72 protein-coding genes and 2 other annotated features (1 of these 74 only partly in view) are annotated in these 57399 nt (G+C 40.5%); of the genes, 70 read left to right on the top strand and 2 right to left on the bottom strand.

Annotation, left to right across the window (positions count from 1 at the left end):
- From DES38_RS10550 to DES38_RS10400, 31 genes are all read left to right on the top strand, one after another.
- A protein-coding gene (locus tag DES38_RS10550) for a DegV family protein (RefSeq protein WP_110252075.1) crosses the window boundary here: on the top strand, positions 1 to 356 show its 3' end. It extends 490 nt beyond the left edge of the window; the window shows 356 of its 846 coding nt (coding positions 491–846); its start codon lies beyond the left edge, outside the window; its stop codon occupies positions 354 to 356.
- A 156-nt stretch (positions 357 to 512) separates the two neighbouring features.
- Positions 513 to 1166 (top strand): MgtC/SapB family protein, encoded by a 654-nt coding sequence (locus tag DES38_RS10545; protein ID WP_245882006.1) that lies wholly within the window; start codon positions 513 to 515, stop codon positions 1164 to 1166.
- A gap of 335 nt (positions 1167 to 1501) precedes the next feature.
- Positions 1502 to 1969 (top strand): CtsR family transcriptional regulator, encoded by a 468-nt coding sequence (locus DES38_RS10540; protein WP_110252073.1) that lies wholly within the window; start codon positions 1502 to 1504, stop codon positions 1967 to 1969.
- A 17-nt stretch (positions 1970 to 1986) separates the two neighbouring features.
- On the top strand, positions 1987 to 2520 hold the full coding sequence (gene mcsA, locus DES38_RS10535) for a protein-arginine kinase activator protein McsA (RefSeq protein WP_110252072.1): 534 nt from the start codon (positions 1987 to 1989) through the stop codon (positions 2518 to 2520).
- 1 nt (position 2521) lies between these two features.
- Positions 2522 to 3580: a protein-arginine kinase McsB gene (mcsB, locus tag DES38_RS10530; protein ID WP_110252071.1), complete on the top strand. Its 1059-nt coding sequence runs from the start codon at positions 2522 to 2524 to the stop codon at positions 3578 to 3580.
- A gap of 22 nt (positions 3581 to 3602) precedes the next feature.
- Positions 3603 to 6032 (top strand): ATP-dependent Clp protease ATP-binding subunit, encoded by a 2430-nt coding sequence (locus tag DES38_RS10525; RefSeq protein WP_110252070.1) that lies wholly within the window; start codon positions 3603 to 3605, stop codon positions 6030 to 6032.
- Positions 6033 to 6275: 243 nt separating this feature from the next.
- Complete coding sequence (gene radA, locus DES38_RS10520; RefSeq protein ID WP_110252069.1) at positions 6276 to 7646, top strand: DNA repair protein RadA; 1371 nt, start codon at positions 6276 to 6278, stop codon at positions 7644 to 7646.
- 81 nt (positions 7647 to 7727) lie between these two features.
- Positions 7728 to 8831, top strand: coding sequence for a PIN/TRAM domain-containing protein (locus tag DES38_RS10515; RefSeq protein WP_110252077.1), 1104 nt, complete (start codon positions 7728 to 7730; stop codon positions 8829 to 8831).
- 272 nt (positions 8832 to 9103) lie between these two features.
- Entirely contained in the window at positions 9104 to 10570 is a 1467-nt protein-coding gene (gene gltX / locus DES38_RS10510) for a glutamate--tRNA ligase (protein ID WP_110252068.1), read from the top strand.
- Between the two features lie 4 nt (positions 10571 to 10574).
- Positions 10575 to 10792: a binding site (T-box leader), on the top strand.
- Between the two features lie 55 nt (positions 10793 to 10847).
- Positions 10848 to 11507, top strand: coding sequence for a serine O-acetyltransferase (cysE, locus tag DES38_RS10505; protein WP_110252067.1), 660 nt, complete (start codon positions 10848 to 10850; stop codon positions 11505 to 11507).
- Entirely contained in the window at positions 11497 to 12891 is a 1395-nt protein-coding gene (gene cysS / locus DES38_RS10500; protein ID WP_110252066.1) for a cysteine--tRNA ligase, read from the top strand. Before cysE ends, cysS begins: the two co-directional genes overlap by 11 nt.
- A 4-nt stretch (positions 12892 to 12895) precedes the next feature.
- Positions 12896 to 13306, top strand: a complete 411-nt coding sequence (locus DES38_RS10495) for a Mini-ribonuclease 3 (RefSeq protein WP_110252065.1) — start codon at positions 12896 to 12898, stop codon at positions 13304 to 13306.
- On the top strand, positions 13299 to 14066 hold the full coding sequence (rlmB, locus tag DES38_RS10490) for a 23S rRNA (guanosine(2251)-2'-O)-methyltransferase RlmB (RefSeq protein ID WP_110252064.1): 768 nt from the start codon (positions 13299 to 13301) through the stop codon (positions 14064 to 14066). The genes DES38_RS10495 and rlmB overlap by 8 nt, the downstream gene beginning before the upstream one ends.
- A gap of 2 nt (positions 14067 to 14068) precedes the next feature.
- Positions 14069 to 14575 (top strand): NYN domain-containing protein, encoded by a 507-nt coding sequence (locus DES38_RS10485; protein ID WP_110252063.1) that lies wholly within the window; start codon positions 14069 to 14071, stop codon positions 14573 to 14575.
- A gap of 157 nt (positions 14576 to 14732) precedes the next feature.
- Positions 14733 to 15371: an RNA polymerase sporulation sigma factor SigH gene (gene sigH / locus DES38_RS10480; RefSeq protein ID WP_211305862.1), complete on the top strand. Its 639-nt coding sequence runs from the start codon at positions 14733 to 14735 to the stop codon at positions 15369 to 15371.
- A gap of 91 nt (positions 15372 to 15462) precedes the next feature.
- The gene (rpmG, locus tag DES38_RS10475; protein ID WP_110252061.1) at positions 15463 to 15609 is read left to right on the top strand and encodes a 50S ribosomal protein L33; all 147 of its coding nucleotides are present in this window, start codon (positions 15463 to 15465) and stop codon (positions 15607 to 15609) included.
- Between the two features lie 41 nt (positions 15610 to 15650).
- On the top strand, positions 15651 to 15830 hold the full coding sequence (gene secE / locus DES38_RS10470) for a preprotein translocase subunit SecE (protein WP_211305861.1): 180 nt from the start codon (positions 15651 to 15653) through the stop codon (positions 15828 to 15830).
- A gap of 146 nt (positions 15831 to 15976) precedes the next feature.
- Positions 15977 to 16513 (top strand): transcription termination/antitermination protein NusG, encoded by a 537-nt coding sequence (gene nusG / locus DES38_RS10465; protein WP_110252060.1) that lies wholly within the window; start codon positions 15977 to 15979, stop codon positions 16511 to 16513.
- A 165-nt stretch (positions 16514 to 16678) separates the two neighbouring features.
- Positions 16679 to 17104: a 50S ribosomal protein L11 gene (gene rplK / locus DES38_RS10460; protein ID WP_146206377.1), complete on the top strand. Its 426-nt coding sequence runs from the start codon at positions 16679 to 16681 to the stop codon at positions 17102 to 17104.
- A 176-nt stretch (positions 17105 to 17280) separates the two neighbouring features.
- On the top strand, positions 17281 to 17976 hold the full coding sequence (rplA, locus tag DES38_RS10455; protein ID WP_110252058.1) for a 50S ribosomal protein L1: 696 nt from the start codon (positions 17281 to 17283) through the stop codon (positions 17974 to 17976).
- A gap of 40 nt (positions 17977 to 18016) precedes the next feature.
- Positions 18017 to 18167 (top strand) — a sequence feature (ribosomal protein L10 leader region).
- A 57-nt stretch (positions 18168 to 18224) separates the two neighbouring features.
- Positions 18225 to 18725 (top strand): 50S ribosomal protein L10, encoded by a 501-nt coding sequence (rplJ, locus tag DES38_RS10450; RefSeq protein WP_110252057.1) that lies wholly within the window; start codon positions 18225 to 18227, stop codon positions 18723 to 18725.
- Positions 18726 to 18785: 60 nt separating this feature from the next.
- Complete coding sequence (rplL, locus tag DES38_RS10445; RefSeq protein ID WP_110252056.1) at positions 18786 to 19148, top strand: 50S ribosomal protein L7/L12; 363 nt, start codon at positions 18786 to 18788, stop codon at positions 19146 to 19148.
- Positions 19149 to 19273: 125 nt separating this feature from the next.
- Positions 19274 to 19873 (top strand): class I SAM-dependent methyltransferase, encoded by a 600-nt coding sequence (locus tag DES38_RS10440; protein ID WP_110252055.1) that lies wholly within the window; start codon positions 19274 to 19276, stop codon positions 19871 to 19873.
- A gap of 449 nt (positions 19874 to 20322) precedes the next feature.
- Positions 20323 to 23865 carry a DNA-directed RNA polymerase subunit beta gene (rpoB, locus tag DES38_RS10435; protein WP_211305860.1) on the top strand — a complete coding sequence of 1181 codons (3543 nt, stop codon included), beginning with the start codon at positions 20323 to 20325 and terminating at the stop codon, positions 23863 to 23865.
- Positions 23866 to 23945: 80 nt separating this feature from the next.
- Positions 23946 to 27563: a DNA-directed RNA polymerase subunit beta' gene (gene rpoC / locus DES38_RS10430; RefSeq protein ID WP_110252053.1), complete on the top strand. Its 3618-nt coding sequence runs from the start codon at positions 23946 to 23948 to the stop codon at positions 27561 to 27563.
- Positions 27564 to 27698: 135 nt separating this feature from the next.
- On the top strand, positions 27699 to 27950 hold the full coding sequence (locus DES38_RS10425; protein WP_110252052.1) for a ribosomal L7Ae/L30e/S12e/Gadd45 family protein: 252 nt from the start codon (positions 27699 to 27701) through the stop codon (positions 27948 to 27950).
- A 108-nt stretch (positions 27951 to 28058) separates the two neighbouring features.
- Positions 28059 to 28478: a 30S ribosomal protein S12 gene (rpsL, locus tag DES38_RS10420; protein WP_110252051.1), complete on the top strand. Its 420-nt coding sequence runs from the start codon at positions 28059 to 28061 to the stop codon at positions 28476 to 28478.
- A gap of 45 nt (positions 28479 to 28523) precedes the next feature.
- Positions 28524 to 28994 carry a 30S ribosomal protein S7 gene (gene rpsG, locus DES38_RS10415; RefSeq protein WP_110252050.1) on the top strand — a complete coding sequence of 157 codons (471 nt, stop codon included), beginning with the start codon at positions 28524 to 28526 and terminating at the stop codon, positions 28992 to 28994.
- Between the two features lie 107 nt (positions 28995 to 29101).
- Positions 29102 to 31180 (top strand): elongation factor G, encoded by a 2079-nt coding sequence (gene fusA, locus DES38_RS10410; protein WP_110252049.1) that lies wholly within the window; start codon positions 29102 to 29104, stop codon positions 31178 to 31180.
- A gap of 116 nt (positions 31181 to 31296) precedes the next feature.
- Positions 31297 to 32487, top strand: a complete 1191-nt coding sequence (tuf, locus tag DES38_RS10405) for an elongation factor Tu (protein ID WP_110252048.1) — start codon at positions 31297 to 31299, stop codon at positions 32485 to 32487.
- 255 nt (positions 32488 to 32742) lie between these two features.
- Positions 32743 to 32955 carry a hypothetical protein gene (locus DES38_RS10400; protein ID WP_146206376.1) on the top strand — a complete coding sequence of 71 codons (213 nt, stop codon included), beginning with the start codon at positions 32743 to 32745 and terminating at the stop codon, positions 32953 to 32955.
- A gap of 29 nt (positions 32956 to 32984) precedes the next feature.
- On the opposite strand, the gene DES38_RS10395 is transcribed toward DES38_RS10400, so the two are convergent.
- Both DES38_RS10395 and DES38_RS10390 read right to left on the bottom strand, forming a co-directional pair.
- A complete protein-coding gene (locus tag DES38_RS10395; protein ID WP_110252046.1) occupies positions 32985 to 34025 on the bottom strand; it encodes a sugar ABC transporter substrate-binding protein in 1041 nt (346 codons plus the stop codon).
- Entirely contained in the window at positions 34022 to 35746 is a 1725-nt protein-coding gene (locus DES38_RS10390; protein WP_245882005.1) for a methyl-accepting chemotaxis protein, read from the bottom strand. The genes DES38_RS10395 and DES38_RS10390 overlap by 4 nt, the downstream gene beginning before the upstream one ends.
- A 286-nt stretch (positions 35747 to 36032) precedes the next feature.
- Between DES38_RS10390 and rpsJ the strand changes: the two genes are divergently transcribed.
- The 39 genes from rpsJ to DES38_RS10195 form a co-directional block, all read left to right on the top strand.
- The gene (gene rpsJ, locus DES38_RS10385; protein ID WP_110252044.1) at positions 36033 to 36341 is read left to right on the top strand and encodes a 30S ribosomal protein S10; all 309 of its coding nucleotides are present in this window, start codon (positions 36033 to 36035) and stop codon (positions 36339 to 36341) included.
- Positions 36342 to 36367: 26 nt separating this feature from the next.
- The gene (gene rplC, locus DES38_RS10380) at positions 36368 to 37000 is read left to right on the top strand and encodes a 50S ribosomal protein L3 (RefSeq protein ID WP_110252043.1); all 633 of its coding nucleotides are present in this window, start codon (positions 36368 to 36370) and stop codon (positions 36998 to 37000) included.
- Positions 37001 to 37024: 24 nt separating this feature from the next.
- Positions 37025 to 37648 carry a 50S ribosomal protein L4 gene (gene rplD / locus DES38_RS10375; RefSeq protein ID WP_110252042.1) on the top strand — a complete coding sequence of 208 codons (624 nt, stop codon included), beginning with the start codon at positions 37025 to 37027 and terminating at the stop codon, positions 37646 to 37648.
- Positions 37648 to 37941, top strand: coding sequence for a 50S ribosomal protein L23 (gene rplW, locus DES38_RS10370; RefSeq protein ID WP_110252041.1), 294 nt, complete (start codon positions 37648 to 37650; stop codon positions 37939 to 37941). The genes rplD and rplW overlap by 1 nt, the downstream gene beginning before the upstream one ends.
- A 29-nt stretch (positions 37942 to 37970) precedes the next feature.
- Positions 37971 to 38801 (top strand): 50S ribosomal protein L2, encoded by an 831-nt coding sequence (gene rplB / locus DES38_RS10365; RefSeq protein ID WP_110252040.1) that lies wholly within the window; start codon positions 37971 to 37973, stop codon positions 38799 to 38801.
- Between the two features lie 57 nt (positions 38802 to 38858).
- A complete protein-coding gene (gene rpsS, locus DES38_RS10360; RefSeq protein WP_110252039.1) occupies positions 38859 to 39137 on the top strand; it encodes a 30S ribosomal protein S19 in 279 nt (92 codons plus the stop codon).
- A 20-nt stretch (positions 39138 to 39157) separates the two neighbouring features.
- The gene (rplV, locus tag DES38_RS10355) at positions 39158 to 39499 is read left to right on the top strand and encodes a 50S ribosomal protein L22 (RefSeq protein ID WP_110252038.1); all 342 of its coding nucleotides are present in this window, start codon (positions 39158 to 39160) and stop codon (positions 39497 to 39499) included.
- Positions 39500 to 39502: 3 nt separating this feature from the next.
- Positions 39503 to 40144, top strand: coding sequence for a 30S ribosomal protein S3 (rpsC, locus tag DES38_RS10350; protein ID WP_110252037.1), 642 nt, complete (start codon positions 39503 to 39505; stop codon positions 40142 to 40144).
- Positions 40145 to 40161: 17 nt separating this feature from the next.
- A complete protein-coding gene (rplP, locus tag DES38_RS10345) occupies positions 40162 to 40596 on the top strand; it encodes a 50S ribosomal protein L16 (protein ID WP_110252036.1) in 435 nt (144 codons plus the stop codon).
- Positions 40586 to 40786: a 50S ribosomal protein L29 gene (rpmC, locus tag DES38_RS10340; protein WP_110252035.1), complete on the top strand. Its 201-nt coding sequence runs from the start codon at positions 40586 to 40588 to the stop codon at positions 40784 to 40786. The genes rplP and rpmC overlap by 11 nt, the downstream gene beginning before the upstream one ends.
- A gap of 23 nt (positions 40787 to 40809) precedes the next feature.
- The gene (gene rpsQ, locus DES38_RS10335) at positions 40810 to 41073 is read left to right on the top strand and encodes a 30S ribosomal protein S17 (RefSeq protein WP_110252034.1); all 264 of its coding nucleotides are present in this window, start codon (positions 40810 to 40812) and stop codon (positions 41071 to 41073) included.
- Between the two features lie 57 nt (positions 41074 to 41130).
- Complete coding sequence (rplN, locus tag DES38_RS10330; RefSeq protein ID WP_110252033.1) at positions 41131 to 41499, top strand: 50S ribosomal protein L14; 369 nt, start codon at positions 41131 to 41133, stop codon at positions 41497 to 41499.
- 63 nt (positions 41500 to 41562) lie between these two features.
- Positions 41563 to 41874, top strand: coding sequence for a 50S ribosomal protein L24 (rplX, locus tag DES38_RS10325; protein ID WP_110252032.1), 312 nt, complete (start codon positions 41563 to 41565; stop codon positions 41872 to 41874).
- A 26-nt stretch (positions 41875 to 41900) separates the two neighbouring features.
- Positions 41901 to 42440: a 50S ribosomal protein L5 gene (gene rplE / locus DES38_RS10320; RefSeq protein WP_110252031.1), complete on the top strand. Its 540-nt coding sequence runs from the start codon at positions 41901 to 41903 to the stop codon at positions 42438 to 42440.
- Positions 42441 to 42470: 30 nt separating this feature from the next.
- Positions 42471 to 42656, top strand: a complete 186-nt coding sequence (rpsN, locus tag DES38_RS10315; protein ID WP_110252030.1) for a 30S ribosomal protein S14 — start codon at positions 42471 to 42473, stop codon at positions 42654 to 42656.
- A 30-nt stretch (positions 42657 to 42686) separates the two neighbouring features.
- A complete protein-coding gene (gene rpsH / locus DES38_RS10310; protein WP_110252029.1) occupies positions 42687 to 43085 on the top strand; it encodes a 30S ribosomal protein S8 in 399 nt (132 codons plus the stop codon).
- Between the two features lie 35 nt (positions 43086 to 43120).
- On the top strand, positions 43121 to 43657 hold the full coding sequence (rplF, locus tag DES38_RS10305; RefSeq protein ID WP_110252028.1) for a 50S ribosomal protein L6: 537 nt from the start codon (positions 43121 to 43123) through the stop codon (positions 43655 to 43657).
- Positions 43658 to 43721: 64 nt separating this feature from the next.
- Complete coding sequence (rplR, locus tag DES38_RS10300) at positions 43722 to 44084, top strand: 50S ribosomal protein L18 (RefSeq protein ID WP_110252027.1); 363 nt, start codon at positions 43722 to 43724, stop codon at positions 44082 to 44084.
- 21 nt (positions 44085 to 44105) lie between these two features.
- A complete protein-coding gene (gene rpsE, locus DES38_RS10295; RefSeq protein ID WP_110252026.1) occupies positions 44106 to 44609 on the top strand; it encodes a 30S ribosomal protein S5 in 504 nt (167 codons plus the stop codon).
- Between the two features lie 13 nt (positions 44610 to 44622).
- Positions 44623 to 44805: a 50S ribosomal protein L30 gene (gene rpmD, locus DES38_RS10290; protein ID WP_110252025.1), complete on the top strand. Its 183-nt coding sequence runs from the start codon at positions 44623 to 44625 to the stop codon at positions 44803 to 44805.
- Positions 44806 to 44834: 29 nt separating this feature from the next.
- Positions 44835 to 45272, top strand: coding sequence for a 50S ribosomal protein L15 (rplO, locus tag DES38_RS10285; RefSeq protein ID WP_110252024.1), 438 nt, complete (start codon positions 44835 to 44837; stop codon positions 45270 to 45272).
- Complete coding sequence (secY, locus tag DES38_RS10280; RefSeq protein ID WP_110252023.1) at positions 45272 to 46567, top strand: preprotein translocase subunit SecY; 1296 nt, start codon at positions 45272 to 45274, stop codon at positions 46565 to 46567. The genes rplO and secY overlap by 1 nt, the downstream gene beginning before the upstream one ends.
- Before the next feature lie 48 nt (positions 46568 to 46615).
- Positions 46616 to 47266, top strand: coding sequence for an adenylate kinase (locus DES38_RS10275; protein ID WP_110252022.1), 651 nt, complete (start codon positions 46616 to 46618; stop codon positions 47264 to 47266).
- A gap of 263 nt (positions 47267 to 47529) precedes the next feature.
- Positions 47530 to 47865 (top strand): KOW domain-containing RNA-binding protein, encoded by a 336-nt coding sequence (locus DES38_RS10270; RefSeq protein WP_110252021.1) that lies wholly within the window; start codon positions 47530 to 47532, stop codon positions 47863 to 47865.
- Complete coding sequence (gene infA / locus DES38_RS10265; RefSeq protein WP_003464670.1) at positions 47843 to 48061, top strand: translation initiation factor IF-1; 219 nt, start codon at positions 47843 to 47845, stop codon at positions 48059 to 48061. Before DES38_RS10270 ends, infA begins: the two co-directional genes overlap by 23 nt.
- A gap of 33 nt (positions 48062 to 48094) precedes the next feature.
- Positions 48095 to 48208, top strand: a complete 114-nt coding sequence (rpmJ, locus tag DES38_RS10260; protein WP_017473641.1) for a 50S ribosomal protein L36 — start codon at positions 48095 to 48097, stop codon at positions 48206 to 48208.
- Between the two features lie 21 nt (positions 48209 to 48229).
- Positions 48230 to 48595, top strand: a complete 366-nt coding sequence (gene rpsM, locus DES38_RS10255; RefSeq protein ID WP_110252020.1) for a 30S ribosomal protein S13 — start codon at positions 48230 to 48232, stop codon at positions 48593 to 48595.
- Positions 48596 to 48620: 25 nt separating this feature from the next.
- Complete coding sequence (rpsK, locus tag DES38_RS10250) at positions 48621 to 49010, top strand: 30S ribosomal protein S11 (protein ID WP_110252019.1); 390 nt, start codon at positions 48621 to 48623, stop codon at positions 49008 to 49010.
- 226 nt (positions 49011 to 49236) lie between these two features.
- On the top strand, positions 49237 to 50181 hold the full coding sequence (locus DES38_RS10245) for a DNA-directed RNA polymerase subunit alpha (RefSeq protein WP_110252018.1): 945 nt from the start codon (positions 49237 to 49239) through the stop codon (positions 50179 to 50181).
- 43 nt (positions 50182 to 50224) lie between these two features.
- Positions 50225 to 50578, top strand: coding sequence for a 50S ribosomal protein L17 (gene rplQ / locus DES38_RS10240; protein ID WP_110252017.1), 354 nt, complete (start codon positions 50225 to 50227; stop codon positions 50576 to 50578).
- A 324-nt stretch (positions 50579 to 50902) separates the two neighbouring features.
- Positions 50903 to 51739 (top strand): energy-coupling factor ABC transporter ATP-binding protein, encoded by an 837-nt coding sequence (locus tag DES38_RS10235; RefSeq protein WP_110252016.1) that lies wholly within the window; start codon positions 50903 to 50905, stop codon positions 51737 to 51739.
- The gene (locus DES38_RS10230; RefSeq protein ID WP_110252015.1) at positions 51715 to 52578 is read left to right on the top strand and encodes an energy-coupling factor ABC transporter ATP-binding protein; all 864 of its coding nucleotides are present in this window, start codon (positions 51715 to 51717) and stop codon (positions 52576 to 52578) included. The genes DES38_RS10235 and DES38_RS10230 overlap by 25 nt, the downstream gene beginning before the upstream one ends.
- A gap of 1 nt (position 52579) precedes the next feature.
- Entirely contained in the window at positions 52580 to 53380 is an 801-nt protein-coding gene (locus DES38_RS10225) for an energy-coupling factor transporter transmembrane component T family protein (protein ID WP_110252014.1), read from the top strand.
- 16 nt (positions 53381 to 53396) lie between these two features.
- A complete protein-coding gene (gene truA / locus DES38_RS10220; RefSeq protein WP_110252013.1) occupies positions 53397 to 54134 on the top strand; it encodes a tRNA pseudouridine(38-40) synthase TruA in 738 nt (245 codons plus the stop codon).
- A gap of 200 nt (positions 54135 to 54334) precedes the next feature.
- Positions 54335 to 54772: a 50S ribosomal protein L13 gene (rplM, locus tag DES38_RS10215; RefSeq protein WP_110252012.1), complete on the top strand. Its 438-nt coding sequence runs from the start codon at positions 54335 to 54337 to the stop codon at positions 54770 to 54772.
- A 20-nt stretch (positions 54773 to 54792) separates the two neighbouring features.
- Positions 54793 to 55185: a 30S ribosomal protein S9 gene (gene rpsI, locus DES38_RS10210; RefSeq protein ID WP_110252011.1), complete on the top strand. Its 393-nt coding sequence runs from the start codon at positions 54793 to 54795 to the stop codon at positions 55183 to 55185.
- Between the two features lie 174 nt (positions 55186 to 55359).
- A complete protein-coding gene (locus DES38_RS10205; protein WP_110252010.1) occupies positions 55360 to 55548 on the top strand; it encodes a hypothetical protein in 189 nt (62 codons plus the stop codon).
- A gap of 184 nt (positions 55549 to 55732) precedes the next feature.
- A complete protein-coding gene (locus DES38_RS10200) occupies positions 55733 to 55927 on the top strand; it encodes a CsbD family protein (protein WP_110252009.1) in 195 nt (64 codons plus the stop codon).
- Positions 55928 to 56164: 237 nt separating this feature from the next.
- A partial coding sequence (locus DES38_RS10195; protein ID WP_146206375.1) for an HAD-IC family P-type ATPase occupies positions 56165 to 57399 on the top strand: 1235 nt, incomplete at its 3' end.

The raw sequence follows: 57399 nt of genomic DNA, 5'->3' as shown, positions 1-57399 counted from the left end.
TAGACCAAATGCGGAAAAGCGGTCGGGTAAGTACGACACAATCTGTTTTCGCAAATTTATTAAACATCAACCTTATTTTGAAATTCGTTGATGGTAAAATTATTATTGATGACAAAATTAGAAGCAAGAAAAAGGCCGTACGCTATTTATTTCAAGTGATTGAAGATGCCTACAAAACAGGTGAGTTAAAAGAGTTAGGAATTATGCATGCAGGGGCTAAAGAAAAGGCTGAGGCATGGAAGCAAGAATTAATTGGCATGTTTGAAAACCTCAAGATTCAGGTAGAACCACTAGTTCCAGTTGCGGGTGTTCATACCGGACATGGAACCATGGCTATTTCTTGGTTGAAAGAATAAGACCCTATATCCCGTTTAAAAATAAATGCGTTCAGATAAAGGAAATAGATCACCAACACGGGATCTATTTCTTTCTGTATTGTTTAACAGAGAGGAGAATGAGCTGAATAAGCGACGAGAATGATGGATGTAATTTTTCACGAAGATTTTTTCACGATGAGTATGCGCTTAATACTTGCACTTATACTATCCGGTGTGATTGGGTTCGAAAGAGAAATAAATAATCACGCGGCTGGATTTAGAACACATATCCTAGTAGGGGTTAGCTCGACTTTATTGATGCTTATGTCGCTTTACGGATTCGAAAGCTATATGGAAGCGCACAGTGGATACGTTAATTTTGATCCAGCAAGGATTCCCTCATATGTAGTAAGTGGTATTGGTTTTCTAGGTGCTGGGACAATTATTGTAAACGGAATGACTGTTAAAGGCTTAACGACAGCGGCTTCGATTTGGGCAGTTGCTGGGCTGGGATTGGTAGTAGGGATAGGTATGTATGATATTGCAATCTTAACAACAATCATTATCTTACTTAGCTTAGTATTGTTAAATAAACTTGAACACCGAATGTCAAAACAACGTAATATCGTTTCATTAATGATTAGTATTCGGGATATTAACGCGATTGAAGATGTATTGAAGAAGTGCCATCAACACGATATGCAAATTAAATCTTTTAATGTCACAACGGATGAAAACGAGGATCCAACGGTCTACACGGATATACAAGTTGGAAAGGCCGTCACCTTGACGCAGCTGATAACGTCGTTAGCAAAAATGGAAGACGTTAGTCATGTCGAGGAAAAATAATACAGGTCAATTACCTAACACGTAAACACTAATCCGATGTGAGGCCTTGTAAAAGCTTTAATTGTCTAACCTAAATCTTTCGAGGACTACGTTAGAAAGGTGAACGCGGCTTTGTAAGATGCCCTCGTACATTTTGTCATTCAGGCGCTGGTTCTACAAAGAACCAGCGCTTGTTTACCGTTGAGGGAGCAACAAAGATAAGGTGAACGATTAGGAATGAATTGTTTCCTGTGATAATTAAAACCAAAGTGTCATCAGTTGCATATTAAAAGCGAATTGTATAAAATGATAGCAAGGTCAAATATAGTCAAAGTCAACAAGGAGGCCGCTGGGCTATGCGTAATATATCTGATATTATTGAAGCGCATTTAAAGAAGATTATCGAAAGAAATCAACAAAATCAAATTGAAATTAAGCGAAGTGAAATTGCTGATCAATTTTCATGTGTCCCTTCACAAATTAATTATGTGATTAATACGCGCTTTACGAAAGAGCGGGGTTATCTCGTTCAAAGTAAACGTGGAGGTGGGGGCTATATTCGAATCCAACGGGTGGTAAACAATGACGAAACAGCCCTTATTGATGAATTGATTCGTGTAATCGAACCCAAAGTTACCCAAGCGGTTGCCCTTGCAGTAATTGAACGGTTATATGAAGATGAAATAATCACCGAGCGAGAAGCGAAGTTAATGCATACAGTCATCAAACGAGAAACATTAGCTTTTCAACTACCGCTACGTGATGAAGTACGGTCTCGGATTTTAAGCGCGATGCTTGAAACACTTAAATATGAGGAAGCATAGCTAAGGAGGATACCGGAATGGAATGTGAGATTTGTCATCAACGTCCTGCAAGCTTACATGTTACCAATTATGTCGAGGGGAACAAAGAGCAACTTCACATTTGTCATCAATGTGCTGTAGATGAAGGATACGTTGAAGCAGAACAAGCCTATCAGATTCATGATTTATTAAGCGGGCTATTTAATGTAAGTCATTCGGTAAAACAACAGCGGCAAGAACGTAATAAGGAAGCCGTGGCATGTCCGACATGTAGGATGACCTATCAAGATTTTGCGAAAACGGGGAAATTCGGATGTAGTGACTGTTATCAAGCATTTGATGCACAACTGGATCCGCTACTTAGACGTGTACATAGCGGCAATACAGTGCATGTTGGGAAAGTCCCCCATCGCCAGCATGAACATTTGAAGCAAAAACAATTGATCCAAGCGTATCGTGCGCAACTTAATCAATTGATTGAAGAAGAACGCTTTGAAGAAGCTGCAACATTGCGTGATAAAATACGTGCGATAAAAGACCGCCCACCTGGTGATATGAAGGAGGCTGACTGATATGTCGTTACAATCATTCATCAATGAAGCCATTAGTCCATGGATGCAAGAAAAAGGACCAGATGATGACATTGTCTTAAGTACACGTATTCGTTTGGCACGCAATTTTCGTGCTTATCCGTTTCCGATAAAAGCAACAAGTGAACAACAACAAGCTATTTTAGATGAATTAGAAATGCATTTTTCGGCAGGCAGTAAAGGGGCTTATCAAGCGTTAGATTTTATTAATTTAACAGAGTTAACGCGGAATGAACAACAGATTCTTGTTGAAAAGCATCTGGTTAGTCCCTATTTGATTGAGCAAAACCAACTAAGTGGGATACTTTTATCGAAAAATGAGCAATTATCAATTATGATTAATGAAGAAGATCATTTAAGAACCCAATTATATTTTCCGGGCTTTCAGTTAGAATATGCATTAAAGGAAGCATTTCGGGTGGATGATTGGTTAGAAGAACAGATTGATTATGCATTTGATGAACGTCGCGGGTATTTGACAAGTTGCCCGACGAATGTTGGAACAGGGTTACGGGCATCGGTGATGGTGCACTTACCCGCGCTAACTTTAACAAAAAAATTAGCCAAGATGATACCAGCTATTAATCAATTTGGGTTAGTGGTGCGTGGTATTTATGGAGAAGGAACAGAGGCGTTAGGCAATATTTATCAAGTCTCAAATCAAGTGACGTTAGGTCGTACAGAAGAAGATATTATCGAGAATTTAACGAGTGTGGTTCGGAAATTGATTGAGCATGAACGTGAAGTGAGGCAAGTGCTTGTCAATGAATCAGAGCGGCGGCTAGAAGACCGAATTTTCCGCTCTTATGGCGTGTTAAAGCATAGTCGGATTATCGAATCAAAAGAAGCAGCCGCTTGTCTTTCGGACCTTCGTCTCGGTATTGATGTAGGGTTTTTAGAGGACATCCCAACGTCTATTCTTAATGAATTGATGGTCTTAACCCAACCTGCGTATTTGCAACACTATTATAACTCACGACTCAAGTCGACAGAACGTGATATAAAACGTGCGTCACTGATTCGTGAACGCTTAAGGTTTTAACCGATAAAAGGAGGAATTTTATATGATGTTTGGACGATTTACAGAACGTGCACAAAAAGTATTGGCGCTCTCACAAGAAGAAGCAATTCGTCTCGGTCACAATAACATTGGAACGGAACATATCTTGTTAGGCTTAATTCAAGAAGGTGAAGGAATTGCTGCGAAAGCATTGATCTCTTTAGGGCTTGAGCCAGAGAAAATTCATGATGAAGTAGAGGCCCTCATTGGTGTTGGTCAAAAACAATCACAAACGATTCACTATACACCGCGGGCTAAAAAAGTTATTGAATTATCAATGGATGAAGCAAGAAAGCTGGGCCATACGTATGTAGGAACAGAGCATATCTTATTAGGATTAATTAGAGAAGATGAAGGTGTGGCAGCGCGTGTCTTACGTAACCTTGAAGTGTCGTTGAACCGTGCGCGTCAACAAGTCTTACAACTGTTAGGGACATCAGAATCAACCCGTAAAAACCAAGGACGTAATCAAACAAATAATACTGCAGAGACACCGACCCTTGACTCATTAGCACGCGATTTAACGGTGATTGCTAAGGAAGGAAACATCGATCCAGTTATTGGTCGAGGGAAAGAAATTGCACGTGTGATTCAAGTGCTCAGCCGTCGAACGAAAAACAACCCAGTACTGATTGGTGAACCAGGGGTTGGTAAGACAGCAGTTGCCGAAGGGTTAGCACAAATGATCGTTGATAATGACGTCCCTGAAACATTACGAGATAAGCGTGTGATGACCTTGGATATGGGAACGGTCGTTGCGGGAACAAAATATCGTGGTGAGTTTGAAGATCGCCTTAAAAAAGTCATGGAAGAGATCCGTCAAGCTGGAAACATTTTACTCTTTATTGACGAATTGCATACACTTGTCGGTGCAGGTGGTGCTGAAGGAGCAATCGATGCATCGAATATTTTAAAACCATCACTAGCACGTGGTGAATTACAATGCATTGGTGCAACGACGTTGGATGAGTATCGAAAATACATTGAAAAAGATGCCGCCTTAGAACGACGATTCCAACCGATTCAAGTCGATGAACCGACATTAGAAGAATCGATTCAGATTTTACGCGGCTTACGTGATCGGTATGAAGCCCATCATCGTGTTACCATTACTGACGAAGCAATTGAAGCAGCCGTTCATTTATCAAGTCGCTACATTACGGATCGTTTCTTGCCAGATAAAGCGATTGATTTAATCGATGAAGCAGGTTCGAAAGTACGCCTACGTTCTTACACGGCACCCCCAAACTTAAAGGAACTAGAACAACGTTTAGAAGAAGCTAAAAAAGAAAAAGATGCAGCGGTCCAATCACAAGCCTTTGAAAAAGCTGCTTCATTTAGAGATAAAGAACAAAAATTACGTAAAGAATTAGAAGAAACGAAAACGCACTGGAAAGAACAACAAGGTCAAGAGGACTCAGAGGTTATTACTGAGGACATTGCTGAAGTTGTGTCGACCTGGACAGGTGTCCCTGTCTCATCGTTAACAAAAGATGAAAGCACGCGGCTATTAAACTTAGAAAATGTGCTACACAATCGTGTAATTGGCCAAGAGGAAGCGGTAGATGCTGTCTCTAAAGCAATTCGCCGTGCGCGTGCAGGTCTTAAAGACCCTAAACGCCCAATTGGTTCATTTATTTTTCTTGGCCCGACAGGGGTCGGTAAAACTGAATTAGCACGTGCGCTAGCAGAAGCAATGTTCGGTGACGAAAATTCAATGATTCGGATTGATATGAGTGAGTACATGGAGAAACATACAACCTCACGTCTTGTCGGTTCACCGCCTGGTTATGTCGGGTATGAAGAGGGCGGTCAATTAACGGAAAAGGTTCGCCGTAAACCGTATTCTGTTGTTTTACTAGATGAAATTGAAAAAGCACATCCTGAAGTATTTAATATTCTCTTGCAAGTCCTTGAAGATGGCCGATTAACTGATTCTAAAGGTCGCTTAGTCGACTTTAGAAATACCGTCCTAATTATGACATCAAACGTTGGAGCAAGTGAACTCAAAGAAACAAAATATGTTGGCTTTAACATGGAAGATGATAAAAAGGATTATCAAGACATGAAATCAAAAGTAACGGAATCGTTGAAGAAAGCTTTCCGTCCAGAGTTCTTGAACCGGATTGATGAAACCATTGTCTTCCATTCGTTGGAGAAAAAACACATGAAAAACATTGTTGATCTAATGTTGGAACAATTGAAGAAACGCTTAAACGAAATTGACTTAGACTTCACCATGTCAGATAAAGCGGTAGAGAAAATTGCCGAAGAAGGTTATGATCCTGAATATGGTGCCCGTCCGTTACGCCGATCAATTCAGAAAAATATTGAAGATTTATTATCAGAAGCACTTCTCCGCGAACAGGTAAGAAAAGGAGAAACGGTTCGAATTGGCTTAAACAGTAAGGGTAAATTTATTATTTTAGATTAACAACGAAGCTGAAAGGACGGTCTTTTCCTTTCAGCTTTTTCTCTTTGTTAGAACGAGAATGCCCAGTGAGAAGTAAAAAGAAAGTTTAGTGTGACTCGGCGAGGGTAGCGTTCTTACAAAACAGGAAGCAAGAAAGAGCTGCTGGATTTTTAAGCGTTCCATCCTTTTTACACAAATTATTTATCCCAATGTAACCCAGGCACATGTGTTTTAGGTTATAATTAATCATGAGGTGATCAAATCATGGCTAAAGCAAAAGTGAAATTTGTCTGCCAAGAGTGTGGCTATGAAAGTGCGAAGTGGATGGGGAAATGCCCAAGTTGTGGGGAGTGGAATACCATGGTAGAGGAGACGGTCGTTAAATCGTCGCCCAAACATACCGGTATCGGCTCAGATAGTGCCCAAAAACCTGAAAAAATCACCTCAATTCACACAAAAGAAGAAAAACGTATGACCACAGCAATGCCAGAGTTTAATCGGGTATTAGGTGGCGGTATCGTGCCGGGTTCACTCGTATTAATTGGTGGTGATCCGGGTATCGGTAAATCGACATTGCTTTTACAAATATCAGATCAATTGGCAACCAAGAACTATCGCGTGCTTTATATTTCAGGAGAAGAATCAACGCGACAAACGAAATTACGCGCTGACCGCTTAGCAGTGACGGCGGATGAGTTATTCGTCTTATCAGAAACCAATTTAACTTTAATTAAGGCGCAGATTGAACAACTTGACCCAGATTTTATCGTTATTGACTCGATTCAAACGATATTTAAAGATGAAGTCACGAGTGCACCAGGAAGCGTAACCCAAGTTAGAGAGTGTACCAGTGAATTGATGCGCATTGCCAAAACGAAACACGTGCCCATTTTTATTGTTGGACATGTGACGAAAGAAGGCGCGATTGCCGGACCACGTATGCTGGAGCATATGGTTGATGCTGTCCTCTACTTTGAAGGGGAACGCCATCATAGTTTCCGTATTTTACGTGGAGTAAAAAACCGGTTTGGAAGTACGAATGAAATGGGTATTTTTGAAATGAAAGAAGAGGGTTTACGTGAAGTTATGAACCCTTCTGAAATTTTTTTAGAAGAACGTTCACAAGGGATTGCTGGTTCAGTGGTGGTTGCATCGATGGAAGGCACGCGTCCAGTCTTGGTTGAAATCCAGTCATTGATTTCACCGACAAGTTTTGGAACAGCAAGGCGGATGGCGACAGGCATTGATTACAACCGCGTGCCGCTATTGATGGCTGTGCTAGAAAAGCGGGTCGGGTTAATGATGCAAAATCAAGATGCGTATGTTAAAGTCGCAGGGGGCGTTAAACTAGATGAGCCAGCCATTGATTTAGCTGTTGCCGTCAGTATCGCGTCTAGTTTTAAGGATAAGCCGTGCCGTGCACATGATGTCTTAATTGGTGAAGTTGGTTTAACCGGAGAAATCAGGCGGGTAGCCCGAATAGAACAACGGATTCAAGAAGCGGCTAAATTAGGTTTTAAACGCGCAATTATTCCGAGTCGGAATTTAGAAGGTTTGCAAGTCAATGTAGATATTGAAGTTATTGGTGTACAATCGATTCAAGAAGCATTAAATAAAACATTCGCAGATGAATAAACAAGCAAATAATGACCTTAGTTAGATGAGTAAGGCATGCCTCATGTGGGCATGAGAAAAAATATTGAGGGGGTGAAGATGGTGCTCAGAAAATTTGTGCAATTATTTATTATTATTACCGGGGGAACGATTGGTTTTTTATACTTTCCGGATGTAGTTTCACTTATTTCATTTTTACGCGGCAGTGTGATTGACCAACCGTTTATCGCGCCATATGTCGGACTTGTGTTAGGTGCCATCATTTTATATTTATTATCATTTTGGTTAGTGGATTACATTGTGAGATTTATTACATTTGCGGAGGATATTTTAATCAAAGCCCCGCTGGCAAATTTATTCTTTGGTAGTTTTGGATTAGTCATTGGCCTTGTGATTGCGTATATTATTAATCAACCAATACAAGATTTTGAAGTGATCATCATTTCACAAATTGCGCCGCTATTTGTGACCGCTTTGCTTGGGTATTTAGGGTTTCAAGTTGGTTTTCAGCGGCGGGATGAATTTTTAAACTTACTGACGCTTGCTAAACGTGAGAAGGAACCGAAAGCCGTAGAGGAAGACCCAGCCGTCAAAGCTCCGAAAAAGAAATTGTTAGATACGAGTGTAATTATCGATGGGCGGATTGCAGATATTTGTCAAACAGCCTTTTTAGAAGGCACACTCGTTATTCCGATGTTTGTCTTAGAAGAGTTGCAGCACATTGCAGACTCATCAGATGCGTTGAAGCGTAATCGCGGGAGACGAGGGTTAGACGTCTTGAATCGCTTACAGAAAGACATTCCAATCGATGTGGAAATGTATGATGGAGATTTTGAAGAGATCCAGGAAGTGGATAGCAAACTTGTGAAATTAGCAAAAGTGATGGACGGAATTGTCGTCACGAATGACTTTAATTTAAATAAAGTGTGTGAGTTTCAAAATGTACAAGTCTTAAACATTAATGACTTAGCTAATGCTGTCAAACCGGTGGTTCTACCTGGCGAAGAGTTAATGGTCCAAGTGATTAAAGACGGGAAAGAACAAAACCAAGGGGTAGCTTATCTTGATGATGGCACGATGATTGTTGTCGAAGAAGGACGTAATTACATTGGCGAGACAATCGACGTGATCATTACAAGTGTTTTACAAACCTCAGCAGGTCGAATGATCTTTGCTAAACCAAAAGCACTTGAAAAAGCGCAATAAAAAAGGTATAACAGATAGAGAAGAAAAAGTGATAACCGTCGTTATCACTTTTTCTTATGCCAATGTGTGTAAGTAAGGCAATCGACACCGGTAGGTAGGGTTATGCATCTTACTTGTTGACGAGAGGCCTGCTTCTTCCAGCGTTTTGTCGCTCGGTAGAGGGCATGAAACAGCAATTCAAATAAAAGATTGCAATTGGTGAGCAAAAAGCAGAAAAAAATGATAAACTAAGGAAAGACAAACATGAGACGATTGAAAGGGGAACATATATTATGTCAAACGATGTACGGGTACGCTATGCACCAAGTCCAACGGGACATTTGCATATTGGTAACGCAAGAACAGCACTATTCAATTACTTATTTACGAAACACTTCGGTGGAAAATTCATCATTAGAACAGAAGACACTGACCAGAAACGCAACGTAGAGGGCGGCGAAGAAAGTCAGTTAAACTATCTGAAATGGTTAGGCTTAACGTGGGATGAAGGGGCAGATGTCGGTGGTGACTATGGCCCGTATCGGCAAATGGAGCGTTTAGATATTTATGAAAAATATGTAAACGAATTATTAGAACGAGGCCTTGCTTATAAATGCTACATGACAGAAGAAGAGTTAGATCTAGAGCGCGAGGAACAACGGCGTAATCATCAAACCCCTAAATATTCAGGTGCACACCGTGATTTATCAGCGGCACAAATCGAAGCATTTGAAAAAGAAGGGCGCGAAGCAAGCATTCGTTTCCGTGTACCAGAAAACACAAGCTATACCTTTAACGATATTGTGCGTGGTGATATTACCTTTGAATCAAGCGATTTCGGCGACTGGGTCATGGTGAAAAAGAATGGCATTCCGACCTATAACTTTGCCGTTGCTGTTGATGATCACTTAATGGAAATCTCCCATGTGTTGCGCGGGGAAGAGCATATTTCTAACACCCCAAAACAACGGATGATTTTTGATGCGTTTGGTTGGGAAGCGCCACAATACGGTCATATGACATTAATCTTAAACGAAGAACGTAAAAAACTAAGTAAACGTGATCAGCATATCTTACAGTTCATTGAACAGTATAAAAACTTAGGTTATTTGCCAGAAGCGATGTTTAACTTTATTGGCCTACTGGGTTGGTCACCGGTTGGGGAAGAAGAGATTTTCACCCACGACCAATTTGTTGAAATTTTTGACCCAGAACGTTTGTCAACGTCAGCCGCCATCTTCGATCCCGTCAAACTAAAATGGATGAACAATCAATACATCAAACAATTATCAGCTGAAGAAGTGGTTGAATTAACCATGCCACACCTAATGAAAGCGGGTAAATTAACCGATGATATGAGTGAAGCTACCAAGCAATGGGCAACGGATGTGATTTTACTTTATAAAGATCAATTAAACTATGGCGCTGAAATTATTGAATTAACGGAGTTATTCTTCCAAACCGACTTGGTGTATGGTGAGAAGGAACAAGCAGTCCTTGCTGAAGAACAAGTCAACACCGTGCTCACGCATTTCTTGTCGGAACTTGAAGCACTTGAAAGCTTAGATGCAGATGCTGTTAAAGCAGCAATTAAAGCAACTCAAAAAGCAACAAAAGTAAAAGGAAAAGGTTTGTTTATGCCGATTCGTGTTGCAACAACGGGTCAGATGCACGGACCAGAATTACCACAAGCGATCGCCTTACTCGGAAAAGCGGTTGTCACGACACGTTTAAAAGCACTTATTTCTGAGGCATCATAAAACGATAAAAACAGAGATGAGGAAGGTATATATAACAGACTTAACAGAAGAGAAAACCACCATGGCTGGAAGTGGTTTTAAGTCGTATGTATACAGTGCCCCTCGGAGTTCTTTAGTCGAACAAGAGTAGATTAAAGCGGTGATACCATCGTTATCAAAGATAAGTTTGGGGTAGTTGTTTTACCTAAACAGAGTGGAACCGCGCGAAAAGGCGTCTCTGTGTCATCAATACACAGAGGCGTCTTTTTGTCTTTTTTTAATGGAGGTGACGATAAATATGCAACTATTTAAACGCATGAAAGAAGATATTGAAGTAATTTTTGACCAAGACCCAGCAGCGCGTTCCTATGTAGAAGTCATCCTTACTTATGCAGGCCTGCATGCTGTCTGGTCGCACCGATTAGCGCACTTTTTTTACCGACAGAAATTCTTTTTCATTGCCCGTGTTATTTCGCAAATCAGTCGCTTTTTCACAGGGATTGAAATTCACCCAGGGGCTAAGATTGGTCGGCGCTTTTTTATTGATCATGGCATGGGTGTTGTAATTGGTGAAACGTGTGAAATCGGCAATAATGTGACCATCTATCAAGGGGTAACATTAGGAGGAACAGGTAAACAAAAAGGAAAGCGTCACCCAACCTTGAAAGACAATACCCTCGTAGCTTCGGGTGCGAAAGTATTAGGGGCGATCACAATCGGATTAAATTCTAAAGTTGGTGCAGGATCGGTCGTCTTAGAGGATGTCCCTGAGTATTCGACAGTGGTTGGTATTCCTGGTCATGTCGTTATTCAAAATGGTAAAAAAGTTCGGAAAGATCTCGACCATAATAAATTACCAGATCCTGTGGATGATTGTTTAGAAGAATTAAAAGAAGAAGTACGTGCGTTAAAACAAATGGTCGACCAACTAAAAGGAGTGAACACGCGTGACGATTAAGTTATATAATACACTGACCCGTAAAAAAGAGTTGTTTCAATCCATCGAAGCAAATAAAGTAAAAATGTATGTGTGTGGACCAACGGTCTATAACTATATTCATATTGGTAACGCTCGACCAGCGGTCGTGTTCGATACCGTGCGTCGTTATTTAGAATACCGTAACTATGACGTAGATTATGTATTAAATTTCACCGATGTGGATGATAAGCTTATTAAAGCAGCTAAAGCGGCGAACACGGATGTTTTAACATTAAGTGACCGCTACATTGAAGCGTATAAAGCAGATACAGCGAGTCTTGGTGTGAAAGAAGCCACTCACTACCCACGCGTAACGGATACGATGCCAGAGATCATCGCTTTTATTAAAGCATTGATTGACAAAGGTTTTGCTTATGTCGTGGCAGGGGATGTTTACTTTAGAGTCCGTAAGTATGAAGATTACGGCAAATTGTCACATCAATCATTAGATGATTTGCGTTCGGGTGCTCGGATTGATGTTGATAGACGAAAAGAAGACCCGCTTGATTTTGCTTTATGGAAAGATGCGAAAGCAGATGAATTATACTGGGAAGCACCATGGGGTAAAGGGCGCCCAGGATGGCATATCGAATGTTCAGCCATGGCAAAAGCACATTTAGGTGAAACGATTGATATTCATGCCGGTGGACAAGACCTTGCATTTCCGCATCACGAAAATGAGATTGCCCAATCAGAAAGTTGCAATGGCCATACATTCGCAAATTACTGGCTCCATAACGGCTATATTAATATTGAGGATGAAAAAATGTCAAAATCAATTGGTAACATTGTGTTAACACGAGAGTTGTTAGAACAATTTGACGGGATACTGATTCGCTACTTTATCTTAAGCGTGCATTACCGTTCGCCGATTAATTTTAGTATGGGCTTACTTGAACAAGCGAAGGCTGGTTTTAATCGACTTAAAACAGCTTATCAACGGGCCCAAGAAGTGACCCAAGATCTCGAGCTGGGGGAAACGGAAGTGGTAAAGGAGAAAGTGATTAAACTTAGACGCGATTTTGAAGATGCGATGGATGATGACTTTAACACAGCCAATGCGCTGGCGGTGCTTTTTGATTTAGCTAAGCAAATTAATCTTTATCTTCAAGAAGAGACACGGTTTGCGGGTGATCTACATGCGTATATCGGTCTGTTTGATGAGCTTCTTACTGTGCTCGGTCTGACATTTGAAGCGGATCAAGTGTTACTTGATGAAGCTGTCGAGCGATTGATTGAAGAAAGAGAAACAGCACGAAAAAATCGTGATTTCAAGCGGGCTGATGAGCTGCGTGATCAGTTGGTAGATCAAGGCATCTTATTGGAAGATACTGCTGGTGGCACACGTTGGAAGCGAGGGTAACGCGATGAAAGAAAATGATGTTCTGCAAATGAAAAGCTTAGCACTGGCATATATGGGTGATGTACTTTATGAAGTGTATGTGCGTGATCACCTCATTCGGTTAGGGAAAGTGAATGTCAATCGTCTCCATCAAGCGGCGGTGACATTTGTGAGTGCGAAGCAACAAGCTAAAGTATTGCGTTATTGGCTTAGTGAGGACGTGTTGACGGAGGAAGAACTGAGTGTGGTTAGGCGTGGACGTAATGCGAAATCAAAAACGGTACCAAAAAATACCGATGTAATGACATACCGCTATAGCACGGGGTTTGAGGCGTTACTGGGCTTTCATTATTTCTGTGAGCATCAAGAACGCCTTGACCATCTTTTAACGGAAGCGGTAAATTATATTGAAAAGGATGTGGCAGATAATGCGTGATCAAGCACATGAACAAGCGACTGACGAGTGGATCATTGGTAAGAATCCCGTTGTAGAAGCGCTAAAAAGTGAACGAGCCATCAACAAGGTGTTTATCCAGGATCAACTGAATCCAAAGACAACCCAGCAATTGAATCGCTTAGCGAAAGAAAAAGGAATCATTGTTAAAAAAGTGCCAAAGAAAAAACTTGACCAGTTGGTTGATGGCACACACCAAGGTATTGTTGCTTCTGTAGCAGCTTACCAATATGCGACACTTGATGATTTATTTGACCGCGCGAAGGCGAAAGAAGAACAACCATTTTTCATGTTACTTGATGAAATAGAAGACCCTCATAATTTAGGCTCAATATTACGGACCGCGGATGCGGTCGGTTGCCATGGGGTGATCATTCCGAAACGACGTGCAGTTGGGTTAACAGCGACGGTCGCAAAAACATCAGCTGGTGCGATAGAGTATGTCCCGGTTGTGCGGATTACGAATATGGCCCAAACGATTGACCATTTAAAAGAACGTGGGGTGTGGGTCGTCGGCACTGAAGCGGATGCTGATAAAGATTATCGTGAATTGGAAAGTGATATGCCGCTTGCGCTTGTCATCGGGAATGAAGGCAAAGGAATGAGCCGCTTAGTTAAAGAAAAATGTGATTGGACGATAAAATTAGCGATGGATGGTCATGTTTCCTCACTTAATGCCTCAGTTGCTGCCAGTTTGCTTATGTATGAAGTCTATCGCAACCGCCATCCACTGGGGAATTAAGGATGGATGTCTTATTGGTCGACGGCTATAACATGATTGGTGACTGGCCAGAACTACAGGTACTAAAAGATAAAGATTTAGATCAGGCAAGGCAAATCTTAATTGAGAAGATGGCTGAATATAAGGCTTATCGTGGTTATCGCGTCATTGTTGTCTTTGATGCCTATGAAGTAAAAGGACTTGGATCGGAAGACAATAAATACGACGTTGAGATTATTTACACGAGGGAAAAAGAAACAGCTGATGAGTGTATAGAACGCTTAGTGAAACAGTTGAAGAATGTTAGAACGAAAGTGTATGTAGCGACAAGCGATTACACAGAACAACGGACCATCTTTCAACAAGGTGCTTACCGAAAATCTGCCCGTGAACTTGAACTGGAAATTAAGCATATTCAAGCGGAAATCACGGAAGATTTGGTCCGTTATAAAGCACAAAAACAAACGCGGCAACCGATTGTTAACGATACGGTCTGGGAAGCACTAGAAAAAATGCGCCGTGGAGAATGATGTTAACGCGCAACCTAACTTTTTAAAAAGCTAAAAGTTAGGTTGTCAGCTTATCGGTGTACTTAAAGTGGTTGACGGAATTAAAGCGCTTACTGTATAATATTTCTAGTGTGTCCTTTTTAGGAGGTGATTGCTTTTGTATCAACAAGACCTAGGTATGGATAATGAACAAATAACGTATGAACAGCTATCAGACGAGCGCTTAACGGCTTATGTGAAAGCTGGGGACCCATTAGCGCTGGAATACCTGATCCAAAAATACCGTGGGTTTGTGAGAAAAAAAGCAGGCACGTATTTCTTAGTTGGGGCAGATTATGAGGATATCGTTCAAGAAGGCATGGTCGGTCTTTATAAAGCGGTCCGCGATTTTGATGACAGTTATCAAGCGAGTTTTCGTGCCTTTGCGGAGCTTTGCGTGACAAGACAAATGATAACAGCAATCAAAGCGGCGACGCGTTTAAAACATAGCCCATTAAATTCTTATGTCTCATTAGACAAACCGATGTATGATGAAGAGTCTGAACGCACACTCCTGGATGTTTTAGGTGACCAACAATATGTCATCGATCCTGAAGCGCAACTGATTAGCCAGGAGCAAAAAGGAATATTTCACGGTAAACTAGATAAAGCTTTGACAAGTCTAGAACGAGAGGTATTGTATTTGTATCTTGAGGGATTGACCTATCAAGAGATATCAACGACACTGAATCGTCACGTCAAGTCGATTGATAACGCTCTACAGAGAATCAAGCGCAAACTCGAGCGCGACTTTGATTGGTCATTGCTTAAAATCTAACCATAAGCAGGACTTTTTTCACAAGTTAAGTTGACACCAGTTAGTTATTAATGCTACATTAATAATGATGAACAAAGTTAGGGTGAAAAAAATGAAAAAGAAAATTGTACTCGCTTGTACAGAGTGTTTAAGCCGAAATTATCATTCGGATAAAAATACAGCAAATGCCGTGCGTTTAGAACTTAAAAAGTTTTGTAAGAGATGTAATAAACACACGCTACATCGTGAAACGAAATAGATTGAGCCATTATTTTATTTTTAGGTTTGGAGGAACACATTGTGAAATTAGTATCATTTTTTAAAAACGTCTCACGTGAAATGAAAAAAGTTTCTTGGCCGGGTAGAAAAGAATTAACAAACTCTACGATTACAGTGATCGCAACTGTTGCTTTTATTGCGCTCTTTTTCGTTATTGTTGATTTAGGAATTACGGAAATTTTAAATCTTTTATTTGAATAGTCATTCTATGAAGTGAAATATATGAATCTATGCTATAATAAAAGAAGCGAATGAAACATTTGTCTTTAAAACCCGTCTTTTTGCGGGTTTTTTAAATTGGAGAAATTTATGGTTATTAACAAAAAAGCAAAGGGAGGGTTTAAAAGATGGAAAAACAATGGTATGTTGTGCATACGTACTCAGGTTATGAGAACAAAGTGATGGCAAATCTTGAGAAGCGTCTTGCTTCTATGGGCATGGAAGATAAAATTTTCCGCATTCTTGTACCTGAAGATGAAGAAACTGAAATCAAAAATGGTAAAAAGAAAGTGGCGAAGAAAAAAGTCTTTCCAGGTTATGTGTTGGCCGAGATGATTATGACGGACGATTCGTGGTATGTGGTGCGAAATACACCAGGTGTCACTGGGTTTGTTGGGTCTGCCGGATCCGGTTCAAAACCTACACCACTCTTGCCAGAAGAAGCGGAAACGATTCTCAAGCGCATGGGTATGAAAGAAAATGTTATCGAGATTGATTACGATATCGGTGATCAAGTCACCGTCACAGATGGTGCGTTTATCGGACGTGAAGGTGTCATTAAAGAAATCGATGCAGACCGTCAGAAGGTTAAAGTACACGTGGATATGTTTGGTCGTGAAACACCAGTTGAACTTGATTATCAACAAGTTGAACGCATGTCCTAAATAAAAATTTAGCGAATTGTAATTCCTGCCCTTGCATTATTTGTTCGGGCGTGCTAAAATTTTAATGTTCTTTATGCCTCGAGTATAAGGTTATATAGTATATGAAATTTGAGTGGGAGGGTCAACACCCTTTGACCACATCACGGACTTAAGGAGGTGTGTCTCGTGGCTAAAAAAGTAATTAAGGTAGTGAAACTTCAAATCCCAGCAGGGAAAGCAAATCCAGCTCCACCGGTAGGACCTGCATTAGGTCAAGCAGGTGTGAACATTATGGGATTCTGTAAAGAATTTAATGCGCGTACTCAAGAGCAAGCTGGTCTTATTATTCCAGTAGAAATCTCAGTATTTGAGGACCGTTCATTTACATTTATCACAAAAACTCCACCAGCTGCTGTATTGCTTAAGAAAGCAGCGGGTATCGAAACTGCATCAGGTGAACCAAACCGCAACAAAGTTGCAACGTTGAAGCGTGATCAAGTAAAAGAAATCGCAGAAACAAAAATGCCTGATTTAAACGCAGCTGACGTAGAAGCAGCAATGCGCATGGTTGAAGGTACTGCACGTAGCATGGGAATCGTTATCGAGGACTAATCAACGTGTGTAAGGAGAAGGTTGCGGTAATGGCTTTTGTCATGTCGCAACCTTTTTGTAGGCAGATGAACTAGGGGTAAATGTCAACTAGTGCCCGCTCGCAGCGCGTGAGCGGGATCCGCTTTTTTTAAGTGGGAGGTATAACCGTTAAAACCACATTCAAGGAGGAAATGATAATGGCTAAAAAATCAAAAAAACAACAAGAAGCGTTGAAATTAATCGACCGTACTAAAATGTATGATGTTGAAGAAGCGCTTAAATTAGTAAAAGAAAATGCAACTGCAAAATTCGATGAGACAGTGGAAGCCGCTTTTCGTTTAGGTGTAGATCCTAAGAAAGCTGACCAACAAATTCGTGGGGCAATGGTATTGCCACACGGTACTGGTAAAACACAAACTGTTTTAGTATTTGCTAAAGGTGATAAAGCGAAAGAAGCAGAAGCAGCTGGCGCTGATTATGTAGGTGAAGCAGATCTTATCAATAAAATTAACCAAGGTTGGTTTGATTTTGATGTGATCGTAGCAACGCCAGACATGATGGCTGAAGTTGGTAAATTGGGCCGCGTATTAGGACCTAAAGGCTTAATGCCAAACCCTAAAACAGGTACAGTAACTTTCGATGTTGAAAAAGCAATCCAAGAAATCAAAGCAGGTAAAGTTGAATACCGTGTTGATCGTCAATCAAACGTACACGTTCCAATCGGTAAAGCATCTTTCGACTTAGATAAATTGGTTGAAAACTTCAACGCACTTTCTGGCACGTTAATGAAAGTAAAACCTCAATCTTCAAAAGGTATTTACATGAAGAACGTAGCTGTAACATCGACAATGGGTCCTGGTGTTAAAATTGACCCATCAAGCTTTTCAAAATAATTATTGACTTTAGTGACGCGTTTAGCTATAATTACTAAGGTTGAAAATATACGTTATACCGTAGACAGCAGGGGCGTTTGCTTAAATAGCCTGCCGAGGTGTTGAATACAGGTGTTGAGTACGCTCTATACCTTAAACATTCACGCAATCTCCCTCACGTCTACACGGCGTGAGGTTTTTTATTGAGTTTCAATAAAAGACTCGAATACGGATCGGTATGATGTTTAATTCTGGTAGGAGGTGGAATAATGTCAAAAGTTATCGAGAACAAGAAACAGGTTGTTTCTGAAATCGCAGCAAAACTTCGTGAAAGTGAATCAACAATCCTTGTTGATTATCGTGGTCTTGATGTATCTGAGGTTACTGAATTACGTAAAGAATTACGTGATGCAGGTGTTGAGTTCAAAGTATACAAAAATACAATGACTCGTCGTGCAGCTGACGATGCTGAACTTTCAGAATTAAATGAAGTACTAGTAGGGCCTACAGCGATTGCCTTCAGTAATGAAGATGTCGTAGCACCTGCGAAAATCTTGAACAATTTTGCGAAAAAACATGAAGCACTAGAAATTAAAGGCGGCGTCATCCAAGGAAACATCGCAAGCGTCGAGCAAATTAAAGAACTTGCAGATCTTCCAAACTACGAAGGCTTACTTTCTATGCTACTCAGCGTACTTCAAGCGCCAGTTCGCAACTTTGCCTATGCAACGAAAGCAATTGCAGAGCAAAAAGAAGAACAAAGCGCTTAAGTGCATCGCCTAATAAGGCAACGAACGAAACTAAAAAACAATTACTAGGAGGAAATAAGAATGTCTAAAGAGCAAATTATCGAAGCAATCAAAGAAATGTCTGTTCTTGAATTAAACGATTTAGTAAAAGCAATTGAAGAAGAATTTGGTGTAACTGCAGCAGCTCCAGTAGCAGCAGCAGGTGCTGCAAGCGGCGAAGCTGCTGAAGAGCAAACTGAATTTGATGTAGTATTAAACGGTGCTGGCGCATCTAAAATTAAAGTTGTAAAAGCGGTACGTGAAATCACTGGTCTTGGTCTTAAAGATGCTAAAGACTTAGTAGATAACGCACCAGGCGCAATCAAAGAAGGTGTTTCTAAAGACGAAGCTGAAGAAATGAAAGCTAAACTTGAAGAAGCAGGCGCTGACGTAGAAGTAAAATAGTCACTCGACTATTTTGGATAGAATAAGAGCTCGTCTTTAGAGGCGGGCTTTTATTTTTCTTTATTTTATCCCTCGTTGGTTTTAGTGAACCACTTTCATGAAGATAAGGCAGGTGAATATTTCAAGTGTCTGAACAATACTTTACAGCCAATCCCCAAACAAAAAGCGATCAAAAAACATGGTCGTATACTCTCAAAGGTCATGCCTTCACATTTACAAGTGATGGGGGTGTTTTTTCAAAAAATGATGTTGATTTTGGCTCGAGAACACTGATTGAAGCTTATCAATCGCCAGATGTTCCCGGTGATATTCTAGATTTAGGTTGTGGTTATGGACCGATCGGTCTTTCATTAGCCAAAGTGTATCCGGAACGCACGATACACTTAAGTGATGTAAATATGCGCGCCCTTGAACTGGCAGAAAAAAATGCAAAAGCAAATCAAGTGACGAATGTTCAATTTCATTTGAGTGACATCTTCGAGAAGATTAGTGAAGATAATTTTGCTAGTATTTTAACAAACCCGCCGATTCGGGCAGGTAAACAAACGGTTCATCAAATGTTTGAAGATAGTTTTGAACATTTAAAAATAGGGGGTACGCTTTGGGTAGTGATCCAAAAGAAACAAGGAGCGCCTTCGGCGATAAAGAAATTAGAAACCTTATTCGCAACGGTTGATCTTGTGACCAAAAATAAAGGGTATTTTATTATTCGAGCAGAGAAGTAGCAAGAAGAAGAAGAGGAAATCCTTTGACTTGGATGACCTGTTGTGGTAACATTGAAAAATGCCAATAGCACGTTTTTTTGTCAAGTGTTTTTTTAGAAAACACGAAATTATAACGTGAATGGCGAACGTAAGTTGGAATTTTTGTGAGTGTACACGCCCGGGGATTAATTATGATTGAAGTTTTGATCAGGTAGTAATCCTTGTTTCTTTATGCGTGCAAATATCTATTGAGGTTTATGGCATTTGTTATGTTGACAAATGTTTGTCATAAATGGCTCGTTTTTTATCTTGAGCCAATGTTCGGTAGTTACCGAACATATTATCTGATTTAAATTATACCGATTCCGTTTGATAAGTCAATAGTTGACATCTGGGAAAGTATTCGGTATACAGGCTTAACAAAATTTTTCTTGATTAAGCTTTTTTGTTTTTTATTCTTGATTTGAGGGGTGAAGCAGTTGACAGGTCAACTAGTTCAGTACGGACGACACCGCCAGCGCAGAAGCTACGCACGAATTAGTGAGGTACTAGAGTTACCGAATCTTATTGAAATTCAGACAGCTTCTTATGAATGGTTCTTAGAGGAAGGTTTACGAGAAATGTTTAAGGATATTTCTCCGATTGAAGATTTCCAAGGAAATCTATCGTTAGAGTTTGTTGATTATAGTTTAAACGAACCTAAGTATTCAGTTGATGAATCAAAAGAGCGCGATGTGACGTATAATGCGCCACTTCGGGTAAAAGTCCGATTGTTAAATAATGAAACAGGTGAAGTAAAAGAGCAAGAAGTATTCATGGGTGATTTCCCATTGATGACAGACACAGGCACATTCGTTATTAATGGTGCGGAACGTGTTATTGTTTCTCAGCTTGTGCGTTCGCCAAGTGTGTACTTCAGTAAAAAGATTGATAAAAACGGTAAACGTGGCTATACAGCTACAGTTATTCCGAACCGTGGTGCGTGGTTAGAGTTTGAAACAGATGCGAAAGACGTTGTCCATGTCCGCATCGACCGTACCCGTAAATTACCAATCACTGTTCTGTTGCGTGCCTTAGGTTTTAGCACAGATCAAGAAATCATTGATTTAATCGGTGATAATGAATATTTACGTAACACATTAGAAAAAGATAACACTGAAACAAGTGAAAAAGCATTGCTTGAAATTTACGAGCGTCTTCGTCCTGGTGAACCACCAACAGTCGAAAATGCAAAGAGTTTACTTATTTCGCGTTTCTTCGATCCAAAACGCTATGATTTAGCTCATGTGGGTCGTTATAAAATGAATAAAAAGCTTCATATTAAGAACCGTTTGTTTAATCAAACATTAGCTGAGACGATTGCTGATCCTGAAACAGGAGAAGTACTTGCTGAGGAAGGCACACTTATTGACCGTCGTGTACTTGATCGTCTTATGCCTTACTTAGAGCGCGAGGAAGATCGTTTAGGTGATTTTGAGCTTGAATTACAAGATAGTGTCTTAGAAGATCCAGTGCGCCTGCAAAACATTAAAATCGTTGACCCGACTGATCCAGAAGGTGAGCGTACGTTAAATGTTATTGGAAATGGACTTGTTTCTGACAAAGTTAAAAACATTGCGCCAGCAGATATTTTAGCAGCAATTAATTATTTCTTTAATATCTTACACCAAGTTGGAAACACAGATGACATTGACCACTTAGGTAATCGTCGTTTGCGTTCTGTAGGTGAGTTGTTACAGAACCAGTTCCGTATTGGTCTATCACGTATGGAACGGGTGGTACGTGAGCGGATGTCGATTCAAGACACATCAGCAATCACACCGCAACAATTAATTAACATTCGACCAGTTATTGCGTCGATTAAAGAGTTCTTTGGTAGCTCTCAGTTATCTCAGTTTATGGATCAAACGAATCCACTAGCTGAATTAACGCACAAGCGTCGTCTTTCAGCGCTTGGACCCGGTGGTTTAACACGTGAGCGTGCAGGTTTTGAAGTGCGTGACGTTCACTACTCGCACTATGGTCGTATGTGCCCGATTGAAACGCCAGAGGGACCGAATATTGGTTTAATTAACTCGCTTTCATCATTTGCGAAAGTAAATAAATTTGGTTTTATTGAAACCCCTTATCGTCGTGTTGATCCTGAAACTGGAAAAGTAACGGAACACTATGATTACTTAACGGCTGATGAAGAAGATAACTATGTTGTCGCACAAGCGAACGCTCGTCTTGCTGATGACGGTTCATTTATTGATGATGAAGTTATTTCGCGTTTCCGTGGTGAGAATAAAAGTGTTGCCCGGGAAAAAGTTGATTACATGGATGTATCGCCGAAACAGGTAGTTTCAGCAGCAACAGCATGTATTCCTTTCTTGGAAAATGATGACTCGAACCGTGCCTTGATGGGTGCCAACATGCAGCGTCAGGCTGTTCCGTTGTTGCAACCACATTCACCAATTGTTGGTACAGGTATGGAGTATGTATCAGGTAAAGACTCTGGTGCAGCTGTTATTTGTCAACATGATGGAATTGTTGAGCGCGTTGAAGCGAAAGAAATCCGTATCAGAAGAGTAAGTGATGTAGAGGGTAATGAAGTCCAAGGTGACGTTGATCGTTACAAACTTCAAAAATTCATTCGTTCGAATCAAGGGACATGTTATAACCAACGTCCAATTATTAGTGTAGGTGACCACGTTGCAAAAGGGGAAATTCTTGCAGATGGACCTTCAATGGAAGACGGCGAACTAGCGCTAGGACAAAATGTACTTGTTGGTTTCATGACTTGGGATGGTTACAACTATGAAGATGCGATCATCATGAGTGAGCGTTTAGTTAAAGATGATGTGTATACATCTATCCATATTGAAGAATATGAATCAGAAGCACGTGATACAAAGCTCGGACCCGAGGAGATCACACGTGATATTCCTAACGTCGGTGAAGACGCACTACGCGACTTAGACGAACGAGGCATTATCCGCGTGGGTGCAGAAGTTGAAGATGGCGATCTGCTTGTTGGGAAAGTGACACCTAAAGGTGTGACCGAATTGTCAGCAGAAGAACGTTTACTCCATGCAATCTTCGGTGAAAAAGCACGTGAAGTACGTGATACATCACTCCGTGTACCGCATGGTGCAGGTGGGATTGTCCTTGATGTTAAAATCTTCAACCGCGTTGATGGTGATGAATTACCACCAGGTGTAAACCAGTTGGTGCGTGTATACATCGTACAAAAGCGGAAAATTCACGAAGGTGACAAAATGGCTGGTCGTCACGGTAACAAAGGTGTTATCTCGAAAATCTTACCAGAAGAAGATATGCCATTCTTACCGGATGGTACGCCAATCGATATCATGCTTAACCCACTAGGGGTACCATCACGTATGAATATCGGTCAAGTTTTAGAGTTGCACTTAGGTATGGCTGCGAGACATTTAGGCATCCATGTTGCAACGCCAGTATTTGATGGCGCTTCTGAGGAAGATGTCTGGGAGACCATTGAAGAATCCGGCATGCCACGTGATGCGAAGACAATTCTTTATGATGGACGTTCAGGTGAAGCATTTGATAACCGTGTGTCAGTTGGTGTCATGTACATGATTAAACTTGCGCACATGGTTGATGATAAACTTCACGCGCGTTCAACAGGTCCTTACTCACTGGTTACGCAACAACCACTTGGTGGTAAAGCGCAATTTGGTGGACAGCGTTTTGGTGAGATGGAAGTTTGGGCATTAGAAGCTTACGGTGCTGCTTATACATTACAAGAAATCTTAACAGTTAAATCGGATGATGTGGTTGGTCGTGTGAAAACATACGAAGCCATCGTTAAGGGTGAGAATGTACCAGAACCGGGGATTCCAGAATCATTTAAAGTATTAATTAAAGAATTACAAAGTTTAGGTATGGATGTGAAAATGTTATCAGCGGATGAAGAAGAAATCGAGCTTCGTGATTTAGATGACGACGAAACATCACAAGACCAATTTAATTTAGAGTTTGAAGAAAAGTAAGTCGAACAAAGTAGAATAGATGTAGGACCTCATCTGAAATCGGATGAGGTCCACCACATACTAAAAGGGAGGTTGACCCCTTGCTAGATGTAAATAATTTCGAATTTATGAAAATAGGTTTGGCATCACCAGACAAAATTCGATCATGGTCATATGGGGAAGTAAAAAAACCAGAAACGATTAACTACCGTACGTTAAAACCAGAAAAAGATGGTTTGTTCTGCGAAAGAATTTTCGGTCCACAAAAAGATTGGGAATGTCATTGTGGAAAGTACAAACGTGTACGTTACAAAGGCGTTGTTTGTGATCGTTGTGGTGTTGAAGTAACGAAATCAAAAGTGCGTCGTGAGCGGATGGGACACATTGAACTTGCAGCACCTGTATCACATATTTGGTACTTTAAAGGGATTCCAAGTCGTATGGGACTTATTCTTGATATGTCACCAAGAGCACTTGAAGAAGTTATCTACTTTGCTGCCTATATCGTTACCGACCCAGGTGAGACGGCTTTAGAAAAGAAACAATTACTGTCGGAAAAAGAGTACCGCGCTTATCGTGATAAGTACGGTCAAGGCTTCCACGCCCAAATGGGTGCAGAAGCAGTCAAGAAAATCTTACAAGATATCGACTTAGAAAAAGAGGTCGAGTTGTTACGTGAAGAGTTAAAATCAGCACAAGGTCAACGTCGTACACGTGCGATTAAACGTTTAGAGGTTGTAGAAGCATTTAGACACTCAGGTAATAACCCATCATGGATGATTCTTGATGTGTTACCGATTATTCCTCCGGAAATTCGTCCAATGGTTCAATTAGATGGTGGACGTTTTGCAACGTCAGATTTAAATGATTTATACCGTCGGGTGATTAACCGTAATAACCGTTTGAAGCGTCTGCTTGATTTAGGCGCACCAAATATTATCGTGCAAAATGAGAAACGTATGTTACAAGAAGCGGTCGATGCGTTAATTGATAACGGTCGTCGTGGTCGTCCGGTAACGGGACCAGGTAACCGTCCACTTAAATCGTTATCGCACATGCTTAAAGGTAAACAAGGGCGTTTCCGTCAAAACTTACTAGGTAAACGTGTCGATTATTCTGGTCGTTCAGTTATCGTCGTTGGTCCTAACCTTAAAATGTATCAATGTGGTCTACCAAAAGAAATGGCTGTTGAATTATTCAAACCATTTATTATGAAAGAACTCGTTGAACGCGGACTTGCACACAATATTAAATCTGCAAAACGTAAAATCGAACGTCTTCATGACGAAGTTTGGGAAGTCCTTGAAGATGTGATTAGTGAACACCCAGTCTTGCTGAACCGTGCTCCAACGCTTCACCGTCTAGGTATTCAAGCATTTGAACCTACCTTAGTAGAAGGCCGTGCGATTCGTTTGCACCCATTAGTTTGTACAGCTTATAACGCTGACTTTGATGGAGACCAAATGGCTGTTCACGTTCCGTTATCTGCAGAAGCGCAAGCTGAAGCACGCATTCTTATGTTAGCGGCACAAAACATCTTGAACCCTAAAGATGGTAAGCCAGTTGTAACACCATCACAGGATATGGTACTTGGTAACTACTACCTTACCTTAGAACGTGAAGGTGCAATCGGTGAAGGGTTAGTCTTCAAAAACATTGATGAGGCAATGCTTGCTTATCACAATGGTTATGCACACTTGCACACGCGAATTGCAGTTCAAGCATCATCACTAGGTAAAGCAAACTTCACGGACGAACAAAAAGATCAATTGTTAATCACAACAATCGGTAAATTAATATTCAACTCGATCTTGCCTGAGTCATTCCCTTACATGAATGAGCCAACAGCTTTTAACTTAGAAGTTAAAACGCCAGAGCATTACTTCGTAGCTAAAGGAACGGACATCAAGGAAGATATCAAAAATCGCGAACGGATCCTGCCGTTCAAAAAAGGTATTCTAGGTGATATCATCGCTGAAGTCTTTAAACGCTTTAAGATCAGTGAAACATCTAAAATGCTTGATAAGATGAAAGACTTAGGTTTCAAATACTCAACACAAGCGGGTATTACTGTAGGTGTGGCGGATATCGTTGTACTTGCGGAAAAACAAGAAATCTTAGATGAAGCACAAGGAAAAGTTGATAAAGTTATGAAACAATTCCGTCGTGGTTTAATCACTGAAGATGAGCGTTATGAACGAGTGATTGCAATTTGGTCACAAGCAAAAGACGTTATTCAAGATAAATTGATGAAATCATTAAGTCACAGAAACCCAATCTTTATGATGAGTGACTCTGGTGCGCGTGGTAATGCATCTAACTTTACCCAACTTGCAGGGATGCGTGGTCTGATGGCCAACCCGGCTGGTCGTATCATTGAGTTACCGATTAAATCAAGTTTCCGTGAAGGTTTAACGGTCTTAGAGTACTTTATTTCAACGCACGGTGCGCGTAAAGGTTTAGCCGATACAGCACTAAAAACGGCGGATTCCGGTTACTTAACACGTCGTCTAGTTGATGTTGCACAAGATGTGATTGTTCGTGAAGACGACTGTCATACGGATCGTGGTTTAACTGTTTCAGCGATTAAAGAAGGAACAGAAGTAATTGAGCCTTTAGCTGACCGTTTAATTGGTCGGACGGCATTCCAAACCGTTCGTCACCCAGAAACAAAAGCCGTATTAGTTGAACGCGATGCATTCATTAGTGAGGAAATTGCGAAACAAATCATTGATGCAGGTATTGAAGAAGTAACGATTCGGACGGTCTTTACATGTAACACAAAACACGGTGCATGTAAGAAGTGTTATGGACGTAACTTAGCTACTGGTCAAGAGGTTGAAGTTGGTGAAGCTGTAGGTATTATCGCTGCTCAATCAATCGGTGAGCCAGGTACACAGCTAACGATGCGTACATTCCACACCGGTGGTGTTGCTGGTTCGGATATTACCCAAGGTTTACCGCGTATCCAAGAGATTTTTGAAGCGCGTAATCCAAAAGGTCAAGCGCTTATTAGCGAGATTGATGGCACAGTATCAGACATTACCGAAGTAAAAGAAAAACAAGAAATTGTCGTTCAAGGGGCTATCGAATCGCGTACGTACACGGTTCCTTACGGTGCGCGTGTTAATGTCGTTGTTGGTGATACCGTTGTTTCAGGTGGCGCTTTAACAGAAGGTTCGATTGACCCGAAAGAATTGCTTAAGTTCCAAGGTGTCGATGGCGTCCAGTCATATCTTCTTAAAGAAGTTCAGAAAGTATACCGGATGCAAGGGGTAGAAATCGGTGACAAACACGTAGAAGTAATGGTGCGCCAGATGTTACGTAAAGTGCGTATCTCAGATGCTGGTGAAACAGAAGTTCTTCCAGGTGCATTGATTGAGATTCACCAATTTAAAGAAGCAAATAAGAAAGCATTGTTAGATCAAAAAGAACCAGCAGTTGGTCGTCCAGTATTGCTTGGGATTACGAAAGCATCACTTGAGACAGACTCATTCTTATCAGCGGCGTCATTCCAAGAAACAACGCGCGTCTTAACGGATGCGGCGATTAAAGGTAAACGTGATGAATTACTTGGTCTTAAAGAAAATGTCATCATTGGTAAACTTGTACCGGCAGGTACGGGTATGCAACGTTACCGTAAAATCGAAGCACAAACGGAAAAACCGGTTGTGAACGTTGTGGAAGATGAAGCGGACAACGAAGAAACTGTGGAATAGAATTTTACTTTGAACAATGGGCCATCCAGTGAAAAGAGTTAATGATTTTTCTTAAATTAAGTTGACATTTACTTTGCTGGATGGTACTATATTCAAGGTGCTTCTGTTACTTTAAATGCTTTGGAGGATATGAAAATGTCTTATGAAAAAGTCATTCTAGCAAGTGATCGTCTAGTCATTGGGACTAAACAAACGATCAAAGCGATTAAAAGTGGCGATGTGAAAGAGTTGATTATTGCAGAGGACATTGATCCTTATATGATAAACAAGCTCATTCATTTAGCTGATAAAACGGAGATTCCTTATGCTCTGGTCGATTCAAAGAAGCGATTAGGCAAAGCGTGTGGAATTGATGTAGGTACAGCAGCCGTAGCGATAAAGCAATAAGGTTTTGGTAAATTGACGGTGTTGATTTACGAAGGCTTTGTTTTTTGCTTATAAATGAACCACCTGGATGTGTGGTATTACAAAACGTAACGAGAGGAGGAACAAGTTATGCCAACAATTAATCAATTAGTACGTAAAGGCCGTGTGACAAAGACTAAAAAGTCTGACTCACCAGCTTTAAATAAAGGTTATAACAGTTTCAAGAAATCTTTAACGAACCAATCATCTCCACAAAAACGCGGTGTTTGTACGCGTGTTGGTACGTTAACGCCTAAGAAACCTAACTCGGCGCTACGTAAATATGCACGTGTGCGTTTGACAAATGGTATCGAGGTAACTGCTTATATTCCTGGTATTGGTCACAACCTTCAAGAGCACAGTGTCGTGTTAATTCGTGGAGGACGTGTTAAAGATTTACCTGGTGTGCGCTACCATGTTGTACGTGGTGCGTTAGATACAGCTGGTGTTGATGGACGTATGCAAGGCCGTTCTAAATACGGTACAAAACGCCCTAAAGCAGCAAAATAATTTAAAACAATCGATAAATTCTACTATATGAAAGGAGGTTAGACTATGCCACGTAAAGGTCCTGTAGCAAAACGTGATGTCTTACCAGATCCGTTATACAACTCAAAACTTGTAACTCGTTTGATCAACCAAATGATGGTTGATGGAAAAAGAGGACAGTCTCAAAAAATTCTTTACTCAGCATTCGAAGCTGTTCAAGAACGTAGCGGTCAACCTGCTATTGAAGTGTTCGAACAAGCAATGAAGAATGTTATGCCTGTACTTGAAGTACGTGCTCGCCGTGTTGGTGGTTCTAACTATCAAGTACCAGTTGAAGTACGTCCAGAACGTCGTCAAGCATTAGGTCTTCGTTACATTGTTAACTACTCACGCTTACGCGGAGAAAAAACAATGGAAGAGCGCCTAGCTAACGAAATTCTTGATGCATCTAACAACACTGGTGCAGCAGTTAAGAAACGTGAAGATATGCATAAAATGGCAGATGCAAACAAAGCGTTTGCTCACTACCGTTGGTAATAATCTCTTGATGTTATTCAGTACACTGAATAACATCAACTCGAGATTTTTTGTGTGTCAGAACTTAAAAATTCAAAAGATTTAGATAAGAGGAAGGAGAAACACATATGCCTAGAGAATTCTCCTTGGAGAATACGCGTAATATCGGGATCATGGCTCACATCGATGCCGGTAAAACAACAGCTACTGAGCGTATTTTATTCTATACTGGTCGTATCCACAAAATTGGTGAAACGCATGAAGGTGCTTCACAAATGGACTGGATGGAACAAGAGCAAGAGCGTGGTATTACTATTACCTCTGCTGCGACTACTGCTCAGTGGAAAGGTCACCGAATTAACATTATCGATACACCAGGACACGTAGACTTCACAGTTGAGGTTGAACGTTCACTTCGTGTACTTGATGGTGCGGTAGCCGTACTTGATGCACAATCAGGTGTTGAACCACAAACAGAAACTGTATGGCGTCAAGCGACAACATATGGTGTACCTCGTGTTGTATTCGTCAACAAGATGGATAAAACAGGTGCAGATTTTATGTACTCAGTAGGTACAATGGTAGACCGTCTAGGAGCTAACGCTCACCCAATCCAATATCCAATTGGTGCTGAAGATGATTTCGAAGGTATTATTGACCTTGTTACCATGAAAGCATTCTACTACGAAGATGATTTGGGAACACGTGCAGAATCAAGAGAAATTCCTGCGGAACTTCAAGAAAAAGCTGAAGAGTTACGCGGAACATTGATTGAAGCTGTAGCAGAACTAGATGAAGACATGATGATGCGTTACCTTGAGGGTGAAGAATTCACAGAGGAAGAGATTAAAGCAGCAATCCGTAAAGCGACATTGTCTGTTGATTTCTATCCAGTAATTTGTGGTTCAGCTTTCAAAAACAAAGGTGTACAATTAATGATTGATGCGGTTGTAGATTACCTCCCATCACCACTTGATATTGCTGCAATCGAAGGAATTGTTCCTGAGACTGAAGAGCCAATCAAACGTCATGCTGATGACTCAGAGCCGTTCTCTGCGTTAGCATTTAAAGTTGCAACAGACCCATTTGTTGGTAAATTAACGTTCTTCCGTGTGTACTCTGGTACATTAAAAGCAGGTTCATACGTGAAAAACTCTTCTAAAGGTAAACGTGAACGTGTAGGTCGTATCCTACAAATGCACGCAAACTCTCGTGAAGAAATTGCTGAAGTATTCGCGGGTGATATCGCGGGTGCTGTTGGTCTTAAAGATACAAGTACTGGAGATACTCTATGTGACGAAAAAGAATTAGTAATCTTGGAGTCAATGGAATTCCCAGAGCCAGTTATCTCGGTAGCAATTGAGCCAAAATCAAAAGCTGACCAAGATAAAATGTCTATCGCATTAGGTAAACTTGCTGAAGAAGATCCAACATTCAAAACTGAAACTGATGTTGAAACGGGACAAACAATCATCTCTGGTATGGGTGAATTACACCTTGATATCATCGTTGATCGTATGCGTCGCGAATTCAAAGTTGAAGCGACTGTTGGTGCTCCACAAGTATCATACCGTGAAACTTTCCGTAAATCAGCGGAAGTTGAAGGTAAGTTCGTTCGCCAATCTGGTGGACGTGGACAGTACGGACACGTTTGGGTTAAATTTGAGCCAAACGAAGAAGGCGCTGGTTACGAGTTTGTTAACAACATCGTCGGTGGGGTTGTTCCGCGTGAATATATTCCTTCTGTTGAAGCAGGGATTAAAGAATCACTACAGAACGGCGTTGTCGCTGGTTATCCATTAATTGATGTTAAAGCAACATTATACGATGGTTCATACCACGATGTCGATTCAAACGAAACGGCGTTTAGAGTAGCTGCATCTATGGCACTTAAAAACGCTAAAACGAAATGTGATCCCGCTCTACTTGAGCCAATGATGAGAGTAGAAATTGTTATCCCTGAAGAATACATGGGTGACATTATGGGTGATGTTACATCACGTCGTGGACGTGTAGATGGTATGGAAGCTCGTGGTAATGCACAAGTTGTCAAAGCTTTCGTTCCGCTTGCAGAAATGTTCGGTTATGCAACGGCATTACGTTCAAATACGCAAGGTCGTGGTACGTACACGATGACATTCGACCACTATGAAGAAGTACCTAAGAGTATTTCTGAAGAAATTGTCAAGAAAAATACTGGACAATAATTGATTTTTTACTAAAATTAAAGTATAACTTGTATTGTGTGCTTCATATTTTATGGAGCTCGCATATGAGTCATAAAAAATAAAACTTTTTATTTATAACAAGGAGGAATTATAGAATGGGTAAAGAAAAATTCGACCGTTCAAAAGACCACGTAAATATTGGTACTATTGGACACGTTGACCACGGTAAAACAACATTAACTGCAGCTATTTCTACAGTACTACACAACAGATCAGGTATGGGTACTGCAATGGCTTACGATCAAATCGATGGTGCTCCAGAAGAGCGCGAACGTGGGATCACAATCTCAACAGCACACGTTGAGTACGAAACTGAAAACCGTCACTATGCACACGTTGACTGCCCAGGTCACGCTGACTACGTTAAAAACATGATTACTGGTGCGGCTCAAATGGATGGTGCGATCTTAGTAGTATCTGCTGCTGATGGTCCAATGCCACAAACACGTGAGCACATCTTACTTTCACGTCAAGTAGGTGTACCTGCGATCGTTGTATTCTTAAACAAATGCGACATGGTAGATGACGAAGAACTTCTTGAATTAGTTGAAATGGAAGTTCGTGATCTATTATCTGAGTATGACTTCCCTGGTGATGATGTTCCTGTAATTAAAGGTTCAGCTCTTAAAGCACTTGAAGGCGAAGAAAAATACGTAGATGCTATCTACGAATTAATGGATGCTGTTGATGAGTACATTCCTCGTCCAGACCGTGATACTGAAAAACCTTTCATGATGCCAGTTGAGGATGTATTCTCAATTACTGGTCGTGGTACTGTAGCTACAGGACGTGTTGAGCGTGGTGTAGTTAAAGTAGGTGACGAGATCGAAATCATTGGTCTTGCAGAAGCGCCATCAAAAACTACTGTAACAGGTGTTGAAATGTTCCGTAAGCTTCTTGATTACGCTGAAGCTGGCGATAACATTGGTGCATTACTACGTGGTGTTGCACGTGAAGACATCAACCGTGGTCAAGTACTTGCTAAACCAGGTACAATCACACCGCATACTTCTTTCAAAGCAGAAGTTTATGTTTTATCTAAAGAAGAAGGTGGACGTCACACGCCATTCTTCGACAACTACCGTCCACAGTTCTACTTCCGTACAACTGACGTAACTGGTATCATCCGTCTTCCTGAAGGCGTTGAAATGGTTATGCCTGGTGACAACGTAGAAATGACAGTAGAATTAATCTCTCCAATCGCTATCGAAGATGGTACTAAATTCTCTATCCGTGAGGGTGGACGTACTGTAGGCGCTGGTGTTGTAGCAACAATTACTAAGTAAGTTTAGCCTTACTTTACAAGATGAAAGAGCAGCGAATGCATTCGCTGCTCTTTTCTTATGGTTAGACTTATAGAGAAGATCATGTATGTAAACAGCTGTATAATATTTGGTGTTGGTGAAGGGGTTTTGATGCGTCAGTTATGACCCATTAAAATATATTCACTGGCACCATTTTTTCTGTTTAAATATAGAAAACAAGTGAGTTACCCTGTAGAATTGGTTTTACCACTAAAAACAACCTAGGAGGGAACTCACTTGTCTATATCTCATACTATAAGAATGTTACTTGATATTCAAGATAAAAATATTATTTTTGAAGGTGATTGTATCTATGAAGGAACGCTAACGCATATACCGACACAATGCGAGAACTGTGAAATTGAGAATGAACACTATACAGTGATTAAAAACGAGACGAAAATATCAGTCATTGTTTTGCCGAAGAAACCCCCTCATGCATCTGCGTGAGGGGGTTTCTTAATTAGTTAGTGGATGAATTAATTTGTTAAATCACTTGGATCAATATGACCTTCTTGGATGACTGTTTCATCAATATTGGATACATCTACACTGACAGGGTCCAGTAGGATTGATGGAACATCCGTCAAGTTGTTGTTAACCGTCTGATTTGTCTCAATGGTGTTACCGATAGCCAATTCATAGGCGCTTGTTGCTGCTGTATTTGCAATATTCTCTAACGATTTATAAACCGTCATGGTTTGTGTGCCATCAATAATGCGTTGAATCGCGGCGAGTTCTGCATCTTGACCACTGATTGGAACACGTCTGTCGCCAAGAGCTTCAATCACACCCCCAGCCGTCCCGTCATTTGCGGCTATAACTGCGTCAACAGTTGCATCATTTAAAAAGGATTGGAAATTATCACGAGCAACTTCGGGAGACCAACCCTCAGTGAAGTTATCATAAACTAGGTTAATTGAGCCATCATCAATTTTAGGTTGCAGGACATTCATTGCGCCTTCTCTAAAAAGGTGTGCATTATTATCAGAAGGGGCCCCACCAACATAAGCAATGTCTCCTTCAGGGACTTCATTTAGAATAGCGGTAGCTTGTAGTTCGCCAACCTTTATGTTGTCAAAAGAAATATAGTAATCAATGGCAGCGTTCATCACCATTTTGTCATAACTAATAACAGGAATATCTGCAGCTTCAGCTAATGCGACGGCTTCTTTGGCGCCTTCGGCGTCGGCTGGAATAATAACTAAAACATCAATACCCTCTTCAATCATCAATTTGACTTGTTGGTTTTGTACCTCTTGGACACCGTTTGCGGCAAGTGTCTTAACGTTAGCGCCTAAGTCATGAAGTGCTGTTTCAAAATAATCTTTATCGCGGTACCAGCGTTCATCTTGCAAAGTATCCATCGCAAAACCAATGTAAGGCTTTGTTTGATCAACTTGCAGTTTTGATAAGGTCGCAGTCTCATTTGTTTCGCTTGTATTATCAGCTTGTTGACAACCAGCGATCATAATTAGCGCGATAAAGATAGTGGTTAAATATGTGAATAAGCGTCTCATGCGTCGCCCTCCTTCTTTAGTGTAAATTGCGCCATTAACTGATCGATTTGTGCAATGGATGCTTGGAGTGAATCAGCACCGGTAGCGACTTGTCCCATTGCCGTTTTCTGTTCAGCGGCTGATGCTGAAATCTCTTCAGCGCCGGCAGCAGATTGCTCTGATATGGCTGCAATGTTTTCAACCGATCCGTTAATATCAATACTGGCATCTTGGAAGTAGTTTATAACGGTTGAGATTTCATCAACCATTGTTGTCATTTGTTGGATATTTGAACGTATCTTATTAAATTGTTGACTCGACTGTTCCATTTGGTCTTTTCCGATATTTACTTCGCTAAATGTTGTCTCTAGTTCATTAACCATCGCTTTAGTGTTGGTTTGTATATGATTAACTAGCGTAGTGATGTTACCAGTGGCACCGTGAACATTCTCTGCGAGTTTCCGGACTTCGTTAGCGACTACAGCAAAACCTTTGCCAGATTCACCTGCGCGGGCAGCTTCGATGGATGCGTTCAGTGCAAGTAAATTCGTTTGTTCAGCTATATCGGTAATAATACCAATGAACTTTCCGATTTCTTGGGTATCTTTTTGTAGATCAGCCACTTTGGTGACGGATTGTTCAACCGTTTTAGTGATGGTTGTCATCTGATCTTTAGTCTGTTGCATTTTTTGATAACCATCATCAGATGTCTCTAACGATTGTGCTGAAAATGTAACGAGTTGTTGGCTATTCGTTTGAGCGGATTCGATGCGCTCGCTGAAAGCTTTCGTTTTTTCTGAAATATCACTGGCTTCGTCCGCTTGACTTGTTGCACCATTTGCAAGTTCTTCTATTGTAATGGCAACTTGCTCACTTCCCGTCTCAACATCTTTAGCTATAGAAACGAAAGTTTGTCCTTGTTGGTTAACTTCTGTTGAGAGAACGCCAACTCTAGTAAGAATATCTGTTAAATTTCTCTTCATTAGGTTGATTGATGTGGACAATTGCTTAAGTTCTGAACTTGCCTGTGCTGTTAAGTCATCAGTTGCTAGTTCGCCATTACTGATGGCATCAGATGTTTTAACGACAGCACGTAGATCTTTCTTAATGCGGTGGTTCATCCAAATGATTAATATAATTGATACAAATAAGGAAAGGACGACAGAAGCAACAAGCGTTAATATGGTTTGCTCGATATTGGAGTTAGCTTGTTGGATCGATTGTTCATTTGAGATGATTGATGCATCAATTAAAGCATCACCAGCGATTAAGGTGTCACTTTTAAGCTGACTCACTTCTGTTTGGAGTTCGGTAAATACGGTTGTGTTAATTTGTTGTACATTTGGTACGACGTCAGTAAAGTAATATTGATCTAATAAGTGATTGTTTTCAATGATTTTATTGAAGCTTGATAACTGTTCTTCGGTCTCAAGTAATGACCTAACATGTTTTGCTTTATCAACAAACTGCGAACTTAGTGTGAGGTAATCTAGAAGTCTAGCATCACTTTCTTCTATAATATACTCCGGGATAAATACGTATTTTTCTTGATAGAGTGACATCAGTTCATTGACGTGCACGACAACAGCGTTAGTATTTTCTGTTTCGACAATGGATTCATTGGTTTCACTCAATAAAAAATAGGTGGTGATAACCGATGCGGTAAACAGAATAAGCACGAGTGTAAAGATCGCACCATATTGTTGACCAATTGATTGCCGGTTTAAAAGCTTTAAGCGCAAAATAATTCCTCCTTTAGATTAATAACATCTAATAGGAGTATCGGTATAAATGTATATTTTTAAACCGATGAAAGCGGCGTCTTAACATTCTTTTAAAAAAATTCATCTTTTTCTCTTTAACCCTTGCAATGTAAGGATATTTTCTATATAATAAGCAATGTTGGTCATTAAAGGCGATGATGTGGAAGGTTGTTGGCACACCCGGCCCCTTTGCCATGGGTTCGGTTGCTAAAGAAATTTCCGCGGAGAATGTCTATTATAAAATGGGCGAAAAGGAGGGAAAATAATGGCAAATGAAAAAATTAGAATTCGTTTAAAAGCGTATGATCACCGTATTCTTGATCAGTCAGCTGAAAAAATTGTAAGCACTGCGAAACGTTCGGGTGCTGGTGTATCGGGTCCAATCCCGTTACCAACTGAGAAATCACTTTACACAATTCTACGTGCGGTGCATAAGTACAAAGATTCTCGTGAGCAATTTGAGATGCGTACACACAAACGTCTAATTGATATTGTAAACCCAACACCACAGACAGTTGATGCGCTTATGCGTTTAGACTTACCATCTGGTGTAGATATTGAAATTAAATTATAAACGAAAATTTTTAGGAGGTGTAACGGATGACGAAAGGAATCTTAGGTCGTAAAGTCGGCATGACACAGATTTTTAGTGAAGATGGCGAATTAATTCCAGTAACAGTGGTTCAAGCAGAACCAAACGTAGTTCTTCAAAAGAGAACATTAGAAAACGACGGCTATGAAGCGATTCAAGTTGGTGTTGCAGACCAAAAACCGGTTAATGCAAACAAACCAGCTACAGGACATGCTGCAAAAGCGAGCACTACTCCTAAGCGCTTCATTCGTGAATTCCGTGGCGTAAAACTTGACGAGTATGAAGTGGGTCAAGAACTTACAGTCGAGGTATTCCAAGCTGGAGATATAATTGATGTAACAGGTACATCAAAAGGTAAAGGATTCCAAGGTGCTATTAAGCGTCACAACCAACAACGTGGACCAATGGGACACGGCTCGCATTTCCACAGAGCACCAGGTTCAATGGGTGCAGCTGCAGAACCAGCGCGCGTTATGAAGGGTAAGAAATTACCTGGACATATGGGTAGTGAACTGACAACACTTCAGAACTTAGAAATCGTTAAAGTAGACGCAGAACGTAACCTGTTATTAATTAAAGGTAATGTTCCAGGATCTAAAAAATCATTCGTAAAAATAGCGAGTGCACTAAAGGCTAACTAATAATAACCGAAAGGAGGATATGTCATGCCTAAAGTAACACTATATAACCAAAGCGGTTCGCAAGTAGGGGATGTAGAATTAAACGATAGCGTGTTTGGTATCGAACCAAACGAGCACGTGTTACATGATGCGGTCGTTATGCAACAAGCATCACGTCGTCAAGGAACACATGCTGTAAAAAATCGTTCAGCAGTAGCTGGCGGGGGTCGTAAACCGTGGCGTCAAAAAGGTACAGGTCGTGCCCGTCAAGGTTCAATCCGGTCACCACAATGGGTTGGCGGTGGCGTTGTCTTCGGTCCAACACCACGTAGTTACAGCTATAAATTACCAAAGAAAGTTCGCCGATTAGCTCTTAAATCAGCACTTTCATCAAAAGTAATTGAAAATAGCCTAATTGTTTTAGAAGGTTTAGCATTTGATGCGCCAAAAACAAAAGAAGCTGTTAAAGTATTAAAAGCGTTAGATGTAAATGAAAAAGTTCTTATCGTTACAGCTGAAAATGATGATGTTGTAGCTAAAAGTGCAAGTAACTTACCGAACGCAAAAGTTTTATCAGTAAGTGGAATCAATGTTCTTGATTTACTTACTCATGACAAGCTCATCATGACTAAGGATGCAGCGGAAAAAGCAGGGGAGGTGCTTGCATAATGAGAGATGCTCGCGATGTTATTAAGCGCCCGATTATTACGGAACACTCTGCCGACCAAATGGTTGATAAAAAGTATACTTTTGAAGTAAGTACAAAAGCTAATAAATCACAAATCAAAAATGCTATTGAAGAAATTTTTGGTGTGAAAGTAGTTAAAGTAAATACTTTAAACATTAAAGGTAAACTTAAACGCATGGGTCGCCATAGCGGTTACCGTCCAAATCGTAAAAAAGCTGTGGTTCAGTTATCTGAAGACAGTAAAGAATTAGATTTCTTTGAAACAGCAGAATAATTAATTATTGAGTGAAGGAGGGAAATAAGATGGCGATTAAGAAGTATAAAGCAACTTCTAACGGTAGACGTAATATGTCAACGTCTGATTTCGCAGAAATCACGACGAATAAGCCGGAAAAATCACTTTTACAACCACTATCTAAACGCGGTGGACGTAACAACCAAGGTAAGTTAACGGTTCGTCATCAAGGTGGTGGCCATAAGCGTCAATACCGTGTCATCGATTTCAAACGTGACAAAGATGGTATACCAGGTCGCGTTGCTACAATCGAATATGATCCAAACCGTTCAGCAAATATTGCGTTGATCAACTATGCAGATGGTGAAAAACGTTATATCTTAGCTCCAAAAGGAATTCAAGTAGGACAACAAATCTTCTCTGGTGAAGATGCTGATATTAAAGTAGGTAATGCATTACCACTTATGAGTATCCCAGTAGGTACAGTTATCCACAATGTAGAATTAAAACCAGGTCGCGGTGGACAATTGGCGCGTTCAGCAGGTGCTGAAGCTCAAATTTTAGGCCGTGAAGACAAATACGTTTTAGTACGTCTTCGTTCTGGTGAAGTTCGTTTAGTATTAGGAACTTGTCGTGCGACAGTAGGTCAAGTTGGTAATGTCGAACATGAACTTATTCGTGTCGGTAAAGCAGGTCGCTCACGCTGGAAAGGCATTCGCCCAACAGTACGTGGTTCTGTAATGAACCCTAACGATCACCCACACGGTGGTGGTGAAGGACGCGCACCAATTGGTCGTAAATCACCAATGTCACCATGGGGTAAACCAACTCTTGGTAAGAAAACACGTACGCGCAACAAACAATCAGACAAATTTATCGTTCGTAAACGTAAAAAATAACGGGGTTGAAAGACGGGCATTAACACCCGTCCGACAATCACGAAGGGAGGTTTATGTATGGGTCGTAGTTTAAAAAAGGGACCTTTCGTAGATGACCATTTAATGAAAAAGATTGAGAAATTGAACGAAGATAACAAGAAACACGTTGTGAAATCTTGGTCTCGTCGTTCTACAATTTTCCCTAACTTTATTGGACACACAGTCGCTGTTTATGACGGTCGCAAACACGTACCGGTTTATGTAACAGAAGATATGGTAGGACATAAATTAGGTGAATTCGCACCGACACGCACATTTAAAGGGCATGCGGGCGATGACAAGAAAACAAAACGCTAATTGGAGAGGAGGCGCTCTTGATGCAAGCTAAAGCTGTTGCAAAAACTGTTAGAATTGCTCCTCGCAAGGTTCGTTTAGTCATTGATTTAATTCGAGGCAAAAATGTTGGAGAAGCAATTGCTATATTAAACCACTTACAACGCGGTGCAAGCCCAGTTGTTGAGAAAGTATTAAACTCTGCGATCGCAAATGCAGAACATAACTATGAAATGGACGTAGAAAACCTTTACGTTTCAGAAGCATTCGTAAACGAAGGTGTTACACTTAAACGTTTCCGTCCACGCGCGCAAGGTCGTGCAAGTGCAATCAATAAGAGAACAAGCCACATTACAGTGGTTGTATCAGAAAAGAAGGAGGGATAATCTGTGGGTCAAAAAGTTAATCCAATAGGACTTCGAGTTGGCGTTATCCGTGACTGGGATTCAAAATGGTACGCCGGCAAAGATTATGCAGACTTATTACATGAAGATATTAAAATTCGTGACTATGTTGAAACTCGCTTGAAAGATGCAGCTGTATCTAAAGTTGAGATTGAACGTGCAGCGAATCGTGTTAATATTTCAATTTCTACTGCTAAACCTGGTATGGTTATTGGTAAAGGTGGATCAGAAGTTGAAGCACTTCGTAAAGCATTAAATGATTTAACAGGCAAACGAGTTCACATTAACATCGTTGAAATCAAAAGACCTGATATGGATGCTAAATTAGTAGCAGACAACATCGCGCGTCAATTGGAAGGTCGTATTTCATTCCGTCGTGCGCAAAAACAAGTAATCCAACGCGCTATGCGTATGGGAGCTAAAGGTATTCGTACACAGGTATCTGGTCGTCTAGGCGGCGCTGATATGGCTCGTGCGGAAAGCTATAGTGAAGGAACTGTTCCACTACACACACTTCGTGCTGATATCGATTATGGTACTGCTGAAGCAGATACTACTTACGGTAAACTTGGTGTAAAAGTGTGGATTTATCGTGGAGAAGTCCTTCCAACTAAAAACAAAAAGTAAGGAAGGGGGCACACATTATGTTAATGCCTAAACGTGTAAAACATCGTAAGCAACATCGTACAAGTTTAAAAGGAAAAGCAAAAGGCGGTACTGAGGTAGCGTTTGGTGAGTACGGATTACAAGCTCTTGACGCTGCTTGGATTACAAGTCGTCAGATTGAATCTGCTCGTATTGCTATGACTCGTCACATGAAACGTGGTGGGAAAGTTTGGATCAAAATCTTCCCAGATAAGCCATACACTAAGAAACCTTTAGAAGTTCGTATGGGTTCTGGTAAAGGTGCTCCTGAAGGATGGGTAGCAGTTGTTAAACCAGGGAAAATTATGTTTGAAATCGCGGGAGTTTCAGAAGAAGTAGCGAGAGAGGCACTTCGTCTAGCAGCACACAAACTTCCAATCAAAACTAAGTTTGTAAAACGTGAAGAAATTGGTGGTGAAATCAATGAAGGCTAATGAAATCAGAGAACTAACCACTGCCGAAATTGAACAAAAAATCAAGTCGCTTAAAGAAGAACTTTTCAACCTACGCTTTCAGTTAGCTACAGGTCAATTGGAAAATACGGTCCGTCTTCGTGAAGTTCGTAAATCAATTGCACGTATGAAAACTGTCGTTCGTGAAAGAGAGCTTAGCGTAAATAACTAGTAATGAGAGGAGGTTAGCCTCAAATGACAGAACGTAATAATCGTAAACTTTATACTGGTAAAGTTGTCTCAGCTAAGTCTGATAAAACTATTACAGTTGTAGTTGAAACTTATAAGTTCCACCCGTTATACGGCAAGCGTGTTAAATATTCTAAGAAATTTAAAGCGCATGATGAGAATAACCAAGCAAAACTTAATGATGTGGTTTCTATTATGGAAACTCGCCCATTATCGAAAACAAAACGTTTCCGTCTTGTTGAAATAGTGGAAGAATCAGTAATTATCTAATTGAATGCAATCAATGTAAAGATCGCTCGGATTGATTCCGAAGGGAGGTAACAAAGTATGATTCAGCAAGAAAGTCGTTTGAAAGTTGCAGATAACTCAGGTGCACGTGAAGTCTTAACCATTAAAGTTTTAGGCGGAAGTGGGCGTAAAACTGCTAATATCGGTGATATAATTGTGTGTACGGTGAAACAAGCAACACCTGGTGGCGTTGTCAAAAAAGGTGAGGTTGTTAAAGCTGTTATCGTACGAACTAAAACTGGCGCTCGTCGTAAAGATGGTTCATATATTCGCTTTGATGAAAATGCAGCGGTTATTATCCGTGACGATAAAAGTCCAAGAGGAACACGTATCTTTGGCCCAGTTGCACGTGAATTACGTGATAACAAGTTCATGAAAATTGTTTCATTAGCTCCAGAGGTACTATAAGCTCATAACAAAGCACCAAAAAATATTGTTTTATGAAAAGCCTTGTAAGGAGGTGCGTCTAGCATGCATGTAAAAAAAGGTGACAAAGTACAAGTTTTATCTGGTAAAGATAAAGGTAAGCAGGGAACTGTTCTTGCAGCATTTCCTAAAAAAGAACGTGTTCTTGTTGAAGGTGTAAACATCGTTAAGAAACATCAAAAACCATCACAAGATAACCCACAAGGTGGCATTCTTGAAAAAGAAGCGCCAATCCATGTTTCTAATGTATTACCAATTGATCCGAAATCAGGCGAGCCAACTCGCGTAGGATATGAAGAACGTGACGGAAAGAAAGTTCGTATCGCTAAAAAATCCGGTGAAGCGTTAGATAAATAATTAGCGACGAAAGGAGGGCTACTCAGATGAACGCATTAAAATCAAAGTATAAAAATGACATCGTGTCATCATTAGTAGAAAAATTTAACTACGATTCGGTAATGGAAGTTCCGAAAGTAGAAAAGATCGTAATCAACATGGGTGTTGGTGATGCAACTCAAAACACAAAGGCACTAGATGCTGCAGTTGAGGAATTGAAGTTAATCTCAGGGCAACAACCATTAGTAACTAAAGCAAAGAAATCAATTGCTGGATTCCGTTTACGTGAGGGTATGCCAATCGGGGCAAAAGTAACCCTTCGTGGCGAGCGTATGTATGAGTTTCTACAAAAACTTGTTGATGTATCACTTCCACGTGTTCGTGACTTCCGTGGTATTTCAAACAAAGCCTTTGATGGTCGTGGAAACTACACATTAGGTGTAAAAGAACAATTGATTTTCCCAGAAATAGATTATGACCAAGTAAGTAAAGTTCGCGGAATGGACATCGTTGTTGTTACAACTGCTAACACTGACGAAGAAGCTCGTGAATTATTAACTCAACTTGGCATGCCTTTCCAAAAATAAGCTAATGCGCTAATACAAGGAGGGAAAATAGTGGCTAAAAAATCTATGATAGCAAAACAACAGCGGACGCCTAAATACAAAGTGCAGGAGTATACTCGTTGCGAACGTTGTGGACGTCCACACTCTGTACTGCGTAAATTCAAACTTTGCCGTATTTGTTTCCGTGAACTTGCCTACAAAGGTCAAATTCCTGGTGTCAAAAAAGCAAGCTGGTAAAACCCGATTAGGGGAAGGAGGTAATATTTAATGGTTATGACAGATCCAATTGCAGATATGTTAACACGGATTCGTAATGCAAACATGGTTCGCCATGAGAAGCTTGAGCTTCCAGCATCAACAATTAAAACTCAGATCGCTGATATCTTAAAACGTGAAGGTTTTGTTCGCGATTACGAATTCATTAAAGATGATAAACAAGGTGTACTACGTATTTTCCTTAAATACGGTGCAAACGAAGAACGCGTAATCACTGGATTGAAACGTATTTCTAAACCTGGTCTACGTGTGTATGCGAAAGCAGACGAACTGCCGCGCGTACTTAACGGACTTGGTATTGCAGTCGTTTCAACTTCAAAAGGTATTCTATCAGACAAAGAAGCTCGTGAACAATCTATTGGTGGCGAGATTTTAGCATACGTTTGGTAATCATTTTTTCAATTAAGATAGGAGGTGCCATGTAGATGTCACGTATAGGTCTTAAAGTTCTTGAGATTCCTGAAGGTGTTGAGATCAAAAATGAAAACAACTTTGTGACAGTTAAAGGACCAAAAGGTACATTAACTCGTCAACTTCACGAAGATATGACAATTAACATTAATGGTAACGAAGTAACGGTTTCAAGACCGTCAGATATTAAATTACACAAAGCGTTACACGGTACAACTCGCAGCTTGATCGCTAATATGGTTGAGGGTGTACACACAGGCTTTGAAAAAGCATTAGAAATCCAAGGTGTTGGTTACCGCGCAACGAAACAAGGAAACAAACTTGTTGTCAACGCTGGTTATTCTCACCCTGTTGAGATCGAACAACCTGAAGGTATTGAAATTGAAGTACCAGCTAACACTAAAGTTATTGTTAAAGGAATTGACAAACAATTAGTAGGCGCAATCGCTTCTGATATTCGTGCAATCCGTAAACCAGAACCTTACAAAGGTAAAGGTATTCGTTATGCAAACGAACATGTTCGTCGTAAAGAAGGTAAGACTGCTAAGTAAGGCAGGATAATTTCTTAATTTCTCAATAGTTAGGTTAGTTAGGGAACAGAAAGGAGTGACCTAGATGATCACAAAGCCAGATAAAAACTTGGTACGTAAAAAAAGACATTTACGTGTACGTAAGAATCTTTTCGGTACTGCAGAACGTCCGCGTTTGAATGTATACCGTTCTAATAAAAACATCTACGCACAATTAATTGATGATGTAAATGGCGTTACTTTAGCAAGTGCTTCTACTGTTGATAAAGCTTTTAAAGGCGATGCAACAGGAAACGTTGAAGCTGCGAAGCAAGTCGGTACATTAGTTGCAGAACGTGCGCTAGAACAAGGCCACAAAAACGTGGTATTCGACCGTGGAGGCTATTTATATCACGGACGTATTCAAGCATTAGCAGATGCTGCCCGCGAGGCAGGTCTTGAATTTTAATCGCAAAAGGAGGGACATACATTGCGTACTCATATCGATCCAAACAATTTAGACTTAGAAGAACGCGTTGTTACAATCAACCGTGTAGCTAAAGTAGTAAAAGGTGGACGTCGTTTCCGTTTTGCTGCCTTAGTGGTTGTAGGAGATAAAAATGGTCACGTTGGCTTTGGTACTGGTAAAGCTCAAGAGGTTCCAGATGCCATTAGAAAAGCTATCGATGATGCAAAGAAAAACTTAATCGAAGTACCACGTGTAGGTACAACAACACCTCACGAGGTTATCGGACATTTTGGTGCGGGAAGCATCTTAATCAAGCCAGCTCCAGAAGGTACTGGAGTTATCGCTGGTGGACCAGTTCGTGCCGTATTAGAGTTAGCTGGTGTTGGTGATATCGTTTCAAAATCACTAGGTTCAAACACACCAATTAACATGGTGCGTGCAACTGTTCAAGGCTTAACTGAACTTAAACCTGCTGAGCATATTGCTAAATTACGCGGTAAATCAGTAGAAGAACTGTTAGGATAAGGAGGGAAATCACATGGCTAATAAGTTAGAAATTACCCTCACGCGCAGTGTTATCGGTAGAACTGAGACACAAAAGCAAACTGTTAAAGCTTTAGGCTTAAACAAAATCAATAAATCCGTTGTACGTGAAGATACACCTGCGGTAAGAGGTATCATTGGCAAAGTATCACACCTAGTAACGGTTAAAGAAGTATAATACATTTAGCGCAAAGAGGAGGTGCTCGCATGAAACTTCATGAATTGAAGCCATCACAAGCTCGCAAGAGCAGAAATCGTGTAGGTCGTGGAATGTCCTCTGGTAACGGTAAGACTTCAGGTCGCGGACATGGCGGTCAAAACTCTCGTTCTGGCGGCGGTACTCGCCCAGGGTTCGAAGGGGGCCAAATGCCTTTATTCCAACGTTTACCAAAACGCGGTTTTACAAATATCAATCGTAAAGAATTTGCTGTTATTAACCTATCAGCACTTAACAAATTTGAAGAAGGTACAGAAGTAACACCTGAGCTTTTACTTGAGACAGGTCTTGTAAGCAAGTTAAAAGCTGGCATTAAAGTTCTTGGAAACGGTTCGATTGAAAAGAAACTTACTGTAAAAGCTCACAAGTTCTCAGCTTCTGCTAAAGAAGCTATCGAGGCAGCGGGCGGTCAAACTGAGGTGATCTAATGTTCCAAACTATCTCCAATTTCTTTCGAGTGAAAGATATCAGAGACAAGATCGTGTTCACATTATTAATGCTAATTGTTTTTCGGGTTGGGACATTCATCCCAGTTCCGTTTACGGACCGAACTGCAATTGGTTTTATGAACGACTCGCAAAATGTGTTTGGGTTTCTAAACACATTTGGAGGCGGGGCATTACAAAACTTCTCCATTCTAGCAATGGGGATTATGCCTTATATTACAGCCTCGATTATTATGCAGTTGTTGCAAATGGACGTTGTTCCTAAATTCGCTGAGTGGAAAAAACAAGGTGAAGTAGGACGCCGTAAATTAGCGCAAGTCACACGTTATGCAACGATTGTTTTAGCGTTTATCCAAGCAATTGCAATGTCGGTTGGATTTAATGCAATGTCAGGTGGCGGTTTAATCCGTGATCCTGGTGTTGATAAGTTCTTAGTTATTGCGATCGTATTAACCGCTGGAACAGCGTTTTTAATGTGGTTAGGCGAACAAATTACTGCATATGGTGTTGGGAACGGCATATCAATTATTATCTTTGCAGGTATTGTTGCTGCTATTCCGAATACAATCAATCAAATTTATACGCAATACTTTGGCGGTAACGCTGGTGATGAATTATTCATTAATATCGTGATCGTAGCATTGATTGCATTAGTTGTATTAGGTGTTACAGTTGGTGTTATCTTCATCCAACAAGCAACACGGAAAATTCCCATTCAATATGCAAAGCGTTTAGTTAATCGTTCGCCAGTAGGTGGTCATTCGACTCACTTACCGTTGAAGGTAAATACTGCAGGTGTTATCCCTGTAATCTTTGCTGTGTCATTCATCATGGCACCACGTACGATTGCTAGTTTCTTTGACGGTGGATTTGCTGGAACGATTGAACGCATTTTTGATTATACGCAGCCAATTGGTATGGTTATCTATGTTGTTCTAATTATTGCCTTCGCTTATTTCTATACATTTGTTCAGTCAAACCCTGAACAAATGGCAGAGAACCTTAAAAAGCAAGGTGGATATATCCCTGGTATTCGACCTGGTAAGAAAACAGAAACGTATCTTACTCGCGTTTTATATCGCTTAACCTTTGTTGGTGCGATTTTCTTAGCTGCAGTTGCTGTCTTACCAATTATTCTCGGTGGGTTAGCTGGACTACCTCAATCGGTTCAAATTGGTGGAACAAGTATGCTGATCGTTGTTGGTGTAGCACTTCAAACAATGAAACAACTAGAAAGTCAACTAGTTAAGCGTCACTATAAAGGCTTTATTAAATAACCATAAACATCGATTTATGGAAATGAGATGAGAGCGAGGGGAATTGCAGTGAATTTAATTCTTATGGGTCTTCCTGGTGCAGGTAAAGGTACACAGGCTGAAAAGATAGTAGAGAAATATCAGATCCCTCATATTTCAACTGGAGATATGTTCCGTTCAGCAATCAAGGGTGGAACAGAGCTCGGTAAGAAAGCAAAGTCGTTTATGGACCAAGGTGAGCTTGTACCTGATGAAGTAACGATTGGGATTGTTAAAGAACGATTACAAAAACCGGATTGTGAAAAAGGATTCTTATTAGATGGATTTCCAAGAACAATTGCGCAAGCAGAAGCACTTGAAAATCTATTAACAGAACTTAATTCACCACTTGATTATGTTATTCATGTAAATGTACCAGAGGAAAAACTCGTTGATCGTTTAACCGGTCGTCGTGTCTGTCCTGAATGTGGTGCAACATATCATGTCATCTACAACCCACCAAAGGTTGAAGGTAAATGTGATCATGATGGAGCGACGCTTATTCAACGGAAAGATGATCAGGCTGAGACAGTTTCAAAACGTCTAGAAGTAAATGTTGCCCAACAGCAACCGTTACTAGACTTCTATCAAGACAAAAATTATCTTGTAACTGTAAATGGTGATCAAGACATCAATGACGTGTTTGTTGCAATCGATGAGAAACTACAAACACTAAAATAAGATGACATCGTGTGAAAGTTGCCACGAAATAACTCGCTTGATTTCGTGGTATGATTTGCACCAACGATATAGCAAGCATCAAAATGGTTGTGATGGAGCCTCAAGGTTCTATCCAATAACTAAGAAAACCAAGTGTGACGCCTATTTAAATAGTGGACGATTCACACGAAACATGATAGAATTAAAGCTTGTAAAAAACATGTTTTACAAAAGATAAGTTGGTTATGTCTTAATAACAAAAACTTAAGTGAAGGTGATCATGTTTGAATGATACGGAGTCGCGTCCCGAGATAGGTCAAGTAGTTCAAATATTCAAAGGACGAGAAGCAGGTCAATATGCCATCGTCATTAATATTGTTGATGACCGTTTTGTTCTGCTTGCAGATGGAGAAAAACGGAAGTATGACAGGCCAAAGAAGAAAAACTTAAGCCATGTGATACCGATGAATTTTATATCTCCTGAGGTTCAAAATAGCCTTCTAGAAACAGGTCGCGTTACAAATGGTAAGCTGCGGTTTGCTATATCAAAATTTGTCAATGAAGTAGTGACTGATTTGAAGAAGGGAGATCAACTCAATGGCCAAAGACGATGCAATTGAAGTAGAAGGTACTGTCACGGACACGTTACCTAATGCAATGTTCAAAGTTGAATTAGAGAATGGACATACCGTTTTAGCTCACGTTTCTGGAAAGATTCGTATGCACTTTATTCGGATTCTTCCAGGGGATAAAGTAACGGTTGAACTTTCTCCGTACGATTTAACAAGAGGGCGTATTACGTACCGTTATAAATAATGATAAGCTCCGAATATAGAGGAGGTATGGGTGATGAAGGTAAGACCATCTGTAAAACCAATATGCGAAAAATGTAAGGTTATTCGTCGTAACGGAAAAGTTATGGTAATTTGCGAAAACCCTAAGCATAAACAAAAACAAGGTTAATCAAGGAGGTGCAAGGCTAGAATGGCACGTATTGCAGGTATTGATGTTCCACGTGAGAAACGTGTAGTAATTTCATTAACTTATATTTATGGTGTTGGAAAAACTTCTGCTAAAGAAATTCTTAAAGAAGCAGGTGTATCTGAAGATACACGTGTTCGCGACTTAACTGAAGATGAGTTAACGCGTATTCGTACAGCAGTTGCTAATTATAATACCGAAGGTGATCTTCGTCGTGAAGTTTCACTTAACATTAAACGTCTAATCGAGATCGGTTCATATCGCGGTTTACGTCACCGTCGTGGTTTACCAGTTCGCGGACAGAAAACGAAAAACAACGCGCGTACTCGTAAAGGACCAAGCAGAACTATCGCTAACAAAAAGAAATAAGCATTAAAGGAGGTTTATGATTCTAATGGCTCGTAAAACGAATACACGTAAAAAACGTGTGAAAAAGAATATTGACACGGGTATTGCACATATCCGTTCAACTTTTAACAATACAATCGTCACAATTACAGATGTTCAAGGTAATGCAATTGCTTGGAGTAGTGCGGGAGCTTTAGGTTTTAGAGGTTCACGTAAATCTACACCATTTGCAGCGCAAATGGCAGCAGAAGCAGCAGCTAAATCAGCTCAAGAACATGGCATTAAATCATTACAAGTAACTGTAAAAGGTCCTGGCGCTGGACGTGAAGCAGCAATTCGTTCACTTCAAGCAGCAGGTATCGAAGTTACTGCCATTGTTGACGTAACACCAGTTCCTCACAATGGTTGTCGCCCACCAAAACGTCGCCGTGTATAATTTTATCCGTATAGACTAAAATGTCAGCTTATCTATGATGGATGATAAATGCTTAGAGTAGAACGACTTAAAGACGAAAAACTTTATTAGTTTTAATAAAGCACAAAACTGACAGAACTAAATATACGAATAAAAGATAGTGCAGATACGGGAACTGCCTACCTGAGGAATTTCGGTTAGACGGGTGTCTAACCGGGGTTTCGACGTTAAAAGGAGGGTTTTATTAATGATTGAAATCGAAAAACCGAAAATAGAAATTGTAGAAATCAATGACGATGCTACTTTTGGAAAGTTTGTCGTAGAACCACTAGAACGTGGATATGGGACTACACTAGGAAACTCCTTACGTCGTATTCTATTATCCTCACTTCCGGGTGCTGCAGTGACATCAGTCCAAATTGAAGGCGTCCTTCATGAATTCTCAACAATCGATGGTGTTGTTGAAGATGTAACCACAATTGTCTTAAACCTTAAAAAACTAGCGCTTAAAATCTATTCAGAAGAGCTTAAAACGTTAGAAATTGATGTTTCTGGTGAAGGTGTCGTTACAGCAGCAGACATTACTTATGATAGTGATGTGGAAATCCTTAATCCGGACTTGCATATCGCCACTTTAGGTGCCAACGCTAATTTACGCATGAAAATGACTGCAGAACGTGGTCGTGGTTACCGCCCGGCTGACGCTAACAATCATGATGATCAGCCAATTGGTGTTATTCCAATTGATTCGATCTTTACGCCAGTAACACGTTGTACATTCCAAGTTGAAAATACACGTGTGGGTCAGATGACTGATTTCGATAAATTAACACTTGATGTGTGGACAGACGGAAGCATTCGCCCAGAAGAAGCTACTTCTTTAGGTGCGAAAATTTTCACTGAGCACTTAAACATCTTTGTTGGTTTAACTGATGAAGCACAACATGCGGAAATCATGATCGAAAAAGAAGAAGACCAAAAAGAAAAAGTACTTGAAATGACTATAGAAGAATTAGATTTATCTGTACGTTCTTATAACTGCTTGAAACGCGCAGGCATTAACACTGTTCAAGAACTTGCAAATAAATCTGAAGATGATATGATGAAAGTTCGCAACTTAGGTCGCAAATCACTTGAAGAAGTGAAGCATAAGTTAGATGACTTAGGGCTAGGTCTGCGTAAAGAAGATTAGTCATATTACCTTTACTAGATTTCGGAAAAAGGAGGGATAATCGATGGCTAGAAAATTAGGAAGAACAACAGATGCTCGTATGGCATTGTTAAGAAACCTTGCAACTGACTTGATTATTCATGAACGCATTGAAACAACAGAAGCGAAAGCTAAAGATCTACGTTCAGTAGTTGAAAAAATGATTACTTTAGGTAAACGTGGTGACCTTCATGCTCGCCGCCAAGCAGCAGCATTTCTATACAGAAAAGAAGCTAGCGAAACTGAAGATGTAATTCAAAAACTTTTCAATGATGTCGCTAAACGTTACGAAGACCGTCAAGGCGGTTACACACGTGTCCTTAAAGTTGGACCACGTAAAGGTGACGGAGCTAACATGGCGATTATTGAGTTAGTCTAACTTAATAATATGAATGAAGGGCAGGACGATGTCTCTATACAGAGGTGACTCCAAGCCCTTTTTTTGTATCGTCATCACATATATAAAGAATCATAACGCTACTTAACAGCGCTTATTTAGCTACCCAAAGCTTAATGGCATTCGGTTAGTAGTTTTTTTGGATTTATTAGGTTTACCGTTGATCAATTTAGTACTTGTACACACGCAAATGCAAGCTGGTGTGGTAAAATAAGCAATTAGAGATAGACGTGAAAATCTTTCGATTATTTCCTAAAGAGTGATGATTTCCTGGGAAATAAATTGATGGCGTTGGGGGAGAAATGTATGCAAGAAAATCAAATTGTTTTCAAAAATGTATCCTTTCGGTATCAAGAAGACCAACCATGGGTACTTAAAAATGTAAGTTTTTCCATTCAATCCGATGAGTGGGTTGCAATTTTAGGACATAATGGTTCTGGTAAATCAACGATTGCTAAATTGATGAACGGTTTACTCTTTCCGGACCAAGGGGAAATTTTTGTCCATGGTATTGAAGTGACGCCTGAAACGATTTGGGACGTACGAGCGAAGGTTGGCATGGTCTTTCAAAATCCTGATAATCAATTCGTAGGGACCACGGTAAGAGACGACGTCGCCTTTGGTCTGGAAAACCGTGGGGTTGACCGGTTAGTGATGATTAAGCGCATAAAAGAAAGTCTAGAAGCCGTTAGCATGGAAGATTACCTCTTACATGAACCGCACCGGTTATCAGGTGGGCAGAAGCAGCGGGTTGCGATTGCAGGTGTATTAGCCATTCAACCGGATCTAATTATTCTAGATGAAGCTACGGCGATGCTCGATCCCCGTGGGCGTAAAGAAATCATTTCGACAGTAAATAATTTACGGGTTGAAACAAGAGTTAATCTTGTCACAATTACCCATGATTTAAATGAAATTGTTGATGCGGATCGGGTTATTGTAATGAATGAGGGTGAAGTATGGATTGAGACAAGCCCACGTGAGTTATTTGCCAAGGAGACAGAGCTAAGAACAATCGGGCTCGATGTCCCGTTTGTCGCAAAGGTAACCAATCGGTTGAAAGATACCGTTGAATTTAGTGAACAGCCATTAAGACAAAAGGAGCTAATTGATACATTATGGACATTTCATTCACAGACGTAAGTCATATTTATCAACAAAATAGCCCTTTTGAATACCATGCTTTAAAGGACTTGAGCTTTTCTATTCCGAGTGGAAAGTTTGTCGCAATTGTTGGTCACACAGGCTCAGGTAAGTCAACACTCATTCAACATTTGAATGGTTTACTCCGTCCAACAAAAGGGACAATTGAAATAGGTGATTACCGTTTGATTGCTGGTGAAAAACCTAAAGAAATAAAAGGGTTGCGAAAAAAAGTCGGCGTTGTCTTTCAATATCCGGAGCACCAATTGTTTGAAGAAACCATTGCTAAGGATATCGCATTTGGCCCAAAAAACTTCGGCGCAACAGATGAAGAAATAGCAGAGCGAATTCCAGAAGTAATGCGTGCGGTAAACCTGAGTGAAACACTACTGGAACGTTCACCATTCGATTTAAGTGGGGGGCAAATGCGGCGCGTTGCCATCGCTGGGGTGTTGGCGATGAACCCAGAGGTACTGGTTCTTGATGAGCCTACCGCAGGTTTAGATCCGAAAGGCCAACAAGAGATTATGGATATGTTTTATCAGTTGCATCATGATAAGGGTCTAACGACGATTTTGGTGACGCATAGTATGGAAGATGCCCTTAAATATGCTGAGCACGTCATTATTCTTGAAGGTGGAAGAAAACACCTTGAAGGAGATGTTGGTGAGGTCTTTACTCAGAAACAAACGTTAAAGGAAGTCCAGTTAGATGTACCCGAAGTGATACAGTTTTTGATGGACCTAGATGAACGGATGGGTATTCGGATTCCATATGAAAAACAGACGATTGATGTGTTGTCTAATCAGATTAAACAGCACTTGAAAGCGAGGCGATAACATGGCGAGTTCCTTAATCATTGGTCAGTATGTACCAGAAGAGTCAGTGGTACATAAATTAGATCCAAGAACAAAAATCGTGATGATCTTTGCTTTTGTTATTTTCGTCTTCTTTGCGAACAATGGATGGAGTTACCTCTGGTTGACTGCATTTAGTATTGGAGCTGCCTTATCGACAAAAATCAAATTGCGCTATATTGCGAGGGGATTAAAACCGGTCTGGTTTTTAATTGTTTTTACTTTTCTGTTACATTTATTCGTAACGAGAGAAGGCGATGTGCTTTTTGATATTATCGGCTTTCCCATCTACACTGGCGCACTGATTCAAGGGGTGCAAATTTCTATGCGCTTTTTCTTATTAATTCTGGTAACTTCGATGTTGACGTTGACGACAACACCCATTGAAATTACAGATGCGATTGAGACACTGCTTCACCCATTAAAGAAAGTGAAATTTCCTGTCCATGAATTAGCATTAATGATGTCGATTTCACTGCGGTTTATTCCAACCCTGATGCAGGAAACGGAAAAAATATCAAAAGCTCAAGCATCTCGAGGCGTAGACTTTAGGACAGGGCCTTTAAAAGAGCGTATACAGGCGGTTGTGCCCTTGTTGGTCCCATTGTTTGTTAGTGCGTTTAAACGCGCTGAGGAGCTTGCTATGGCTATGGAAGCCCGTGGCTATAAAGGCGGCGAAGGCAGGTCGAAATTGCGTGAACTCGAAGTAAGAGCGCGTGATTATTTAGCAGTCGTTGTGTTCATCTTGATGATTGTCGGCCTCTTTTTGCTTAGAGATATGTAGTAAAGGATGAAGGTTTATGCGTTACTTAGTTACTGTAAGTTATGATGGCACGCATTATCATGGCTATCAAATTCAACCGAACCACGTTACGATTCAATCCAAGATTGAATCGGCGTTATCAAGGATTCATAAAGGTGAACGTGTAAACATTGTTGCTTCTGGTCGAACAGACAGCGGTGTTCATGCACTTGGTCAAGCCTTTCACTTTGATAGTGAATTAAGGTTACCGACTGAAAACTGGAAGTTAGCGTTGAATGCACATTTACCAGATGATATTGTCGTTCAAGCTGTCCAAAGCGTTGATGATCATTTTCATGCTCGTTATCATGTGATCGAAAAAGGGTATGAATATCGGATCTATAATCATCCAGATAGAGATCCCTTTCGACGTTATTATGCGCTCTATATAAAAGAGCCATTAGATATTAAAAGGATGCAGGAAGCACTGAACCTGTTGATAGGTACGCATGATTTCACAGCTTTTTGTTCATCAAAGAGTACAGTAAAGGGTGATAAAATACGGACGATTTTTTCGGCTGAGGTCGTTATTGAAGAACCACTCGTCAAAGTGCGAATCAATGGGAGTGGCTTTCTATACAATATGGTGCGAATCATTATCGGAACACTCGTTGATATTGGTCGTCATCGGAAAGATCCAGCTATTTTTCAGCAAGCCTTAGACACCTTAGACCGAAGTAAACTAGGGAAAACAGCCTCCCCTTCGGGTCTTTATTTACACCACGTCAACTACTGACGGCACTTTTTTTGAAAAAACAACGGTTCCGGGCGAACAGCTATTGACTTTTCGTGATATTTATTATAAGATGGTCTATGGCATTTTATTTCTATACCACGATTAGCCCCGGAAAGTTAATTGTGTAGAATATAAGATCAAACCAATCAAATTGGACTAACTATTTTGGACTAAGAAACATATACAGGAGGGTAATTAATATGCGCACAACTTTCATGGCAAATGAAAGCAACATTGAACGTAAATGGCTTGTAGTTGATGCTGATGGTCAAACGCTTGGTCGTTTAGCAAGTGAAGTAGCAGCCATCCTTCGCGGTAAGCACAAAGCAACATTCACACCACATGTGGATACTGGTGATCACGTTATCATCATTAACGCGGAGAAAATCAGACTTACAGGTAACAAATTAAATGACAAAATGTACTACCGTCACTCAAACCACCCAGGTGGGCTTAAGAGCCGTACAGCTGGAGAAATGCGTGAAAACTACTCAGAAAAAATGTTAGAACTAACAATTAAAGGCATGCTTCCAAAAGGTAGCTTAGGCCGTCAAATGGGTAAAAAATTACACGTATTCCGTGGCGCAGAGCACAAACACGAAGCACAAAAACCAGAAGTTTACGAACTTCGCGGATAATTAAAAGGAGGTTATGAATAGTGGCACAAGTACAATACTATGGCACAGGACGACGTAAAAGTTCAACAGCTCGCGTACGTTTAGTACCCGGCACTGGACAAATTATAGTAAATAAACGTGATGCGGAAGCTTATTTCCCATATGAGACTCTACGTACAATTATTAAACAACCTTTAGTATCAACCGAAACTGAAGGTACTTACGATGTATTGGTTAACGTACATGGTGGTGGATTCACAGGACAAGCAGGTGCAATCCGTCACGGTGTAGCACGTGCATTGTTAGAAGTAGATCCAGAATACCGTGGAACACTTAAGAGCGCTGGCTTCTTAACTCGTGATTCACGTATGAAAGAACGTAAAAAACCAGGTCTTAAAGGCGCACGTCGTGCACCACAATTCTCAAAACGTTAATCTTTTGCGAATATTTAAAAAGAATCTCTTCTCGAAGGGGTTCTTTTTTTTGTGTGAAAGCCTTATAATGGTGACTGTTGTATGGTATAGAATCAAGATTTAAAATCATCTGAGACTAGTTCGATGAGCTATTCAACGTCGCTATCTATCGATGATACGTGGAGGTGTAAGAGAGTGAATAAACGCTGGACCATTGAAAAAATAAATGACTTTGTTGAGAAGAATTCTGATAGTAAGTTGTTGTCTACTGAGTATCATGGTTTTTCACAGAAGTTATTATTTAAGTGTGCATGTGGCAATAACTTTGAGAAAACATTTACGAAGTTCAAAGAAAAAAACCAACGGACATGTGGTGAGTGCTAGTCAATAGGTTTATCGAATAAGCGCGAATCCCTTTTCTTTTAAAGAAAAGGGATTCGTTTTTTGGTTTTATTTGTTTTTATGATGAAAAGACAAGGAGATGTAAGCTAGCTGTTTTTGAGAATGTTTAACAATTGATGCGGGTGGGTAAACATTTATTAACAACTAAAAAAGGAGTGGATGTATGATGGCAGAACAAGAAGGCTTAAGTGATAAAGTGAAAAGTGCAATAAATAAAGCAAAAGGAGAAGTCAAGGATCAGGTAGGGAATGCGAAAAACGATCCAAAACTTCAAGCCGAAGGTAAAGTAGACAAGACAAAAGGTGACATTCAAGAAAAAGTTGCTGAAAAAAAAGCTGATAGAGATAATGATGAACAATAAGTGAAAGAGTCATGGTCCTTCGTGACTCTTTTTTGTATGGATTAAATAACTAAGTCGAGATGATTATTAGTACGGCACTAATTAAATCTAAATGGGAATGTATCAAAGTAATCATAGAATTTATGTTGTTTAAGAATTGCTTGAAAGGTTATATAGAAAGGTAAGAAGCGATATTGTGCGTAAAAGTGCTTAAATATCGTTTAGTAAGGTATGAGAATAAGTAAATGAGGTGGGAAAATGGATAAACATGAGCAGCATGACCATCACAAAGACCAGGAAAATCATGAACATGGCAAGCATCAAGGGCACGATCATAGTCATATGATCGATGACTTTAAAAAACGCTTTTATATTTCGACGGTTGTAACGATACCAATCTTGATTCTTTCACCGCTAATTCAATCATTTTTAAATGTGGATTGGCGCTTTACGGGCGATATGTATCTTTTATTTATCCTGTCTACCTTTGTTTTCTTCTACGGTGGTATGCCGTTTCTGAAAGGGGCGAAGGATGAGTTAAAAGATAAAAATCCAGGCATGATGACTTTAATTGCTTTAGCGATTGTGGTTGCCTACGGTTATAGTTCCCTGACCGTCTTTGGTTTACCGGGGAGTAACTTTTTCTGGGAGTTAGCGACACTTATCGATATTATGCTTTTAGGACACTGGATTGAGATGCGTTCTGTGATGAGTGCTTCCAATGCACTGGAAGAATTGGTCAAGTTAATGCCCTCTGAGGCACACCTGATCGATGAAGAGGGAAACGTTAAAGAGGTACCCATTCAAGAATTAACCAAAGGAAATCGAGTTCTCGTGAAACCGGGTGAAAAAATACCGGTCGATGGGTTGATTGAAAAAGGCCAGTCTGCGGTTGATGAATCGATGTTGACGGGTGAATCGGTGCCCGTTGAAAAAAACATCGATGATGAAGTTATCGGTGGGGCAGTTAATGGCGAAGGTTCTTTAACGATTTCAGTAGTCAAAACAGGTGAAGAAAGTTACTTATCTCAAGTTGTGACGATGGTGAAGGAAGCGCAGGAATCGAAATCAAAAACACAAGACTTATCTAACCGTGCGGCAAAATGGCTGTTTTACCTTGCCTTAGCTGCTGGTTTAGTAACGCTAGTGGTTTGGTTGTCGCTCGGTTACACCTTTAATTATGCGCTTGAGCGCATGGTAACCGTCATGGTTATTACTTGTCCACACGCTTTAGGCCTTGCGATGCCACTGGTTGTTGCGCGCTCGACAGCACTGGCGGCTAAACGGGGCTTATTAATTCGAAACCGCGTGAGCTTTGAAGAGGCAAGAAAGTTACAGTCGGTGGTCTTTGATAAAACGGGCACCTTAACAGAAGGCGCCTTCGGCATTACCGATGTCCACATTGTCGATGGCTTCGAAGAAGCGGATGTTTTAGCGCTGGCTGCCTCGTTAGAACAAGAGTCAGAACATCCAATTGCCCGTGGAATTGTGGA

This window comes from Streptohalobacillus salinus (genome assembly GCF_003201605.1).
Taxonomy (GTDB): domain Bacteria; phylum Bacillota; class Bacilli; order Bacillales; family Amphibacillaceae; genus Streptohalobacillus; species Streptohalobacillus salinus.
The sequence above is the reverse complement of the archived record's forward strand: the minus strand, read 5'-3'. Positions and strand labels throughout refer to the sequence as shown.

Bases quoted from the DNA above. Each gene is read 5' to 3' on its own strand.
- DES38_RS10545 (WP_245882006.1), top strand. From the start codon at position 513: ATGAGTATGCGCTTAATACTTGCACTTATACTATCCGGTGTGATTGGG.
- DES38_RS10540 (WP_110252073.1), top strand. From the start codon at position 1,502: ATGCGTAATATATCTGATATTATTGAAGCGCATTTAAAGAAGATTATC.
- mcsA (WP_110252072.1), top strand. From the start codon at position 1,987: ATGGAATGTGAGATTTGTCATCAACGTCCTGCAAGCTTACATGTTACC.
- mcsB (WP_110252071.1), top strand. From the start codon at position 2,522: ATGTCGTTACAATCATTCATCAATGAAGCCATTAGTCCATGGATGCAA.
- DES38_RS10525 (WP_110252070.1), top strand. From the start codon at position 3,603: ATGATGTTTGGACGATTTACAGAACGTGCACAAAAAGTATTGGCGCTC.
- radA (WP_110252069.1), top strand. From the start codon at position 6,276: ATGGCTAAAGCAAAAGTGAAATTTGTCTGCCAAGAGTGTGGCTATGAA.
- gltX (WP_110252068.1), top strand. From the start codon at position 9,104: ATGTCAAACGATGTACGGGTACGCTATGCACCAAGTCCAACGGGACAT.
- cysE (WP_110252067.1), top strand. From the start codon at position 10,848: ATGCAACTATTTAAACGCATGAAAGAAGATATTGAAGTAATTTTTGAC.
- DES38_RS10495 (WP_110252065.1), top strand. From the start codon at position 12,896: ATGAAAGAAAATGATGTTCTGCAAATGAAAAGCTTAGCACTGGCATAT.
- rlmB (WP_110252064.1), top strand. From the start codon at position 13,299: ATGCGTGATCAAGCACATGAACAAGCGACTGACGAGTGGATCATTGGT.
- DES38_RS10485 (WP_110252063.1), top strand. From the start codon at position 14,069: ATGGATGTCTTATTGGTCGACGGCTATAACATGATTGGTGACTGGCCA.
- sigH (WP_211305862.1), top strand. From the start codon at position 14,733: ATGGATAATGAACAAATAACGTATGAACAGCTATCAGACGAGCGCTTA.
- rpmG (WP_110252061.1), top strand. From the start codon at position 15,463: ATGAAAAAGAAAATTGTACTCGCTTGTACAGAGTGTTTAAGCCGAAAT.
- nusG (WP_110252060.1), top strand. From the start codon at position 15,977: ATGGAAAAACAATGGTATGTTGTGCATACGTACTCAGGTTATGAGAAC.
- rplA (WP_110252058.1), top strand. From the start codon at position 17,281: ATGGCTAAAAAATCAAAAAAACAACAAGAAGCGTTGAAATTAATCGAC.
- rplJ (WP_110252057.1), top strand. From the start codon at position 18,225: ATGTCAAAAGTTATCGAGAACAAGAAACAGGTTGTTTCTGAAATCGCA.
- rplL (WP_110252056.1), top strand. From the start codon at position 18,786: ATGTCTAAAGAGCAAATTATCGAAGCAATCAAAGAAATGTCTGTTCTT.
- DES38_RS10425 (WP_110252052.1), top strand. From the start codon at position 27,699: ATGTCTTATGAAAAAGTCATTCTAGCAAGTGATCGTCTAGTCATTGGG.
- rpsL (WP_110252051.1), top strand. From the start codon at position 28,059: ATGCCAACAATTAATCAATTAGTACGTAAAGGCCGTGTGACAAAGACT.
- rpsG (WP_110252050.1), top strand. From the start codon at position 28,524: ATGCCACGTAAAGGTCCTGTAGCAAAACGTGATGTCTTACCAGATCCG.
- fusA (WP_110252049.1), top strand. From the start codon at position 29,102: ATGCCTAGAGAATTCTCCTTGGAGAATACGCGTAATATCGGGATCATG.
- tuf (WP_110252048.1), top strand. From the start codon at position 31,297: ATGGGTAAAGAAAAATTCGACCGTTCAAAAGACCACGTAAATATTGGT.
- DES38_RS10395 (WP_110252046.1), bottom strand. From the start codon at position 34,025: ATGAGACGCTTATTCACATATTTAACCACTATCTTTATCGCGCTAATT.
- rpsJ (WP_110252044.1), top strand. From the start codon at position 36,033: ATGGCAAATGAAAAAATTAGAATTCGTTTAAAAGCGTATGATCACCGT.
- rplC (WP_110252043.1), top strand. From the start codon at position 36,368: ATGACGAAAGGAATCTTAGGTCGTAAAGTCGGCATGACACAGATTTTT.
- rplD (WP_110252042.1), top strand. From the start codon at position 37,025: ATGCCTAAAGTAACACTATATAACCAAAGCGGTTCGCAAGTAGGGGAT.
- rplW (WP_110252041.1), top strand. From the start codon at position 37,648: ATGAGAGATGCTCGCGATGTTATTAAGCGCCCGATTATTACGGAACAC.
- rplB (WP_110252040.1), top strand. From the start codon at position 37,971: ATGGCGATTAAGAAGTATAAAGCAACTTCTAACGGTAGACGTAATATG.
- rpsS (WP_110252039.1), top strand. From the start codon at position 38,859: ATGGGTCGTAGTTTAAAAAAGGGACCTTTCGTAGATGACCATTTAATG.
- rplV (WP_110252038.1), top strand. From the start codon at position 39,158: ATGCAAGCTAAAGCTGTTGCAAAAACTGTTAGAATTGCTCCTCGCAAG.
- rplP (WP_110252036.1), top strand. From the start codon at position 40,162: ATGTTAATGCCTAAACGTGTAAAACATCGTAAGCAACATCGTACAAGT.
- rpmC (WP_110252035.1), top strand. From the start codon at position 40,586: ATGAAGGCTAATGAAATCAGAGAACTAACCACTGCCGAAATTGAACAA.
- rpsQ (WP_110252034.1), top strand. From the start codon at position 40,810: ATGACAGAACGTAATAATCGTAAACTTTATACTGGTAAAGTTGTCTCA.
- rplN (WP_110252033.1), top strand. From the start codon at position 41,131: ATGATTCAGCAAGAAAGTCGTTTGAAAGTTGCAGATAACTCAGGTGCA.
- rplX (WP_110252032.1), top strand. From the start codon at position 41,563: ATGCATGTAAAAAAAGGTGACAAAGTACAAGTTTTATCTGGTAAAGAT.
- rplE (WP_110252031.1), top strand. From the start codon at position 41,901: ATGAACGCATTAAAATCAAAGTATAAAAATGACATCGTGTCATCATTA.
- rpsH (WP_110252029.1), top strand. From the start codon at position 42,687: ATGGTTATGACAGATCCAATTGCAGATATGTTAACACGGATTCGTAAT.
- rplF (WP_110252028.1), top strand. From the start codon at position 43,121: ATGTCACGTATAGGTCTTAAAGTTCTTGAGATTCCTGAAGGTGTTGAG.
- rplR (WP_110252027.1), top strand. From the start codon at position 43,722: ATGATCACAAAGCCAGATAAAAACTTGGTACGTAAAAAAAGACATTTA.
- rpmD (WP_110252025.1), top strand. From the start codon at position 44,623: ATGGCTAATAAGTTAGAAATTACCCTCACGCGCAGTGTTATCGGTAGA.
- rplO (WP_110252024.1), top strand. From the start codon at position 44,835: ATGAAACTTCATGAATTGAAGCCATCACAAGCTCGCAAGAGCAGAAAT.
- secY (WP_110252023.1), top strand. From the start codon at position 45,272: ATGTTCCAAACTATCTCCAATTTCTTTCGAGTGAAAGATATCAGAGAC.
- infA (WP_003464670.1), top strand. From the start codon at position 47,843: ATGGCCAAAGACGATGCAATTGAAGTAGAAGGTACTGTCACGGACACG.
- rpmJ (WP_017473641.1), top strand. From the start codon at position 48,095: ATGAAGGTAAGACCATCTGTAAAACCAATATGCGAAAAATGTAAGGTT.
- rpsM (WP_110252020.1), top strand. From the start codon at position 48,230: ATGGCACGTATTGCAGGTATTGATGTTCCACGTGAGAAACGTGTAGTA.
- rpsK (WP_110252019.1), top strand. From the start codon at position 48,621: ATGGCTCGTAAAACGAATACACGTAAAAAACGTGTGAAAAAGAATATT.
- DES38_RS10245 (WP_110252018.1), top strand. From the start codon at position 49,237: ATGATTGAAATCGAAAAACCGAAAATAGAAATTGTAGAAATCAATGAC.
- rplQ (WP_110252017.1), top strand. From the start codon at position 50,225: ATGGCTAGAAAATTAGGAAGAACAACAGATGCTCGTATGGCATTGTTA.
- DES38_RS10235 (WP_110252016.1), top strand. From the start codon at position 50,903: ATGCAAGAAAATCAAATTGTTTTCAAAAATGTATCCTTTCGGTATCAA.
- DES38_RS10230 (WP_110252015.1), top strand. From the start codon at position 51,715: ATGGACATTTCATTCACAGACGTAAGTCATATTTATCAACAAAATAGC.
- DES38_RS10225 (WP_110252014.1), top strand. From the start codon at position 52,580: ATGGCGAGTTCCTTAATCATTGGTCAGTATGTACCAGAAGAGTCAGTG.
- truA (WP_110252013.1), top strand. From the start codon at position 53,397: ATGCGTTACTTAGTTACTGTAAGTTATGATGGCACGCATTATCATGGC.
- rplM (WP_110252012.1), top strand. From the start codon at position 54,335: ATGCGCACAACTTTCATGGCAAATGAAAGCAACATTGAACGTAAATGG.
- DES38_RS10200 (WP_110252009.1), top strand. From the start codon at position 55,733: ATGGCAGAACAAGAAGGCTTAAGTGATAAAGTGAAAAGTGCAATAAAT.